Genomic DNA, 57671 nt, shown 5'->3' on the forward strand with positions numbered 1-57671 from the left:
ATGCGGTTCGGTGTGGTGCGTCTGGGTCCTGCGGGTCAGGTTCTGGGTGGTCCGCAGCTGGGCTGTGACGTGGAGTTCTGGCGGGACGGTGCGGAGCTGCTGGCGGGTCCGCAGGCGGAGGCGGAGCTGGCGCGTGTGTCGCCGCAGGCCTCGGCCGATGTGCTGGCCGACTCCCTCGTCGCCCCCCGCCGCAACCGCGTCGCCGACGTGCTGCCGACCGCGGAGCAGCAGCCCGCGAAGGTCACGGTCGCCGGACGGGTCCACCCCACCTTCGCGCCGTTCACGGTGACCACGGTGGAGGACGTGACGTTCCCCATCGACGTCGTCTACACCTGGGTCGACGGCCAGGACCCCGAGCTGCGCGCCAAGCGCCAGAAGTACAGGAGCGAGGGGGACGCCGGCATCGCGGCCCGCGAGGTGGGCGAGTCCCGGTACACCAGCCACGACGAGCTGAAGTACTCGCTGCGGTCGCTGGAGATGTACGCCGGCTTCGTGCGGCACGTGTACATCGTCACCGACGGCCAGACCCCCGAGTGGCTGGACCCGGACGCGCCGGGTGTCACCGTGGTGGACCACAAGGACATCTTCCCCGAGGGTGTCCTGCCGGTGTTCAACTCGCACGCGATCGAGACGCGGCTGCACCACATCCCGGGCCTGTCGGACCACTACCTGTACTTCAACGACGACGTGTTCGTCGGCCGCAGCGTCACCCCGCAGCACTTCTTCCACGCCAACGGCATCGCCCGCCTGCCCTTCTCCTCGTACCAGATCGGCGCCGGCGCCCCGCACCCGCAGGCCTCCGCCCCCAATTCGGCCGGGCGGAACGTGCGCCGGCTGCTGGAGGAGACCTACGGGGTGTCCATCACCCACAAGTTCCTGCACACCCCGCACCCGCAGCGCCGGGACGTGCTGAACGACCTGGAGCGGGACTTCCCGGACGCGATCGGGCGGACCATGCGGTCGCGGTTCCGGTCCATCGAGGACGTGGCGCCGGCCACCTCCTTCCACCACCACCTGGCGCTGCTCACCGGCCGCGCCGTCCCGGGGAAGTTCACGTACCGCTACGTCGACGTCGGCAAGGCCCACCTGGAGGAGCGGGTCGAGTCCCTCAAGGCGCGGCGCGGCTACGACTTCTTCTGCCTGAACGACGTGGACACCGCCCCCGAGCGGCGGGAGTACGTGCGCTCCTACGTCCGCGACTTCCTGGAGTGGTACTTCCCGTACCCGAGCTCCTTCGAGCGCGCCTGAGGGCGACGTCCCCACTTCGGGCGGATCCGGTGTGTTCTCGTGCGGCGGCCCGCCGCACCCTTCCGGCCGGGTCCGCGCACTCCCCGGTGCGACGTGGTCCGCGAGGCCGAAGGGCCTGAGACGCCGGCCGTTCTCGCCGCCCCCGCCAGGTGCCGGAGCCGCGGCGGGGACGGCTGCGCCACCCCCGCCGCACGACTGACACGAGTCACTCATATGATCTTGGCTCCGTCGCGAAACCTTCACGTTCTCGTCATGTGGAGAAGTGCTGCCCGGATCCCTTCGGTGGCGGCCGTCTTTCACCGTTGTCGCGTCGACCGTGTGCGGTCGAAAGGGCGCGGTCCCCCATTCGTTCCTTTTCTCCGGTTGGTGCAGATGATCAAGAGACTGTGCGGCGCGGGCGTCGCCATGGCCGTCGGCGTCGTCGTCATGGTGAACGTGCCGTCCCTGCAGGCGTCCTCTGCCGCGAAGCAGGGGGAGAACGCCCTGCCGCTGGGCCCCGCCGGTCTGAAGGAGACCCGCACCACGCGGACCGTGCAGCCCGGCGTCACCCTCACCCGCATCGTCCGCGGTGCCAAGGACCCGGCGCTTCGCTGGACGGTCGAGGTCGCCGTTCCGGGAGGTGACACCTCACCCGACCCCGACGCGCCGCTGACCGTCCTGAAGGACCGGCCGAGCGCCACCGAGTGGGCGGCCGACCTGGAGCTGGACGGTTTCCGGGCCCGGGCCGAGCAGGTGACGACACCGAAGGCGGCCGATTACGCCGGAGGCACGCTGGGATGGCGGGTCCGCGTCGGATCGTTCGACTCGCGGTCCGCCGCGACGTCCGAGCGTGCACGGCTGAAGGCAGCCGGGTACGCGGGGACCGTCGTGTACACGGGCTGGGACGGTGACGCCGCGGCCGGAGGCCCGTGGCGCGTCGACGTGCTCACCATCGACCCGAGCCGGTTCCGCGGGAGTCTCCGGGCGTCGTACGGCCCGGACCTGGAGAACAGCGAGACGACCAGCGAGCTGGCGGACGAGGCCGGCGCCGTCGCGGCGGTCAACGCCGGGTTCTTCGTCTTCGATCCCGACGCGGGCGCGCCCGGGGACCCCGCCGGCACGGGCGTGTACGACGGGCGCCTGCTGAGCGAGCCGGTGAGCGGGCGTCCCAGTCTGGTGGTCCACGACGACGGGCGGCGGACGGAGATCACCCGGTACACGTGGGAGGGGCGTGTCGTCGGCGGGGACGCCTCGCTGCGTCTGAGCGGCCTCAACCGGGTTCCGGGTCTGATCCGGAACTGCGGCGGATCCGTGGGCGACGCCCCGACCTCCCGGCCGCTGCACGACGTGACCTGCACCAACGCCGACGAACTCGTCGCCTTCACGTCCGACTACGGGCAGCGCACCCCGGAGGGCGAAGGGCTCGAAGCCGTGCTGGACGCCCGGGACCGGGTCGTCGAACTGCGCTCACCGCGCGGCGGACCGCTCCCGTCGGGCGGCAGCTCGATCCAGGCGACCGGGCGCCGCGTCAGCGAGCTGTCGGGCCTCGCGGGGATCGGTGAGAGCCTGAGCCTGAGGACGACCCTGCTGGACCCGCGCGGGCGCCGGGTCTCGCCCTCCCCCGGGACCGACGTCCTGAACGCCGGCCCGGAACTCGTCCGCGACGGACGGCTCCACATCACCCCCGCCGCCGACGGCATGGTGCGCCGGGACGACCCGAGCTTCTACTACGGCTGGGCGCACAAGCGCAATCCGCGCACGCTGGCCGGGGTGGACGCGGCCGGCCGCACCGTGCTGGTCACCGCCCACGGACGCAGCACCGACGCCCTCGGGCTCAGCATCGGCGAGAGCGCCGAGGTCGCCAAGACGCTCGGGCTGCGCGACGCGGTCAGCCTCGACGGCGGCGGCTCGACCACGATGGTGGTCGACGGCGCGGTGCTCACCGTGCCGTCCGACCCCACCGACGAACGCCCCGTCGGCGACGCCCTGCTGATCCTGCCCCGCAGGGACTGACCCGCCGGCCGACGCGTCGCTAGGCCGGCTGCCCGGGCCGCTGTGGCGCGGACCTGGCAGGCGGCGTGCGCCGCGCGGGCGCCGAGGGCGCCTGTCGTGGACCGGGGACTTCCGCGGCCGCCCGCCCGGTCATCCGTGCCCTGTGCCCGGCCGCCGCGCACAGGGCGCGTACGGCCCCGGCGAAGCGTTCCTGGGACGAGGGCTCGGCCGGGCCCAGCAGTTCCCGTCTCAGGTCCGCGCGCGCCTGCGCCAGACCGTCCTTCTCCGGATGCCGGACCGCTTCCAGCAGGGCCGGCACCCCCGTCGCGTCCGGGGTCAGGACGGTCGCCGCCGTCACCGTCGGGAAGGCCGCGCGGAACGCGGCCTCGGACATCCCGCCCGTGTTGGCCACCGCGTACGGCTTGCCGCTCGCCAGGAAGTCGCTGATCACGCTCGACACGTCGCTGATCAGCAGGTCGGCGACGTTGAAGCAGGAGTACAGCGAGGGGCGGACGTCGACGACGACCTGGTGCTCCCACTCCGGCAGCGACGCCCAGTACGCCGCCTCCCAGGCCGCCGTCGCCCGCGCCACGGCCTCCGCGCGGCCCGGCGGGGGAGCGGACTGGACGAGCATCCGCTCGGCCTGGTCGGCGCCCTCCCGGAACTCCGCGGCGGTCAGCCGGGTCAGCTCGGCGGTGCGGGCGGCCAGTTCCTTCGACGGGGCGGGGCGCGGGCCGGAGCGGGCCCGGTTGGCCGCGCGGATCAGCTCCCGGACACGGCGGTCCGCGGCGCCTGCCCGCGGGTCCACCGAGCCGGTCAGCGGGTGCGGCTTGTACAGCAGACGCACCCCCGGGTCCGCGAGCAGCGCCCGCACCAGGTTCTCGCCGGCCGCGATCACCGAGGTGTTGCCCGGGTCGCCGTCCCAGCCCTCCCAGGTCGGCGCGTACAGCACGGTGGTGTACGCGCCCGTGGGCGGCCCCGCGTACGGCCGCACCGCGTCCAGCTGCGGGCGGCCGATCTCCACCACGTCCTTGTCCTCGACCCCCACCTCGGCCAGCGCGTACCGCTCGCGCGCCGCCGGACCCGCGACCCACACCTCGTCGTACGCCTTCGCGTACGGGTTGCACGAGGACAGCTTGTCGCTCTCCCCGTGGTTGACGAAGGCGTGCTTGATGGTGGGGATGCGCAGCACCTGCGAGGTCTTGCCCGAGTTGGACGGGTGGATGAGCACCTGGAGCGTGGAGTGCTCCAGGCGCATCAGGGTGGGCACCTTCGGCAGGCACACGATCGGGATGTCGGTCGCCGGGATCCGCGACACCATGGACCGCTCGCGCAGCACGATGAGCGGCCGGCCGTCGAGCCGGGCCAGCGGCTCCAGCCACATCCCCGCCTGGTAGACGGAGGACGGCCCGCCGGAGAAGTACAGCCCCACCGTGGGCCGGTACTCGGCCAGCCACGCGTCGAACCAGGCGAGCACCTCCTGCTCGCCCGCCGGCCGCCGCCCCGGCAGCAGCCGCAGCGACAACGTCACCAGCCCGCCCAGCGCGAACGCCAGCGACAGCACGATCCCGGCCGCCGCGCACCGCGTGTCGTCCGTCACCGCCGTCGCCGTCAGCCCGGCCGTCGCGGGCAGCCCGAACACCAGCAGCCGGTGCCCGGGGCGGCGCAGCAGCGCGGGCGGGGCGGGGGTGAGGCGCAGCGCGGAGGCGTCGATGTTGCGGGTCACCACGGGCAGGGTGCGGGTGCGGCGCACCAGCACCGACACCGCCTGGATGGCGCAGTGCAGGGCGTAGCAGAGCAGCAGACCGGCGAGCAGCGGCGCGTACTGCGTCTCACGGTGCTGCTCGCCGAGCCGCAGCAGGCCCACCAGCAGCAACAGGTCGCGCAGCACATGGCGGACGGTGACGTCCGCGTGCGCCTTGGCGAACAGCGCCGGCACGCCCCGCTGCCAGCGGTACAGCACGCCCTCGACGGTCAGCGAGAGGGCGGTGGCGGCCAGCAGCAGCGGCACGTGCGGGGCCAGCGCCGCCACGGCCTGCGCCGCATAGGCGCCGGCCAGGACGGACGCCGTCAGCACCGTGGTGAGCGCGGGGCGGCCGGGCAGGCGGGGCAGCGGGAGTCGGGGCCGGCGGATTCCCGCCCGGAACCGCCGACGGGACGTGGGTCGGGACACTGCGGTCGCTCCAGGGTCGTGAGGGACGTGCGCTGGGGTTAACGGCCGGCGCCCTCCGGACGACACGCGTGTGACGCGCGGTCCTCGGCCCGGTGCCGTCGCCCAGGTGCCCGCACGCCGGGTCGCACGGACGGGGTACGGCGTTGCGTGCCCGGAGCGGCCGTGTCCGGGGGCTGGACCGCCGAGCGTCCTTCGGTGCGCTTCGCGTAGATTGCCTGGCGGGCGAAACGATCGATCTGAGGGGAGCGACGGCAAGGTGGCAGGGGCACGGCAGGCCGTGGGCGAGGCGCGCAGGATCGTCGTCAAGGTCGGCTCCTCGTCGCTGACCACCGCGGCGGGCGGACTGGACGCCGACCGCGTGGACGCGCTCGTGGACGTCCTGGCCAAGACCAGGAGCGGCGGGGAGCGGGAGGTCGTCCTCGTCTCCTCGGGCGCCATCGCCGCCGGACTCGCCCCGCTGGGACTGCGCCGCCGCCCCCGCGACCTGGCCCGCCAGCAGGCCGCCGCCAGCGTCGGCCAGGGCCTCCTGGTCGCCCGCTACACCGCCTCCTTCGCCCGCTACGGCGTCCGCGTCGGCCAGGTGCTGCTGACCAGCGACGACATGAGCCGCCGCGCCCACCACCGCAACGCCTCCCGCACCCTGGACAAGCTGCTCGCGATGGGCGCCCTCCCGGTCGTCAACGAGAACGACACGGTGGCCACCGACGAGATCCGCTTCGGCGACAACGACCGCCTCGCCGCCCTCGTCGCCCACCTGGTCCACGCCGACCTGCTGGTGCTGCTGTCCGACGTGGACGGCGTCTACGACGGCGACCCGTCCCGCCCCGGCACCTCACGGATCGCCGAGGTCAGGGGCCCCGAGGACCTCGCCCACGTGGAGATCGGCAGCGCCGGCAAGGCGGGCGTCGGCACCGGCGGCATGGTCACCAAGGTCGAGGCCGCCCGGATCGCCGCCGCCGCGGGCATCCAGGTGGTGCTGACCAGCGCGGTCCACGCGGCCGAGGCGCTCGGCGGCGGCGACACCGGCACCTACTTCCACCCCACCGGACGCCGCTCCGCCGACCGGCTGCTGTGGCTCCAGCACGCCTCCACCCCGCAGGGCTCGCTCACCCTGGACGACGGCGCGGTGCGCGCGGTCGTCCAGGGCCGCAAGTCACTGCTGCCGGCCGGCATCGCGGGCGTCGAGGGCGACTTCAGCGCGGGCGACCCGGTGGAGCTGCGGGACCGGGAGGGACGCGCGGTGGCCCGCGGGCTCGTCAACTTCGACGCCAAGGAGATCCCCCTCCTGGTGGGCCGCTCCACCCGCGAACTCGCCCGGGAACTCGGCCCCGGGTACGAACGCGAGGTCGTACACAGGGACGATCTCGTGGTCCTGCATCCGTAATGCACCGGAACGTCGGCCCTCGGTGGTGGACGTTCCGCGAAACCGCCCCGCGAACCGCGACGGCCTGCTCCACTTTGTCACAGGGACACATTCCGCCCGGCCGGGCGGTCCGCGTGTGAAGGAGGCCGTCGTGAGACGAGTGCGCCCTGGGACACCGGTGTCCCGCGGTGGTCGCGGTCCCCGGGCGGCGGGCGAGGAACGCGCCCTGACCAGCGTCGCGGCCGGGGACCGGCACCGGGGCGGCGAGGCGCGCGACCTGCCCCGCCTGTGGCACGTCACGCTCAGCGTGTCCGGTGCGCCCGCGCCGGTCGCGGAGGTCCGGCGGGCGCTGGAGCAGCTCGCCCACGACCATCCCTTCCTGCTGACCAGCCGCTACGCCGGCGACCACGCGGAGATCCGCTACTGGGAGGAGGCCCGCGACCTGCACGACGCGGCCGCGGTGGCGCTGCGCCTGTGGGGGGAGCACCGGCGGACCGCGGGGCTGCCGCCGTGGGAGATCGTGGGCCTGGAGGTCATCGACCGGGCCACCTATCGCCAGCGGGTCGCCGCCGGACACGGGCCGGTGCCGGCCACCCCGGTCGGGGTGCACCCCTTCCCGTAGCGTCGGGCGCCCCACCGGTCACATCCGTTATGGCGGTGAATGTCCCTGTCTCGGGGTGTGGGACGAACGCCTCCGCGGCGCGCCGCGCGCACTACGCTTCCTTCCATGACCACGCTCTCGCCGTTCGACTCCATGTCCCCGGTCAGCCAGGCCGCCTACCGCGCCAAGGGCGCCGCCGCCACCCTCGCGCCGCTGCCGCGCGCCGCCAAGGACGACGCGCTGCTCGCCATCGCGGACGCGCTGGAGGTCCGCACGAGCGAGATCGTCGAGGCCAACGCCCAGGACGTGGCGAAGGCACGCGAGGCCGGCACCAGCGAGGGCATGATCGACCGGCTCACCCTCACCCCGGAGCGGGTCCGCGCCATCGCCGCCGACGTGCGCGACGTGGCCGCGCTGCCCGACCCGGTCGGCGAGGTCGTCCGCGGCTCGAGCCTGCCCAACGGCATCGACCTGCGCCAGGTCCGGGTGCCGCTCGGCGTCGTCGGCATCATCTACGAGGGCCGGCCCAACGTGACGGTCGACGCCGCCGCCCTCTGCCTGAAGTCGGGCAACGCGGTCCTGCTGCGCGGCTCCTCCTCCGCCTACCGCTCCAACACCGCGCTGGTGCGGGTGCTGCGCGACGCCGTGCACGGCGCGGGCCTGCCCGCCGACGCCGTCCAGATGGTGCCCGGGGAGAGCCGGGACAGCGTGCGCGAGCTGATGCGCGCCCGCGGCCTGGTCGACGTGCTGATCCCGCGCGGCGGCGCCTCGCTGATCAACACCGTCGTGCAGGAGTCCACCGTCCCCGTCATCGAGACCGGCACCGGCAACTGCCACGTCTACGTCGACGCCCGGGCCGACATCGACATGGCCGTCGAGATCCTGGTGAACTCCAAGGCACAGCGGGTCGGCGTGTGCAACGCCGCCGAGACGCTGCTGGTGCACCAGGACATCGCCGCCGAGTTCCTGCCCCGCGCGCTGGACGCCCTCGCCGACGCCGGGGTCACCGTGCACGCCGACGAGCGCGTGATGGCGTACGCCAAGGACTCCCGTGCCACCGTCGTGGAGGCCACCACGGAGGACTGGGAGACCGAGTACCTCTCCCACGACATCGCCGCCGCCGTGGTCGACTCCCTGGACCGGGCGGTCGAGCACATCCGGCTGTGGACCTCCGGCCACACCGAGGCCATCGTCACCAGCTCCCAGCAGGCCGCCCGCCGGTTCACCCAGCTGGTGGACTCCACCACGGTCGCGGTGAACGCCTCCACCCGGTTCACCGACGGCGGCCAGTTCGGCTTCGGCGCGGAGATCGGCATCTCCACGCAGAAGCTGCACGCCCGCGGTCCGATGGGTCTGCCCGAGCTGACCAGCACGAAGTACATCGTCACCGGCGACGGCCACACCCGGCGCTGACCGGCGCGCCCCGCGGGGACGCCTCCGCGGGCGGTGTCCGGTGGACGGACGAATTTCCGTACCGTCTGCCCAAAATGACCCCCCGGGTCTACTCTGGATCCGTGCCGGAGGACGTGGGGGGCACGCCGTTCCCGGACGGCTGGAAGCCCGACGACGACCACGACCGCGGGGTGTCGGACGAAGAGTTCGCCTCCGTGGTCCTCGACGAGGCCTTCGTCCAGGCGGCCGCGGTGCACGAGCCGACCGCCGTGGAGCGCCTCCTGGCCGCCGCGCAGGCCAGAGCCGAGGCCGCCGAGGCCGAGGCCCACCGCGCCCGCGCCCGGCGGCACGACGACGCCCACGGCGGCTACCGGGGCGCCGGCGGCCACCGCCCCGACGACGAGGACGCCGACGTCCTGGAGTCCGACCACGGCTCCCCCTACGGCCGACAGGTCCGCTGGCACCGGCCGGTCGCCTGGATGCTGACCCTGCTGATGGGTGTCGGCATGGTCGCGCTCGCCTTCTCCGCGGTCTACCGGGGCGGCTCCGCGCAGCGCCAGGACCCCGCCCCGCCGCCGGCCACCACCGGGGTCGGCCAGGGCGCCGCCGAGCCCTCCGCGTCGGCCGACCACTCCCGGCCGGCCGTCCCGGTGCTCCCCACCGGCGGCCCCTGAGAGCGGCCCGCGGCGTGGCGGGAACCCGCCACGGGCCGGATCGCCGGCGGGCGTTTACCGGCACCCCGCCGGACCTACCCTGAAGGTATGGGAGAGCCTTCGGACCCGCCCGAGGGGACGCCCGGGGGAGACGGCGAGGACGAGTACCGGTCCGTCGTCTTCGACGAGACCTTCGTGCGCGCTGCACGGCTCCAGGAGTTCTCCGCGCAGGAGCGCATCACCGACCACACGCCCGCCGTGCGGCGCCTCCCGCCGGCCCGCCGCGGCGGGCTGTCCCGGCAGGCCCTCGTGCTGGTCCTGCTGATCGCCGTGGCCTTCGGCACCGCCGTCTACATGGGCGTACGCCACCCCTACCGGACACCCGTCGCCGAGCGGCCCGCCGAGCCCCTGCGGATGACCGTCGTGCCCCTCGCCCCCGAGGACCCGGTGCCCGGCGCCCGCGACGTGGAGCGGCTGTACGCGCACAGTCCCGCCGCGCGGTTCCGCCCCGGAGCCGAGGGCGTGCCCCTCCCGCCGACCCGGCGCACCGCGCACTTCTCCGACGACCAGGTCGTGTCCGCCCTGCTCACCGCGAGGGACTACGTCGTACGGTCCGCCCTCGACCCGGCCGTGGTCACCGGCGGCGAGACACGGACCGTGCGGGTGCTGCTCGACTCCCGCCAGCGGGAGCAGTTCGACGAGAGCGTCGACCGGCCCGCCGCCGACGGACGGCACGCGGTCACCGGATGGCTGGTCCGCTTCGACCCCACCCGGGTCGAACTGGCAGACCCGTACATCCGGGTCCGGGGCACCCTCCAGGCCGCCGAGGCCGACTCCGGGACGCTGGAGGTCACCACCGACCACACCGTCGTCTACGCGCTGCGGCCGGCCGACGCGGGCCGGGACGCGGAGGCGTCGCTGTTCACCGTCCGCCGCGAGCTGCGGTTCCGCTTCGACCGCGAGGACCTGCGGCTGCACCGGGCGGAACTGGTCCTCTCCCACGTCCAGGCAGGCCCCCAGTCCTGCGCCCTGGACCCGGCCCCCCGCCTCCACCCCCTCCTCGCCGGCCAACGCGCCGACCGCACGACCCCGCCCGGCACCGACCCCTACGCCCCCGGCACCACGGTTCCGGCGCTCTGCGGCACGCTCTCCCGGGCGGCCCAGCCACAGCTGTGAGCGGAGGGCGGGGCGCCGGCCTCGGGGAACATCGGTACAGCGGTGAACGCTAAGCCGGTGATCATGGCGTCCAGCACAGGTGGCAGGCTCGGCGGCGGGATTCGGTGGAAGATCCCTGACGGCTGCGGGCGCCGGTAGCTTCACGCTCATGCCAGTGGAGTTCCCGACCGATGAGCAGGCGGCGTCGTACGGCAAGTTCAACGAGGAGCCGGCCCGGCCGGAGCTGGAGCGGTTCTTCTTCTTGGACGACGAGGACCGCAAGCTGATCGCGAGGCGGCGCGGGGACCACAGTCGGCTCGGGTTCGCTCTCCAGATGTGCACGGTGCGCCACATCGGCCGCTTCCTCCCGGATGACCCGCTCGACGTGCCGTGGGTCGTGGTCGAGCACCTGGCCGCGCAGCTCGGCATCGAGGACATCTCGTGTGTGGAGCGGTACACCGAACGCAAGCCGACGGCGTACGAGCACGCGTGGGAGATCCGGGACGCCTACGAGTACCGCGAGTACGAGGACGCGGAGTGGGCGCGCCGGTTCCGTACCTTCCTGCACGGGCGGGCGTGGACGCACGCCGAGGGGCCGGTGGCGCTGTTCAACCAGGCGGTGGGCTGGCTGCGCCGGCACCGGGTGCTGCTGCCCGGGGTGAGCGTGTTGGCCCGGCAGGTGCCGGAGGCCCGGAAGGGCGCGGAGAAGCGGCTGCACGCCACCGTCGCGGGCGCCGCCCGCCGCGCCGACCCGGCGCTGCCCGGGGAACCGGTGGCGACGCTCAGGACGCCGGAGGGCTCGCGGTTCCCGGAGCTGGAGCGGCCGCGCCGGCCGCCGACGCGGACGACCGGGACGGCGTTCGCCCGCGCGCTGGAGCGGGTGGTGACGTGCCTTCCTCGGCGGTCGCATGCCGATCAGCCGAGGGCGGGTCGGCCGCCCATCGCGCTGAGTGTGGCGCCGTTGACGTAGCTGGCATCGGGGGAGGCCATGAAGGCGATGGCTCCGGCGATTTCCTCGGGGTCGGCGAGACGCTGGAGAGCGACGGCCTGTCCTGCGGATTCGAAGGCGTCGCCGTAGGCGGCGGTGCCCTCCGTGCGGGTGGGACCGGCGGCGACGGCGTTGACGCGGACTCCGGCGGGGCCGTACTCGGCGGCCCAGACGCGGGTGAGGGATTCCAGGGCGGCTTTGGTGGCTCCGTAGATGCCGCTGCCGAGGCCGGGGGTGTCGGCAGCGCCGCTGCTGACGTTGATGATGGCGCCGTGTCCGCGTTCGGTCATGCCGGGGGCGAGGGCCTGGACGAGGAGGTAGGGGGCGCGGAGGTTGACGGCGATGTGGGCGTCGAAGGTGGCGGGGGTGGTGTCGACGGTGCGGGCGAAGTGGAAGACCCCCGCGTTGTTGACCAGGATGTCGACTTCTCCGGCCCGGTCGGCCAAGGCGGTGACCTGTGCGGGATCAGTCAGGTCGGCGGGCTCGAAGCGGGCTTTGGCGCCGAGGGCTTCGATACGCTGGAGGGTGTCGGCGGCGCGCTGCTCGTTGCGGCCGTGGACGATGATGCTGGCGCCGCGGGCGGCCAGAGCCTGAGCGGTGGCCCGTCCGATGCCGGCGGTGGCGCCGGTGACCAGAGCGGTCTGCTGAGCGAGGTCGTGGTGCATGGTCGTGCTCGTTCCTGTGCGGTGTCGGCTGTTCGCGGGCGGGCTAATGGGTGCGCTGGGCGGTCAGGACGGTGTCGTGGATGGTGACCTGTCGACCGTCGGGTGTGGTGGCGGTGCGGGGGCGGGCGGTGCGGGTGACGGGCTTCCAGGCGTGTGCGGGGAGGTCGTCGATGAGGTCGTCGGCGGTGTAGAAGATGTCGGGTTCGGGCGGGCGGGGCATGGCGGTGTCCAGGTCGCTGGGGTGGTGGCCGATGATCACCAGATGTCCGTCGCGGGCGACTCGTGAGGCGAGGGCGGCGAAGACGGCGAGGCGCAGGGGTGAGGGGAAGTGGAGGAAGGAGGCGGTGACGAGGTCGTAGCAGGGGGCGCCGTCATCGTGGGGTGTCCAGGTGCGGATGTCGGCCTTCTGCCAGGTGAGGCGGCCGGCCAGTGCGGCCGGGGTGTGGTCGGCTGCGCGGGCGAGGGCCTGGGCGGAGAAGTCGGTGCCGGTGACCTGCCAGCCTGCCTGGGCCAGCCAGAGGGCGTCGGCGCCCTCGCCGCATCCCGCCTCCAGCGCCGTACCCGGCACGAGCGCGCTTGCTGCCTCGACGAGAGCGGGGTTGGGCTGTCCGCTCCACAAGGGGTTGGGCTGGTGGTAGCGCTGGTCCCAGAACGTGGCTTCGTAGCGCGGATCGGTGTCACTCATCAGGAGTTCTCCAGGGTGTGGTCGGGGGTCCGGGGTGATCATGCGGGGGTGGTGTCGGGGGCGGGGATGCGGCGTGCCCAGAGGCCGAACAGGAGCAGGCCGGCCAGGGGGAAGGCGGCGGTCGCGAGCAGGGTCGCTCCCGGACCGCCCTCCGGGCCGCCGGTGGCGGACAGCACGCTGGCCAGGGCGGCCAGGCCCATGCCGCCGCCGAGTTGCTGCAGGCCTTGGGTGAGACTGGCGGCGGCGCCGATGTGCTCGGTGGGGGCCTGGTGCATGATCACGGCGGTGACGGGGGCGAAAGTGGCGCCAGCGCCCGCGCCAAGCAGGATCGAGGGCAGCAGCACGGTGACGATCGAGGTGTGCGCGTCGGCGTCGGCAGCCACCAGCGCCATCCGGGCGATGCCCACACCAGCCCGGCACGTCCCGTGCTGCCGCTGACGCGCTCGCCCAGGCGCGGCAGCAGCCAGGGGGTGAGCTGGTTGGTGGCGATCGTGGAGCCGACCTTCCCGCTCAGCAGAATCAGCCCGCCGAAGGCCAGCGCGTATGCGGTGACGACCCAGGACAGACCCGTGCTGGAAAAGCCCAGCTCACGACCGATGTCGGGCAGGGCCACATTCACGATCGAGGTATCCACGACGGACATCAGCTGCGTCAGCACCAAGATCACCACAGCCAGCGCCACCGGCCCACGCCGCACCGCCACCGCCGCGCCGGGCGTAGCCGCGGCCCGCGGCGCCTCCGGCACCTCGGTCCTGCTGTCGTTGCTCATCACGTCTCCATCACGTGCGGCGGACCCGATCGGCGCGCCTGAGCCCACAGTCACGCCGACCGTGCCGGAGCGCAAAGATCCTTGCTGTGGTGGCAAGGTGGAAGGATGGATGACGAGACACAGTCGACGATGGCCGCGGTCGGCCCCCGCCTCAAAGGGCTGCGCACCCAGCGCAACCTCTCCCTGACAGCCCTCGCCCAAGCCACCGGCATCTCCCTCAGCACGCTCTCGCGCCTGGAATCAGGCCGGCGCCGCCCGACCCTCGAACTGCTCCTGCCCCTGGCCCGGGAACTGCGCGTGGACATCGGCCGGCTCATCGGCGCCCCGCAGACGGGCGACCCCCGCCTGCACCTTCAGCCCGTCACCCGCCACGGCATGACCATGCTCCCGCTCACCCGACGGGCAGGCAGCCTGCAAGCCTACAAATTGATCATCTCGCCGAAGATGCGCTCGCCCGAACCCGAGCAGGCCAGCCACGAGGGCTACGAATGGATCTACGTCCTCGACGGCCGACTGCGCCTGGTCCTGGGCGACAACGACCTGATCATGGGCCCGGGCGAAGCCGCCGAATTCGACACCCGCACCCCCCACTGGTTCGGCAACGCCGACGAACACCCCGTCGAGATCCTCAGCCTCCTCGGCCACCAAGGAGAACGCGCACACCTCCGCGCCCGCACCACCCCACGATGAACCCACTGCGGCTACGCCTGCCATTCCGCCCTGTCGGCAAAGGATCGTTTGACGACAGGCGGCCGACGCGTCCGATGAACCCGTGCCATCCGGGGTTCGCGGCGGCGCACATCCAAGCAGGTCCGATGGTGATTGCTGACAGAGTTTGACGACAGACAGGGTCCGATCCTCCGTACAGAAGGGGCCCCTCGGTGGCGAACCTGGTCTGCAAGCGGGTCTCGACCGACCAGCAGCCAACCGCCCGGCAGAACCTCGTCCTCGACGAAGCCGGGATCGACGACCCGGTCGTCCTCAAGGAGGACGGCGGCACCTCCAGTCGCCTCCACCCGCTCCAGCGGCCGAAGTCCGGCGAGCTGCTCACATGCGCGCGGCCGGGCGACACCGTGCACATCTCCGGGATGTTCCGCCTCGTACGCGGCACCGGGCACATCCTCGACGTGCTCGACGTCCTCCATCGCGACCAGGTGGCGCTGCGCGTCCACGACGGCGCGTTCTCCGCGATGGACCTCACCGCCCGCCACCCGCGCACCGGAGAGCTGCTGTCCACCGTAAAGTTCACGGTGCAGACCCTGGCCGCCGCGGGCGAACTCCAGCGCGACCTCCAACGGGAGCTGACGTACGACGGGCTGCGGGCCGCCGAGGCCAAGGGCAGCAAGGGCGGGCGCCGCCCCGCCGTGGCGGCCGACAAGACCGACACCGTGCGCACCGCGTACTTGGAGGGCCGTTCGATCGCCGCCCTCGCCCGCGACCACCGGGTCAGCCGCGGCGCGATCCGCACGGCCGTCGCGGACCTCATGCCCGACCACACCGCTGCTGAGGAGAATGCCCCCGCCCCGGAGCTGTCGGTCACCCTCGACATGCCGGGCAAGGTCGCCGACTTCCTCCACGCGGCCGACCTGGAGCACGCCGGGCGGGGCGCGCTCGACCAGGGGGTCACCGTACGGCGAGGTCAGGGCTGCACCCTGCGCGTCACCGCCGTGCCCGCGGTCCACCGCCGACTTCTCGACCTCTCCCAGCCTCTCGACGGCGCCCCTGGGACCGCTGTGATCCCGGCCCAGCGCAAGGCCCGCCGCGAGTACGCGAACCGCGTCACCGCTCTCGGAGCTCCGGCCTGGCCATGATCACCGGCTTGGCGTTGACCGCTGTACCGATGTTCCCCGAGGCCGGGCGCCGGCTCAGCCGCCGCGCGCCCGCCCGACCGAGCGCCCGGAGACGCCGGCCCGCCCGGCTCTGAGCGGTCGGGGGGCGGCGGTCGAGGGGCAGTCGGCCGTCGTGCGGCGATGCGTCTCGGGCGCACGGGCGCACGGGCGCGCCTGCCCGGCCGTCGTGCCGGTGACGCGGCGCGGATCCCGCGCCGCGTCACCGGCTCACGCCTCGTCGCGCGGCGGGTTCCGGTCGTCGTCGGGGTCCGGGCGGGAGGACGGGCCCGGTTTCGGGCCGGTGAAGCCGCCGAAGCCGCGGCGGACCCGGTCGCCCAGGTCGCCCGCGCCGCCCGCGATGTCGCTGACCAGCTTCATCAGCGGGTCCTTGGAGGTCCGCACCTCGCCGGCGTAGGTGCTCGCCGACTCCCGCCAGGAGTCCCGCACCGACGCGTCCTTGTCCTCCTCGCGGCGCGGGTAGTGGCCGTCCATGATCCGCTGGTACTCGCGGGAGGCCGCCCACTTCTTCAGCTCGGCCGCCCGCACCGTGGTGAACGGGTGCGAGCGCGGCAGCACGTTCAGGATCTTCAGCACGGAGTCGCGCAGGTCCCCGCCCGACTCGTACTCCTCGGCCTGCTCCAGGAACGCGTCCACGTTCATCTCGTGCAGGTGGTTGCCGCCCGCGATCTTCATCAGGCCGCGCATCGACGCCTGGAGGTCCTGGCCGACCAGCAGCCCCGCGCGGTCCGCCGACAGCTCCGACTTGCGGAACCACTCCCGCAGCGCGGTGACGATCGCCATGATCGCCACGTTGCCCAGCGGGATCCAGGCCACCCGGACCGCGAGCGACGTCAGGAACAGCAGGACCGTCCGGTACACCGAGTGACCGGACAGCGCGTGCCCGACCTCGTGCCCGACGACCGCCCGCATCTCCTCCTCGTCGAGCAGCTCCACCAGACCCGTGGTCACCACGATGACCGGCTCGTCGAGGCCGATGCACATCGCGTTGGGGTTCGGGTCCTGGTTGACGTACATCGGCGGGACCTTCTCCAGGTCCAGGATGTAGCAGGCGTCCCGCAGCATGTCGTTGAGGTGGGCGAACTGCCGGTCCGAGACCCGTACCGAGTCGGACAGGAACAGCAGCCGCAGACTGCGCTCGGGCAGCAGCCCGCTGAGCGCCTTGAAGACCGTGTCGAACCCGCTCAGCTTCCGCAGCGCCACCAGCGCGGAACGGTCGGCGGGGTGTTCGTACGCACGCGAGGAGATTCCGGGGAAGCGCCTGCGCTGCCTGCCGGGCACCCTCTCGTGCCCGTTGTGCTGGTGGCCGTCGGACATGTATCCCCCATGTGCGTCTGAGTGACCTGTGCGGTCGCCGGTGCGGCCCTTCGCTCCCCCGTGGCGGGACCCAGCCTAGGCGGAGATTCCGTGCGCGGGCAGCAGGGACGGCCGCTCCGTGCGGCTCCACGCGGAAGGACGACCGGGCACCGGGCAACGGTTGCCTCCCCGCGCCGGACGCCGCACGCCCGCGACGGCGGAGTCGGCGTGATCGCCGTGAAGTCGCCCGCTTACGATGAGCCCACGTCTTTATCCCGCCCACACGCGATAGGTCCTGCCGAAGATGAGCTTCCCCAGCACCGCTGTCCAGATGGTCACGCTCGCCGCCGAGGGCGGAGAGCACGGCGGCAACCACCAGAGCCTCAACCCCTGGGTCACGGGAGGCGGCGCCCTGCTCGCGCTGCTGCTCCTGCTGTGGATCACCACCCGCTTCAACCGCGACCGCTGAACCGCCGGGCCCCCGCCTCCGGGGCACTGGCCGACGGAGCCCGCGGGCCGGGCCGGTAGGGTCTGCACGCATGGGAGAGCAGGACATGCCTACCGGCCCCGGCACCGGCCCGGGCGAGCGGGGCAAGCGCCGTCTGGGCGTCATGGGCGGCACTTTCGACCCGATCCACCACGGGCACCTCGTGGCGGCCAGCGAGGTGGCCGCGCAGTTCCACCTCGACGAGGTGGTCTTCGTCCCCACCGGCCAGCCGTGGCAGAAGAGCCACCGCGCGGTCTCGCCCGCCGAGGACCGTTACCTGATGACGGTCATCGCCACCGCCGAGAACCCGCAGTTCTCGGTGAGCCGCATCGACATCGACCGCGGCGGACCCACCTACACCGTGGACACCCTGCGCGACCTCGACGCGCTCAACCCGGACACGGACCTGTTCTTCATCACCGGCGCCGACGCCCTCGCCCAGATCCTGACCTGGCGCGACAGCGAGGAACTGTTCTCCCTGGCACACTTCATCGGCGTGACCCGGCCCGGCCACCACCTGACCGACGCCGGTCTGCCCGAGGGCGGTGTCTCGCTCGTGGAGGTCCCGGCCCTCGCCATCTCCTCCACGGACTGCCGTGCGAGAGTCGCCAAGGGAGACCCCGTCTGGTACCTGGTGCCGGACGGTGTCGTGCGCTACATCGCCAAGCGTCAGCTGTATCGCGGCGAGTGAGCCGAGAGGGGCACCGGTGAACGACGGATACGACGCGGGGTACGGCGACGGGGGCCCGTACGAGCTCGTCGGCTACGACGAGTACGGCCGGCCGGTCTACCGCCAGGCCGCCGGCCAGCAGACGCAGCAGGCCCAGCAGTACGACCCCTACGGGCAGCAGGCGCAGCAGGGTTACGGCTACGACCCGTACGCCGCGGGCGGCCACCAGCAGCAGTCGTACGACCCGTACGGGAACGGCGGCGCCCCCGTGTCCCCGCAGCAGCAGCCGCAGGATCCCTCCTACGGCTCCTACGACTACGACGCCTACCAGCAGCAGCCCGTCCACGACCCCTACGGACAGGGCGCCGGCACCGGACAGCAGCCCCGGGTGACCGAGCAGACGGCGTACATACCGGAGCAGTCCGGCCACTCCACGGAGCGGACCGCGCACATCCCGCAGCAGGCCGGCCCGGTGGACGACGGGCCCGACGGCTCCGAGCCGGCCCCCGAGTACCGCACCGAGCAGTTCGCCTTCGTCGAGGAGCCCGACGACGACTCCGAGGACGTCATCGACTGGCTCAAGTTCACCGAGAACCGCACCGAGCGCCGCGAGGAGGCCCGGCGCCGCGCCCGCAGCCGGATCATCGCCCTCACCGTGGTGCTCGCGCTGGTCGTCGCCGGCGGCGTCGGCTACCTCTGGTACGCCGGGAAGCTGCCCGGACTCTCCGGCTCCGGCACGGGCGCCGGCACCACCACCGCCGCGGGCGCGCAGAAGCGGGACGTGCTCGTCGTCCACCTGCACGACACCGAGAACGGCGGCACCTCCACCGCGCTGCTCGTCGACAACACCACCACCCGGCAGGGCACCACGGTGCTGCTGCCCAACTCCCTCGCCCTCACCGCCGAGGACGGCACCACCACCACGCTCGCCAAGTCCGTCGAGGACGACGGCTCCGAGGGCACCAGGGCCGCCCTCGACACCGTCCTCGGCACCGACATCGAGGGCACCTGGCGGCTGGACACCCCGTTCCTGCTCACCCTCGTCGACCTGGTCGGCAACATCGAGGTCGACACCGACACCGACGTGCCCGACCCGGACGCCAAGAAGGGCGAGGCGCCGCTGGTCAGGAAGGGCAAGGGCCAGACCCTCGGCGGCAAGGCGGCCGTCGCCTACGCCACCCACCGCGCCCCGGGCGAGGCCCAGAACGCCCAGCTGGAGCGGTTCGGCCAGGTGCTGCACGGCGTGCTGCGCAAGATGACCTCCGACCCGGACGCCGCCACGGTCACCGTCCAGACCCTCGGCCAGATCATCGAGCCGCCGCTGACCGACGCGGACCTCGGCGCCTTCCTCGCGGAGCTCTCCGACCTCGCCAAGGGCGGCGACCACCGCACGACGCTGCTCCCCGTCGAGGAGGACGGCACGCTCACCGCCGAGACGAGCGACAGCGTGGTCCAGGACGTCCTCGGCGGCACCGCCAAGAGCCCCGACCGGGACGCCGCGGTCACCGTCTCCGTGCGCAACGCCACCGGCGACAAGGACACCACCGAGAAGGCCCGCGTGGTGCTCCTCAACGGCGGCTTCACCTTCCTGGAGGGCGGCACCGCCGGCTCCGCCGAGGCCACCTCCGAGGTCGTCTACGCCGACCCCGCGGAGAAGGAGAACGCCACCGAGGTCGCCAAGACCCTGGGCCTGCCCGCCGACGCCGTCACCAAGGGCGAGATCCCCGGCAACGCGCGCGTGGCGGTGGTCCTCGGCCAGGACTACGACCCCGGCTCGTAGCGAGCAGAGGCGCACCCCGCGTCATCGCGTGGGGTGCGTCCGGCGGTCCGTGAGACCCTTGAGGACAAGTGACCGCCGACCCGAAAGCCGTGCAGTGACCGCAACCGACCGTTCCATCGAGCTCGTCAACACCGCCGCCCAGGCGGCCGCCGACAAGCTCGCGCACGACATCGTCGCCTACGACGTCAGTGACGTGCTGTCCATCACCGACGCATTCCTGCTGGCCTCCGCGCCGAACGACCGCCAGGTCAAGTCGATCGTCGACGAGATCGAGGAGCGGCTGAGCAAGGAGCTCGGCGCCAAGCCGGTCCGCCGCGAGGGTGACCGCGAGGCCCGCTGGGTGCTGCTCGACTACGTCGACATCGTCGTCCACGTCCAGCACAGCGAGGAGCGGGTCTTCTACGCCCTGGAGCGGCTGTGGAAGGACTGCCCCGAGCTGGACCTCCCCGAGGAGGCCAGGGCCACCCGCGGCAAGGCCGCCGAGCACGCCAGGCTCCAGGAGGCCGGGGAGGCGACGGAGCCGGGCGGTGAGTGGGGATGAGCGCCACCGGTGAGGTGGGCGGCTCCGCCGGCCGGGGCCGCCGCATCATCCTCTGGCGCCACGGCCAGACCCTGTGGAACGTGGAGCGCCGCTTCCAGGGCTCCACGGACGTCGAGCTGACCGAGACCGGCGTCGCCCAGGCCCGCCGGGCCGCCCGCCTGCTGGCGGGCCTCAGGCCCGACGCGATCATCGCCTCCGACCTGAAGCGGGCCGCCGCCACCGCCGCCGAGCTGGCCGCGCTCACCGGCCTGGACGTCGTCCACGACGAGGCCCTGCGGGAGACCTACGCGGGCGTCTGGCAGGGCCTGACGCACGACGAGATCATCGCCCGCCACGGCGACGAGTACGCCGCGTGGAAGCGCGGCGAGCCGGTCCGCCGGGGCGGCGGCGAACTGGAGACCGAGGTCGCCGACCGCGCCGCCCCCGTGGTGCTGCGGCACGCCGAGAAGCTTCCGGAGGACGGCACACTCGTGGTCGTCAGCCACGGCGGGACCATCCGCACCACCATCGGCCGGCTGCTCGGCCTCGACGCGCGCAGCTGGGAGAGCCTGGGCGGTCTCACCAACTGCTGCTGGTCCGTCCTCGGCGAGGGCGCCCGGGGCTGGCGGCTGCTGGAGCACAACGCCGGCAGCCTGCCGGAGCCGGTGCTCGGCGACGACGACTGAGGACGGCCGTGCCCGCCGCCGGCGCCGTCCGGCGGCGGCCGTGCGACCCGCCCAGAGGCGTCCCGGCCCCGGATTTCACTTTCTGGCAGGTCGCAGGCTAAAGTTCTTCTTGTTCGCCCCGCCGAGCGGGGCGAAACCAGGAAGCCACTTCACGTGGCGGCCAGGGGCTATAGCTCAGTTGGTAGAGCGCCTGCATGGCATGCAGGAGGTCAGGAGTTCAATTCTCCTTAGCTCCACATGGTGAAGATCCCGTCTCCCTCCGCGGAGGCGGGATCTTTTGTCGTCCGCGGGTGAGCGCGGCGGCGTTCTCCGACGTACACCTCTACGAGGCGTGCAGCCGTGTCCTTACCGGTACCACGGCGTCGCTGACCGTATTGGCCCGGTCGTGGCAGAATCAAACGACCGGAAGGGGGCGCGGCCCGACGGGAGGGAGTTGTGATGCCTGCGAGCATCCTCGAGGAGGTCGACCACCTCCTCGGAGCGGTGTCGACCCGACGGACCTCTACCCGTCTCGGCTGCCCTTCCTGCGGTTCCGCGCACGTCGCCCAGGTGCTCGGCGACAACGGCGGGATCTCCTACGTGTGCACGGCCTGCGGCCACAGCTGGAGCTGACCGATGGGTGCACACAGGCGGAAGTGCGACTGGTGCGGCAGCGGCACGCCGATCGTCCGCGACATGGAGCCGATCAACGCCGACTACCAGTACTGGTGCGAGGAGTGCGCGCGGGCGCTGATCATAAAAGGCGACCCCATCGAGACGTACCGGGAACTCGAGGGGGAGCCGATCTACGGCCGGCTGCTGGAGGAGCACTGCACCCTCAAACGCTTCTACTCGTTCGTGACGGCGTGAGCGCCTGACGGGGTGGGAGCGCTCCTTCGGGGGCGGGCGTTCCGGGCGGACCGGGGCGAAGCGAAACCGATTTGGTGTTGGGCCGGGGGGACCGTGTAAAGTTGGCGTCGCCGCCGGGGAGACCCGGGGGACACCGCAAGGGGCTATAGCTCAGTTGGTAGAGCGCCTGCATGGCATGCAGGAGGTCAGGAGTTCAATTCTCCTTAGCTCCACAGGAGTCGAGGGCGGATCATCCGAACGGATGGTCCGCCCTCGGTCGTTGTGCGCGCGTTCCCGGGCCGCCCGCGCCCAGGGGACGGGAACGCCCCTTTCCGGCGGCCTGAGACCGCCGGAAAGGGGCCGGCTGCGTGAGGGACCCCCGTCAGCGCCCCAGGGCGCGCCTGCCGCGTCCCTGGGAGAGCACCGGGAGGTTCCGGGACGGCGCCTTCGCCTGCGGGGCCGAGTCCTCGATGCGCAGGGCCAGCGCCGGGCAGCGGCGCACCGCGCGCAGCGCCTTCGCCTCGGCGTGACGCGGCACCTGAGCCTGAGCCACCGTGGGGAAGCCGTCCGCGCCGAGCTGGAACACCTCCGGGAGGATGTCCGCGCACAGTCCGTGGCCCCGGCACAGCGTCCAGTCGACGAAGATCTTCTGACGGCTGGGGCCGTTCTTCTCCTCGTCCTCGCCGCCCGGGATGCCCGTCGGGGCCGCGCCCCCCTCGAAGAGCGGCAGCACACCCGCCACGGGCCGTCCGCAGCCGTTGCCGAGGGCATGGGCCGCGATGTCGTCGGTGAACGCCTTGAGGGTGGACTCCAGGAACATCGCGGAGCCGTCCGGGTGCGAACAGGCGCCGCGCCGCTTCACGTTCTCGGCGACCTGCCTGACCGCCTCGAACGCGGCCGGGCCGCCGCCGTTGAGGATGTCCTCCAGGCCGCGCGCGGCGGCCGGGAGCCCCAGGTAGCAGGGGCCGCACTGGTTGGCGCTCTCCTGCGCCAGCCACTTGGCCACCATCAGTGACTCGCCCAGCGGGCAGGTGTCCTGACTGATCGGCAGGATGGCGCCCGCGCCCAGCGAACCGCCCACCGCGTCCAGCGAGTTGCGGGAGACGATCGCCTCGTTCACGGTCGCCGCGTCGATCCACTTGCCGTGGTAGCCGCCCGTCAGCACGCCCTGCGGGACCGGCGGGGCGCCGGCCAGCTGGAGCACGTAGCGCAGCGGCACGCCGGTCGGCACCTCGATCACCATCGGGCGGGCCACCGCCCCGGACACCGTGAGCATCACGGTGCCCGGCTCGTCGTACAGGCCGGTGTTGCCGTAGCGCTCCGGGCCGATGCGGGCGGCGATGGCGAGCTGGGCGAACGTCTCGGCGTTGGACAGCAGCGTGGGCGCGCCGCCCACGCCGCTCCTGGAGGCGCTGGTCTTGCGGCCCGGGGGGATCGCCGGGCCGCCGTCGATGGAGCGGATCAGGGAGGCCGCGGCTCCCGTCACCATGCGCACCGGGTTGCGCTGCACACGGGCGCGCAGCACCGAGCGGCGGCCGTTGCTCAGGCCGCGCTCGGCGAGCGCCTGTTCCATCGAGCGCTGGGTGGACTCACGGGTGACCCCCACCACGAGCGTGCGGGCGCCCATGGCCTCGGCGCACAGCAGCGCGCCGTCGAGGATGAGATGGGGTGCGCGGTTGATGAGCACCGTGTCCTTGCGGCAGGCCGGTTCGTCCTCGCTGCCGTTGACGACGACGACCGGCCGGACGCCGCGCTTGATCGCCGATTCGGCGACCGCGCGCAGCTTCTTGTGGAAGGGGAAGCCCGCGCCGCCGCGGCCCCTGAGGTTGATGCGTTCGGCGAGCCGCGCGAGCTGCTCGCCGCCCAGGGGCTCGAGCGGCCCGTGCACCTTGAGGTGCATCTGCAGATCGAGCCGGTCGACAAGGTCGAAACCCGACGTGAGCTGGGGAAGCCCTACGACGCGGACTTCGGGGACGTCGGGCAGGGCCTCGTTCACTTAAAGCCTCCGGAAGGCGTGTTCCAAGGTTCGCCCGAACCCGGTGCGCCGAAGTCGTAGGACGACGAGGGCGCACCGGGGGCTGGTTCATTGGCGGGACCGCTGTTGTACGTGTCGTCCGGGTTGTACGTGCCGTAGAGCGTGTTCGTCTCAGCGGTGTCGTACACATCACTCGACCCGTAGCCGGAGGCGACCGAATTGTTATAGGCCGGGATGGTGTATCCGGTGTCGTTGAGCGGGTCGTACGCCGACGGCGGGGCCTCGCCGACCGGCGGCGGGGACGGGACCGGCCAGCTGCCCGAGGTGCTGGAGGGCGTCTCCACGCGGGGTATCGCCTCCGTGGCCCGCAGGTCCGGCATCTCCATGCGGGCGGTGGCGTCCGGGAACGGGCCCTGCGCCGCGGACGGCCGGGGAGGCGTGGACACCGCGCGGTAGGCGGCCGCGAAGCCGCGCGCCGGTTCCGGGGCCGGCGTGGGCCCGGGGGTGTCGAACGACGGGCGGCCGGAACGCGACCGCCTGTCGTCCCGGGCGTTCCCGCCGCCGTGACCGGGCAGGCCGGACTCGGCGGCGCGCGCTCCGGCCTCGTCCAGCCGGTCACGGCCCGGCTGCCGGCCGGTGAGGCCCAGCAGGGAGGTGAGGCGGTCGGCCACCTTGCGCTTGACCGGGCGCGGGGAGGCCCGCAGCATCAGGGCCGCGAACACGCCGAGCAGCGACAGGCCGTACAGGATCATGAAGACCGGCTTGGCCGCTCGACCCGCGTAGAGGCCGTGCACCAGCGCCGCGCACCAGGCGGGATAGGCCAGCATGTGCACCGCGCGCCAGCGGGCGGCGACCTCCGCGGGGGAGGCGAAGCGGTTGCGCAGGACGCCCGTGATCGCGACGAAGACCATCAGCATGCCGGCCAGGGTGCCGAGGCCGATCAGGAAGCTGCGTCCCATGACGGCCTCGTCGTCGGTGAGGACGAGCCCGAAGGGGAGCACGGCGGCGATCCACGTGGTGTGGTCCAGCGCCAGCTTGACGACGACGTGGATCAGCAGGAAGACGACGGCTGCGACCGCCGTGGTGCGGTGCACCGCCTGCGCGAGGATCCGCTGCCGGGGGCCGAGCAGGATCCGGTCCTGCGCCACGAGTCCCCAGATCACGGAGCAGCTGAGGCAGACCAGCGCCAGGACGCCGACGCCGAAGTCGAGGAAGTCGACGAACCAGTCGTCCGCCGTGCTGTCGTCCGGCCTCACGACGCGCCTCCGGACGTCCGGACGCGCAGCGGGCACGACGGAGTCGCAGCCGACCTGCCCCGAGCGGGGGGTGGGCTGCCGAGTGGACGAGGGTTCATGGGGGCAACTCCGAACGGTTCGGTAAAGCGGTCCCGCTGCCGCACTCTAAGCCTCGCCGTACCCGTCAGTACCAGGTTTGAGTTATTGCGCTGTTATCAAAAGACAATGAGGCTGTTGCGTTGTCCCTTAGGAGTTGTTACGCGAAGTAACCCGTGACCTTCGTCCGGTGCGCCGGGGAAGAGCGTCGCGGCCGGATCCGTCCCTGCGGTACCCTGACCGCATGCGTGCCGTACGCCTTCTGCTTAGCGAGCCGCGCTGATCAGTCCCGACCGCCGGAGTTCCGGCAGGCCGGAATCGGCGCGGCGTCCCCTCCTGTGCGAGGGGTTTTTTCATTTCCAGGAAGTCGCAGCAGCAGGCAGAGACGATCGATGGAGCTTTGAGGATCATGAGCGAGACGAACCCCGCAGCCGCGGAGGCCGCGCCGCACCGCTACACGGCCGCCCTGGCCGCCGAGATCGAGGCACGCTGGCAGGACTTCTGGGACGCCGAGGGCACGTACGCGGCGCCGAACCCGAAGGGTGACCTGGCGGGCGGCCCGGAGCTGGTCGCACGGCCCAAAAAGTTCATCATGGACATGTTCCCGTATCCCTCGGGCGCGGGCCTGCACGTCGGACACCCGCTGGGCTACATCGCCACCGACGTCTACGCCCGCTTCCAGCGCATGACCGGGCACAACGTCCTGCACACCCTGGGCTTCGACGCCTTCGGCCTGCCCGCCGAGCAGTACGCGGTGCAGACCGGCACGCACCCGCGCGTGTCCACCGAGGCCAACATCAAGAACATGCAGAGCCAGCTGCGCCGGCTGGGCCTGGGCCACGACAAGCGCCGGTCGTTCGCCACGATCGACCCGGACTACTACAAGTGGACCCAGTGGATCTTCCTGCAGATCTTCAACTCCTGGTACGACCAGGACGCGGGGAAGGCCCGCCCGATCTCCGAACTGGTCGCGCAGTTCGAGTCCGGTGAGCGTCCGGTCCCCGGCCACACGCGCCCGTGGAGCGAGCTGACCGAGGCCGAGCGCGCCGACGTGCTGGGCGAGTTCCGCCTGGCCTACGCCTCCGACGCGCCCGTCAACTGGTGCCCCGGGCTGGGCACCGTGCTGGCCAACGAGGAGGTCACCGCCGACGGCCGCTCCGAGCGCGGCAACTTCCCCGTCTTCAAGGCCAAGCTGCGCCAGTGGAACATGCGCATCACGGCCTACGCCGACCGCCTGCTGGACGACCTGGACGCCCTGGACTGGCCCGAGGCGATCAAGCTGCAGCAGCGCAACTGGATCGGCCGCTCCGAGGGCGCCCGCGTCGACTTCCCCATCGACGGCGAGTCCGTCACCGTCTTCACGACCCGTCCCGACACGCTGTTCGGCGCCACCTACATGGTGCTGGCGCCCGAGCACCCGCTGGTCGAGAAGTTCACCCCGGACGCCTGGCCCGAGGGCACCCACGAGGTGTGGACCGGCGGTCACGCGACGCCCGCCGAGGCCGTCGCCGCCTACCGCGCCCAGGCCGCCTCGAAGTCCGACGTCGAGCGGCAGGCCGAGGCCAAGGACAAGACCGGCGTCTTCACCGGCGCGTACGCGACCAACCCGGTCAACGGGCAGAAGGTGCCCGTCTTCATCGCCGACTACGTCCTGATGGGCTACGGCACCGGCGCGATCATGGCCGTCCCCGGCCACGACTCCCGCGACTTCGCGTTCGCCCGCGCCTTCGAACTGCCCGTCGTCTGCGTGGTCGAACCGACCGACGGCCGCGGCACCGACCCGTCGACCTGGGACGACGCCTTCGTCTCCCACGACGCGAAGATCGTCAACTCCTCCGGCGAGCACGTCTCCCTGGACGGCCTGGGCGTCACCGAGGCCAAGGCGCGCATCACCGAGTGGCTGGAGCGCGAGGGCCACGGCGAGGGCACCGTCAACTTCCGCCTGCGCGACTGGCTGTTCAGCCGTCAGCGCTACTGGGGCGAGCCCTTCCCGATCGTCTACGACGAGGACGGCGTCGCCCACGCGCTGCCCGAGTCGATGCTGCCGCTGGAGCTGCCCGAGGTCGAGGACTACAGCCCGCGCACCTTCGACCCGGACGACGCCGACACCCAGCCCGAGACGCCGCTGTCGCGCAACGAGGAGTGGGTGAACGTCACCCTGGACCTGGGCGACGGGCCGAAGAAGTACCGGCGCGAGACCAACACCATGCCCAACTGGGCCGGTTCCTGCTGGTACGAGCTGCGCTACCTGGACCCGGACAACTCCCAGAAGCTGGTCGACCCCGGGATCGAGCGGTACTGGATGGGCCCGCGCGAGGGCATGCCGCACGGCGGCGTCGACCTGTACGTCGGCGGCGCCGAACACGCCGTGCTGCACCTGCTGTACGCCCGCTTCTGGTCCAAGGTGCTGTACGACCTGGGGCACATCTCCTCGGCGGAGCCGTTCCACAAGCTGTTCAACCAGGGCATGATCCAGGCCTACGTCTACCGCGACAGCCGGGGCATCGCCGTGCCGGCCGCCGAGGTGGAGGAGCGTGACGGCGGCTACTGGTACCAGGGCGAGCGCGTCACCCGCCTGCTGGGCAAGATGGGCAAGTCCCTGAAGAACGCGGTCACCCCGGACGAGATCTGCGCCGAGTACGGCGCCGACACGCTGCGCCTGTACGAGATGGCCATGGGCCCGCTGGACGTGTCCCGCCCCTGGGACACCCGCGCGGTCGTCGGCCAGTTCCGCCTGCTGCAGCGGCTGTGGCGCAACATCGTCGACGAGACGACCGGCGAGGTGACCGTCGCCGACACCGACGACGTCGACGAGGCCACCCTGCGCGCCCTGCACAAGGCCGTCGACGGCGTCCGCGGCGACCTGGAGGGCATGCGCTTCAACACCGCCATCGCCAAGGTCACGGAGCTGAACAACCACCTGACCAAGCGAGGAGGCCCGCTGCCGCGTCCGGTCGCGGAGTCGCTGGTGCTGCTGATCGCGCCGCTGGCCCCGCACATCGCCGAGGAGCTGTGGCGCAAGCTGGGCCACACCGACTCCGTGGTGCACCGGGACTTCCCGGTGGCCAACCCGGCGTACGTGGCCGACGAGACCGTCACCTGCGTGGTGCAGATCAAGGGCAAGGTGAAGGCGCGGCTGGAGGTGTCCCCGGACATCTCCGACGACGAGCTGGAGAAGGCGGCGCTGGCCGACGAGCGGGTGGTCGCGGCGCTGGACGGCGCGGGGATCCGCAAGGTGATCGTGCGGGCGCCGAAGCTGGTGAACATCGTTCCGGCCTGAACCGGCCTGAACCGGCCTGAACCGGCCTGAACCGGCTTGGACCAGCTCCGATGGGGGGCTGAAACGGTCTGAGTCGGCCTGATGGGCCCGGCCCGCCCTTACGGGTGGGGGCCGTGCCGTCGGCCGACCCTTACGGGGAGCCGTCGCGTTGTGTGCGGGCAGGTTCGGGGTTCCGCAGGAACTCCGGACCTGCCCGTAGCGTTTACCGTGGAAGAGCGGCACGACGTGTGCCGGACAGGCCGGACGTGCCCGGAGGAGGAGCCTCGTGGAAGCGGTGTTCGCAGTGATCGCCCTGCTCTTCGTGCTCTTCGTGGCACTGGGCGTCTACGCCACGGTGAAGGTCGTCGGCGCCGCCAAGCGCAGCGCGGACCGCCACATTCACCAGGCCCGCCGCACGGTCGAGGACCACACCCTGCGCGCCAAGGCGTTCGCGCAGTCCGGCTCGGCCGGTGAGATCGCCCAGCTCCGGCTGAAGCTGCGCACCTCGATGCGCGCCACGCAGGACGCCCTGGAGGCGGTCGCCGCCGAGGACGACTCGGTGAAGGAGTCCCTCGCCCTCTTCCAGCGCCTCAGCGCGCACGGCCACGAGCTGGACGCCGAGCTGCGCCGCCTGGAGGGTGAGCCGGACCGCGCGACGCTGTCCGCGCGCCTGCCCGACCTGCGCGAGCGCACCGAACGCATCACCAGCTCCGCGGACTCCCTGCGCTGGGCCACCCGCGACCGCGCCCGCCGCTTCGCGGACGACGACCTCGACTCGCTGAGCACGCAGATCGACATGGAGGCCGGCGCCCTGCGGCACTGGACCACCACGGACCAGCCGGCCACACCCGCGCCCTCGCGCCGGCCCGAGGCGCCGGCCGCCGACGCCTCGGGCCGGACCTGGCCGGACACCGCGCGGCAGGAGACGGAGCCGCAGCGGGACGAGGACCAGGAGCGGCCCGCCATCGCCCCGGCCACCCCGCACCCCACCTACCCCTGGCAGAAGAAGCCGCGCCCCGAAAGCACCACGTGACGACCGCCTGAGCAGCGGTGAGCACACCACGGCGGACGACGCCCCACGGTCCGGGCTGCCGCACGGCCACCACGGCAGGTAACCTCCAGCTCATGTCCCGCCATGTCGCGATCGTCACCGATTCAACGGCCTACCTTCCGGCCCGGACGATGGAGCGGCACGGCATCACGGCGGTACCGCTGACCGTGGTGCTGGGGGACCGCGCCCTCGAGGAGGGCACCGAGATCTCCACCCGCTCCCTCGCCCAGGCTTTGCAGAAGCGGCGTTCCGTCACGACGTCCCGGCCCAGCCCCGAGCTCTTCGCGGAGACCTACCGCAGGGCCGCCGTGTCCGGCGCGACCGGCATCGTCTCGCTCCATCTCTCCGCCGAGCTGTCCGGCACCTACGACGCGGCGGTCCTCGCGGCCCGCGAGGCCCCGGTGCCGGTGCGCGTGGTGGACACCGGCATGATCGCGATGGCCCTCGGCTTCTGCGCGGTGGCGGCCGCCGAGAGCGCGGAGGCGGGCGGCACCGTGGACGAGGCGGTCACCGCGGCGGAGAAGCGGGCGGCGGCCACGTCGGCCTACTTCTACGTCGACACGCTCGACTATCTGCGCCGGGGCGGCCGGATCGGCGCGGCCCAGGCGCTGCTGGGCTCCGCCCTCGCGGTGAAGCCGCTGCTGCAGCTGGCGGGCGGCCGTATCGAACCGCTGGAGAAGGTGCGGACGGCGTCGAAGGCGATCGCCCGCCTGGAGGAGATCGCCGCTGACCGGGCGGGGAGCGCGGAGGTGGACGTCGCCGTCCACCATCTCGCCGCGCCGGAGCGCGCCTCGGCGCTGGCCGACCGGCTCCGCGCCCGGCTGCCGGCCCTGTCCGAGCTGCATGTCAGCGAGGTGGGCGCGGTGATCGGGGCGCACACGGGACCGGGGTTGCTGGGGGTGGTGGTTTCGGCCCGGTGAGGCGGGAGCCGGAGTCCGCTCCTTCGATCGGGTGACGGAGTTCTCCACAACCGGGTGCTCGTCCACGGGTTCCGAGCAAGATCATCGCGATGGGGCGGTCGTGTCCGACCCTCGTCGCATGGCACTTCGATCTCACACACGAGCTGTTCCGACCAGTGGTCCGGGCCGCGGTCCCCTGTCCGACGGCCGCACCTCGCACCATCGTCACCGTCGTCCGAGCCGGGCCCGCGCGTGGTCCCGTGGCGGTGGTCGTCAGGCTCCGGGCGAGGAGATCCGGCGCCGTGCGGAGACGTTGTTCGGCGGGGAGCCCGTGGTCCGCGGAGGGCGTCCGGCGCGGAGGGCGCCGAGCTGGGCGCGGGCGGGGGAGAGCGGCGCCTTGGCGGCCGTGAAGGACGCGGCGCCTTCACCGCCGCGCCGAGCCGTGGTGGCGGACCGTCAAGGAGCGGCAGGACACGCGCTGCTGACGACGCCTCGGACGGGTGCGGGGCGCGCGGCGACGACGGACGACCGGACGCTCGTGCTGCGGCGCCTCCCGGACGGCGTGGGGAGGCGTCCGGCAGCTGGGCCGAGCGGTGCGCACGCGGCTCGTCCGGGGCGGTTCCTCGGTGTCGGACCGGAGGGGGACGAGCCGGCCACCCACCCCGTGCGCCTGCCTGCCCCGCGCCCCCGCCACGAGGCGGGCGATGCCGGCGACCGTCCGGACGCCGTGGCCGGGGAGGCGCCCGACGGGGCGCCCGAGCCGGGACCTCCGCCAGGGCCTCCGCCTGGGCGGTGGGGACCCGCGTTGCGGGAGCGGCTGCCGCTGTGGGTGCAGGCCCGGTGCGGGCTGGAGCGGCGGAGCGTGGTGGCGCTCTCGGCGCTGCTCGTCCTCACCCTGGTGTTCGCCGTGCAGCACTTCTGGACCGGGCGCACCCAGCCGGTACGGGCACCGGAGGTGGTGCGGGCGGCTCCGGCCACGCAGGAGGGCGCGGGAGGTGGGACAAGCCCGTCGGGCGCTCCCCGTGCTCCCGGCTCCTGGGCGCAGGCGGGCGGCACGGCGGCTCCCGAGATCATGGTGGACGTCAGCGGCAAGGTGCGGGACCCGGGCGTCCACCGCCTGCCCGCCGGCTCACGGGTCGAGGACGCGCTGAGGGCGGCCGGCGGGGTGCGGCCCGGTACGAGGACCGGCGGCCTCAACCGCGCCCGCTTCCTGGTCGACGGCGAGCAGGTGGTGGTCGGGGGCCCGGCACCGGCCGGAGCGGCGGCCCCCGCGCCCCCGGCGGGCACCGGAACGGCGGCCGCCCCCACGGCACCCGTCTCCCTCAACACCGCCACCGTCGACCAGCTCGACACCCTCCCCGGCGTCGGACCCGTCCTCGCCCAGCACATCGTCGACTACCGCACCCGCAACGGCGGTTTCCGTTCGGTGGACGAGCTGAGGGAGGTCAACGGCATCGGCGACCGCCGCTTCGCCGACCTGCGCGACCTCGTACGGCCATGAGCACCCGCACCCCCGTCGTCCATGAGAACTCGGGCACCTGCCTGGGCGTCTCCCGTCCGCGGCAGGAGGGGCCGGCCGACCTCCGGCTGGTCCCGCCCGCCCTCGCCGCCTGGGCCACGGCGGCGGTGACGCTGCACGCCCCGCCCGGCTGGGCCGCGGTCACCGTGGTCGTCTCGGTCCTGGCCGCCGCCGTCCTCCTCCCGGCGCACAGGCGCCTGACGGAGCGGGCACGCGTCACCGCCCACGCGGTCGCGGCCACCCTGCTGTGCGTCGCGGCCGCCGCCGGTTCGGCGGGCCTGCACGGCGCGGACGTCCGGCGCGGCCCCGTCCCCGGACTGGCCAGGGAGTACGCCCGGGTCGTCGCGGAGGTGGAGGTCACCGCCGATCCACGGCTCACCCGGCCCCGGGTCGGCGGCAACCGCGCGGCCCCGGTGTCCGTGCTGATCGAGGCCGACGTCCGGCGCGTGGAGCGGGCCGGCGCTGCCGCGCGGAAAACCCGGGCACCGGTTCTGCTGATCGTCGACGCCGGTGACCGCGACGCCGGTGACCGGAAGCCGGCCGCCCCCGCCGCCGGCCACCGGCACTCGCCCTGGCTGTCCCTGCTGCCCTCCACCCGGCTGCGGGTCGAGGCGGGGCTCGCGCCGGCGCGGGAGGGCGGCGACCGGTTCGCGGCGGTGCTGCGGGTGCGGGGTGAGGACGGCCCTCGGGTCGTGGACGGACCGTCGGCCCCGCAGCGGCTGGCGGGGCGGCTGCGCGCCGGACTGCGCGAGGCGACCGAGGACCTGCCGGAGGACGCGCGGGCGCTGCTCCCGGGACTGGTCGTCGGGGACACCGCGCGGGTGACGCCGGAGCTGGACGAGGCGTTCCGGGAGACCGACCTCACGCACACCCTCGCCGTGTCCGGCGCCAACTTCACCATCCTGCTCGCCCTGCTCCTCGGCCCGCCGGGACTGGCGCAGCGGGCCGAGCGACGCGGGCTCGCGCCCCGCCTGGGCATCTCGCTGCGGACCACGGCGGTGCTGGGCGCGGCGCTGTCCCTCGCGTTCGTCGTCGTGTGCCGGCCCGACCCCAGCGTGCTGCGCGCCGCCGCCTGCGGATCCGTGGCGCTGCTCGCGCTCGCCACCGGCCGCCGCAGATCCCTCGTCCCGGCCCTGGCGACGGCCGTCCTGCTGCTGGTGCTGTACGACCCGTGGCTGGCCCGCGCCTACGGTTTCCTGCTCTCCGTGCTGGCGACCGGCGCGCTGCTCACCCTCGCCCCTCGCTGGAGCGGGACACTGCGCCGCCACGGGGTGCCGCCCCGCGTCGCGGAGGCGCTGGCCGCCGCCGGGGCCGCCCAGGCGCTCTGCGCGCCGGTGGTGGCCGTGCTGTCGGCCCGGGTGAGCCTGGTGGCGATCCCGTGCAACCTGCTCGCCGAGGCCGCGCTCGCGCCGGCCACCGTGCTGGGATTCCTGGCGCTGGCCACCGCGCCGGTCGCGATGCCGTTGGCCGAGGCGGTGGCGTGGTGCGCGGGCTGGCCCGCGGGGTGGATCGCGCAGGTCGCGCGGACCGGGGCGGCGATGCCGGGCGCCGGGGTGGACTGGCCGGGAAGCTGGGCGGGGGCGGCGGCGCTCGGCGCGGTCACCCTGGCCGTGCTGCTCGTGGGGCGGAGACTGCTGCGGCACCCCTGGTGGTGCGCCGTGTGCGCGCTGCTGCTGGCGCTGCTGGTGGTGCAGCCGCGCCCCCTGGTGCGCACGATCACGGGCTGGCCGCCGCCGGACTGGCGGATGGTGATGTGCGACGTGGGACAGGGTGACGCGCTGGTGCTGGCGGCGGGGGAGGGCGCCGGGGTGGTCGTGGACGCGGGACCCGACCCCGAGCGCGTCGACCACTGCCTGCGCTCCCTCGACGTCACCCGGGTCCCGCTCGTCGTCCTGACCCACTTCCACGCCGACCACGTGGCCGGGCTGACCGGTGTGCTGCGCGGGCGCGAGGTGGGCGGCATCGGGACCACGGGCCTGGAGGAACCGGCCGACCAGGCGGCGTCCGTCCGGAGAGCCGCTGCCGCCGCGGGCGTTCCGGTGACCCGGGCCGTCGCCGGGGAGCAGCGGCGGGCCGGCGACCTGTCCTGGGAGGTGGTGTGGCCGCCACCGGGCGGACACCCGGCGGTGGAGGGGCCGAACGACGCCAGCGTGGCCCTGCTGGTCCGCACCGGCGGCCTGCGCCTGCTGCTCCTCGGCGACCTGGAGCCCCCGGCCCAGCGTGCCCTGGCCCGGTCACCGGCGGCGCGGGACCTGGCGGCCGTGGACGTCCTCAAGGTCGCCCATCACGGCTCGGCGTACCAGGATCCGGGCCTCGTACGCCTGGCCGCGCCACGGCTGGCGCTGATCAGCACCGGTGCGGACAACCCCTACGGCCACCCCGCTCCGGGGACGGTCGACGCGCTGCGGGCCCAGGGGGCGGCCGTGCTGCGCACCGACCGGGACGGGGCGCTGGCGGTCCTCGCCGGCACGGACGGGGGCGGAGAGCTGGAGGTGGCGCGACACTGAGAGGCATGACCGAGGGGATCGACACCGCGACGGCCGACGCCTATCTGCGCCGCCTGGGGATGGAACGGCCCGTCCGGCCCACCACGGACGCGCTGAGGGAGCTGCATCTGCGCCATCTGCGGACCGTGCCGTTCGAGAACCTGTCCGTGCATCTCGGCGAGGAGATCGTGCTCGAGGAGAAGCGGCTGCTGGACAAGGTGGTGGAGGCCCGGCGCGGCGGGTTCTGCTACGAGCTCAACGGCGCCTTCGGCGCGTTGCTCACCGCGCTCGGTTACGACGTCACCCTGCTCGCCGCACGCGTCCACGCGGGCGGCGGCCGGCTGGGCATCCCGTACGACCATCTCGCGCTGCGGGTGCGGACGGAGGACGGCGGTGACTGGCTGGCGGACGTCGGGTTCGGTTCGCACTTCCATCTGCCGCTCGCCCGGGAGGAGCGGGGGGAGCAGCGGGACCCGGCGGGCGTGTTCCAGGTCGCGGAGGCGGTCGCGGACGCGGCCGGGGTGAGCGGCGGGCACGATGCGGCCGGGGCGGCGGACCTGGACGTGCTGCGCGACGGGCGGCTCGTGTACCGGCTGGAGACACGGCCCAGGGTGCTCGCCGACTTCACGGCCGGCGCGTGGTGGCACAGCACCTCGCCCCACTCCCACTTCCCCCGGTCGCTGGTGTGCTCGCGGGTCACCGAGGACGGCGGCCGGATCACGCTCAGCGGCCGCCGGCTGACCCGCACGGCGCCGGACGGGACGCGGCAGGAGCGCGGGACCGGGTCGGACGCGGAGGTGCTGGCGATCTACCGGGACGAGTTCGGGATCACGCTGGACGCGGTGCCGGCCGTGCGGGGCGGCGGGACGGGCGGCTGAGCCCGTACCGGACAATGGCCCGTGTGAGTGATGTGCGACATGTGCTGGTGCTGCCCGACCGGGACGCGGCCGAGGAGGTGGCCGAGGCGCTGGAGGAGCGCTTCGGTGTCGACGAGGAGCCACAGCTCGTACGGGACGCCCTCGCGGGCGAGGACGACGCGGAGGACGCGCAGTGGCTCGTCGTCCTGCGGGACGAGGCGGGACGGCTGGACGCCGGCGAGCTGGACGAGTTCGTCGGCCGCTGGGACGGCTGGCGCGAGGAGCCGTAGCCGCCGCTGCCGCCCGGTCGGGACGGGTGCGGCCGGCCGGGCGGTGCTGTCGGTGGCCCGTGGGATGCTTGTCGGCGATGGCCAGGAAGAACGCATCCGACGACCCCCTCGCCCCCGTGACGCTCGCCGTGGGCCAGGAGGAGCTGCTGCTCGACCGCGCCGTGCGGGAGGTGGTGGCAGCGGCGAAGGCCGCCGACGCCGACACGGACGTCCGCGACCTGACCCCGGACCAGCTCCAGCCGGGCACCCTCGCCGAGCTGGTCAGCCCCTCGCTGTTCGCCGAGCGCAAGGTCGTGGTCGTGCGCGATGCGCAGGACCTGTCGGCCGACACGGTCAAGGACGTCAAGGCGTACCTGTCCTCGCCCGCCGAGGAGATCACCCTCGTGCTGCTGCACGCGGGTGGCGCGAAGGGCAAGGGCCTGCTGGACGCGGCCCGCAAGGCGGGCGCGCGGGAGGTGGCCTGCCCGAAGATGACCAAGCCGGCCGACCGGCTGGCGTTCGTGCGCGGCGAGTTCCGGACGACCGGGCGGTCGGCCACACCCGAGGCGTGCCAGGCCCTCGTCGACGCCATCGGCAGCGACCTGCGCGAGCTGGCCTCCGCGGTGACGCAGCTCGTCGCGGACGTCGAGGGCACGATCGACGAGGCCGTCGTCGGCCGCTACTACACCGGGCGGGCCGAGGCGTCGAGCTTCACGGTCGCCGACCGGGCGGTCGAGGGACGGACGGCGGAGGCCCTGGAGGCGCTGCGCTGGTCGCTGTCGACCGGTGTGGCCCCGGTGCTGATCACCAGTGCGCTGGCGCAGGGCGTGCGGGCCATCGGCAAGCTGTCCTCGGCGCGCGGCGGCCGGCCCGCCGACCTGGCGCGCGAGCTGGGCATGCCGCCCTGGAAGATCGACCGCGTGCGGCAGCAGATGCGCGGCTGGACCCCGGACGGCGTGGCCGAGGCGCTGCGCGCCGTCGCCGAGGCGGACGCGGGCGTCAAGGGCGGCGGGGACGACCCCGGGTACGCCCTGGAGAAGGCCGTCGTCACCATCGCCCGCGCGGCCCGCTCCCGGGGCCGGGCGTAGTACCGGGAGCGGTCGCCGTACCGCGGCCACGCCTCGCGCGTCCCGCCCGCAAGCCGAAGGCCCCGTCTCCGACCCTGGGGAAGGGTGGGAGACGGGGCCTCCGGATGAAACTGTCGAGCCCGTACCCGCGTGGCGAACGCAGGCCGCGTACGGGCTCGGGGGTGCCGGCCGGGGGCGGATGAGAGAGGGCCCGCCCGGGTCCCGCCGGCGGTCAGATCAGGGTGGTTCAGCCCTTGACGGCCGCGACCTTGCGAGCCAGCGCCGACTTCTTGTTGGCGGCCTGGTTCTTGTGGATGACGCCCTTCGAGACGGCCTTGTCGAGCTGGCGCGCGGCGGCGCGCTGGTACTCGGCGGCCTTCTCGACGTCACCCGCGGCGGCGGCCTCGCGGGCCTTGCGGATCGCGGTCTTCAGAGAGGACTTGACGGCCTTGTTGCGCAGCCGGGCCTTCTCGTTCGTCTTGTTCCGCTTGATCTGGGACTTGATGTTCGCCACGAATGAGCCTCTACAGGTTCTGGCACGGGGCCGTACGCGGGCGCACGGTTCCGCACCGGGTGATTTCTTGGGGGTGTGCCTCGCGCTGAGAGGGCATGAGACACAGCCCCCCACACTACCAGCGGGCCGTTCCGCGGCCCAAACCCGTCCCCGGTCGCCACCCGTGGGACCATGGAGGCTACGTATCGATCCGACCCGAGACCGCAGACGGACAAGCACACGTATGCGGACGCCTCAAGAATCAGGACCCTGCGTGCCCGCGATCCCCAGCCATGTGCCCGAGCCGAGCCGTACCGACCCGGCGCTGATCCGCAATTTCTGCATCATCGCGCACATCGACCACGGCAAGTCCACGCTCGCCGACCGGATGCTCCAGCTGACCGGAGTGGTCGAGCAGCGGCAGATGCGCGCCCAGTACCTCGACCGCATGGACATCGAGCGCGAGCGCGGCATCACGATCAAGTCCCAGGCGGTGCGCCTGCCGTGGGCCCCGACCCACGACAAGAGCAAGACGCACATCCTCAACATGATCGACACCCCGGGTCACGTCGACTTCACCTACGAGGTCTCCCGGTCGCTCGCCGCCTGCGAGGGGACCATCCTCCTGGTCGACGCCGCCCAGGGCATCGAGGCGCAGACCCTCGCCAACCTCTACCTGGCGATGGAGAACGACCTCCAGATCATCCCGGTGCTGAACAAGATCGACCTGCCGGCCGCGCAGCCGGAGAAGTTCGCCGAGGAGCTGGCGAACCTGGTCGGCTGCGAGCCCGACGACGTGCTGAAGGTGTCCGCGAAGACCGGTCTGGGCGTCGAGGCGCTGCTGGACCGCGTGGTCGCCGACATCCCGGCCCCGGTCGGCGTCGAGGACGCCCCCGCCCGCGCGATGATCTTCGACTCGGTCTACGACTCCTACCGCGGTGTCGTGACGTACGTCCGGGTCATCGACGGGCAGCTCAACAAGCGTGAGCGCATCCGGATGATGTCGACCGGCGCCACCCACGAGCTGCTGGAGATCGGCACCAACTCGCCGGAGATGCTGTCCGCGGACGGCCTCGGCGTCGGCGAGGTCGGCTACCTGATCACGGGTGTGAAGGACGTCCGCCAGTCGAAGGTCGGCGACACCGTCACCAGTCAGCACAAGGGAGCCGAGGAGGCCCTCGGCGGCTACAAGGACCCCAAGCCCATGGTGTTCTCCGGGCTGTACCCGCTGGACGGCTCGGACTACCCGGAGCTGCGCGAGGCTCTCGACAAGCTCCAGCTCAACGACGCCGCCCTGGTCTACGAGCCGGAGACCTCCGCCGCCCTCGGCTTCGGCTTCCGCGTCGGCTTCCTCGGCCTGCTGCACCTGGACGTGATCCGCGAGCGGCTGGAGCGCGAGTTCGGGCTCGACCTGATCGCCACCGCGCCGAACGTGGTCTACCGCGTGGTCATGGAGGACGGCACCGAGCACACCGTCACCAACCCGAGCGAGTTCCCCGAGGGGAAGATCCACGAGGTCTACGAGCCGGTCGTGCGGGCCACGATCCTCGCGCCCAGCGAGTTCATCGGCTCGATCATGGAGCTGTGCCAGAACCGGCGCGGCGTCATGCTCGGCATGGACTACCTCTCCGAGGACCGGGTGGAGATCCGCTACACGCTGCCGCTCGCCGAGATCGTCTTCGACTTCTTCGACCAGCTGAAGTCCAAGACCCGCGGCTACGCCTCCCTCGACTACGAGCCCACCGGCGAGCAGACCTCCAGCCTGGTCAAGGTGGACATCCTGCTGCACGGCGACAAGGTGGACGCGTTCTCCGCGATCACCCACAAGGACCAGGCGTACGCGTACGGCGTGCGGCTCGTCGCCAAGCTGAAGGAGCTGATCCCGCGGCAGGCGTTCGAGGTGCCGGTGCAGGCGGCCATCGGCTCGCGGGTCATCGCCCGCGAGACCATCCGCGCCATCCGCAAGGACGTCCTCGCCAAGTGCTACGGCGGTGACATCTCCCGTAAGCGGAAGCTGCTGGAGAAGCAGAAGGAGGGCAAGAAGCGGATGAAGATGGTGGGGTCCGTGGAGGTCCCGCAGGAGGCCTTCATCGCCGTCCTCTCCAGCGACGAGAGCGCGGGGTCGGGCAAGGCCAAGAAGTAACGCCGGTTACCGGGGGTCACTCCGCGAATCGGGCGAATCGGGGCCCGCCGCACGTGCGTGCGGCGGGCCTCGCACGTCCCTCACGTGGCTGTCTGTGTGAAGTCACCGGCCGTGGCCCCTTACGCGGTGGCCGGTCGGCCTTTACTCTGTCCGTGCTCGATAGTTACTCGTGAGTTAAACAGCGTCGCGAGGAAACCCCAGCCGCACTGAGCCAGCCGCACCGTCGCGGGCCCCGGAGGATGTCGTGAGCAACACACAGACACTGATCGAGAACCGTCCGCCGAGCGTGGCGACCCTCTTCCTGGAGCGTGTGGCGGCCACACCGGACGCCGAGGCCTACCGCTACCCGGTCCCCCCGGCCTCCGGCGAGGGCCCGGACGGCTGGAAGTCGCTCACCTGGGCCGAGGCCGCCGAGCGGGTGCACGCGATCGCGGCCGGACTGATCGAGCTGGGCGTGCGGCCGGAGGAGCGGGTCGCCCTCGCCTCCGCCACCCGGGTCGAGTGGATCCTCGCCGACCTCGGCATCCTCTGCGCCGGCGCCGCCACCACCACGGTCTACCCGCAGACCAACGCCGACGAGTCCGCGTACATCCTGTCCGACTCGCAGAGCCGGGTGCTGATCGCGGAGGACGCCGAGCAGGCCGCCAAGGCCGTCGCCAAGCGCGACGAGCTGCCCGAACTGACCCGCGTGGTGGTGATCGACGCGGACGGCGCCGACACCGACGACTTCGTGATCACCCTGGCCGAGCTGGAGAAGCGCGGCGCCGCCCGCCTCCGGAAGGAGCCCGAGCTGATCAAGGAGCGGGTCGCGGCCCTCACCAAGGACCAGCTCGCCACCCTCATCTACACCTCCGGCACCACCGGCCGCCCCAAGGGCGTGCGCCTGCCGCACGACAACTGGTCGTACATGGCCAAGGCGATCGCCGCGACCGGCCTGGTCAACGCCGACGACGTGCAGTACCTGTGGCTGCCGCTGGCGCACGTCTTCGGCAAGGTGCTCACCTCCGGCCAGATCGAGGTCGGCCACGTCACCGCGGTCGACGGCCGCGTCGACAAGATCATCGAGAACCTGCCGGTGGTCCAGCCGACCTACATGGCCGCCGTCCCCCGCATCTTCGAGAAGGTCTACAACGGCGTCGCCGCCAAGGCGAGGGCCGGCGGGGGCGCCAAGTACAAGATCTTCCAGTGGGCGGCGGGCGTCGCCCGCGAGTACGCCAAGGTCACGCAGGACAACTTCCGCCGCACCGGCACCGCGACCGCCCCGGCCGGACTGCGCGCCAAGCACGCCCTCGCCGACAAGCTCGTCTACGCCAAGATCCGTGAGGCCTTCGGCGGCCGGCTGCGCGCCTGCGTCTCCGGCTCCGCCGCCCTCGCGCCCGAGATCGGCTACTTCTTCTCCGGCGCCGGCATCCACATCCTGGAGGGCTACGGCCTCACCGAGTCCTCCGCGGCCTCCTTCGTGAACCCCGGCGAGGCCTACCGCACCGGCACCGTCGGCAAGCCGCTGCCCGGCACCGAGGTCCGCATCGCCGAGGACGGCGAGATCCTGCTGCGCGGCCCCGGCATCATGCAGGGCTACCACAACCTCCCCGACAAGACCGCCGAGGTCCTGGAGGAGGACGGCTGGTTCCACACCGGCGACATCGGCGAGCTGTCCGCCGACGGCTACCTGCGCATCACCGACCGCAAGAAGGACCTGATCAAGACCTCCGGCGGCAAGTACATCGCGCCCGCCGAGGTCGAGGGCCGGTTCAAGGCGGTCTGCCCCTACGTCTCCAACATCCTGGTGCACGGCGCCGACCGGAACTACTGCACCGCGCTCATCGCGCTCGACGAGGCCGCCATCACCGCCTGGGCGGCCGAGAACGGCCTGGGGGGCAAGCCGTACGCGGAGATCGTCGCGGCGCCCGCCACCGTCGAGATGGTCGACGGCTACGTCAAGCAGCTCAACGACGGCCTGCAGCGCTGGCAGACCATCAAGAAGTTCCGCCTCCTGCCGCGCGACCTCGACGTGGAGCACGGCGAGATCACCCCGAGCCTGAAGCTCAAGCGCCCGGTGGTGGAGCGCGAGTACAAGCACCTCATCGAGGAGATGTACGAGGGCGCGCTCGAGAAGTGACGTCCCGTCGGCCGGGAGACACGCTCTCCCGGCCGGCCGTTCCGCCGCCGGCCCGGGAAACCGACCGCGGGCCGGCGCGGTCGCCCTCCGCCGTACGGGCCGCCGGACCGCCCGCTTGCGGCGGCCCCGGCGTTCTGCGGGAAGGGGGCTTCCCACGCCCGGGGCGGAACCCGGCGAGGCCCGCGTCAGGGCGCACGCCGCCGCTGGGGACCCCACGGACGTCGCGCTGCGCAGCGGTGGCCACGCCGCCCGGACGGCGGGCGCCCGACCCCCGTACGTGCCCGGCACGGACGCGGCGGACGTGACCGGCCGGACCGGCCCCGGTGCCGACGGCCGGCTCGCCGAGGTGCTGTCCGCCTCCGGCGCGGCCGGGGCGCACCGCCTGCCCGGAGCCGGCGGTCCGCGCGGACTCCTGGTCCTCGACTTCTCCTGACGTTCACCGGGGGGAACGCCCCGCGCCGGCCGCTTCCCGGCCGACGCGGACTCGCACCTCCACGTTCCGTGATGACCGAAAATGATCGGTCGCGTCGTCGTTCTTGAGTGAATATATAGCGCTGTTCCCCTGACAAACGATCCACTTTCGTGACTCGGCGCTTATGGGCGGGTCCGTTCTGTCACCCTGTCGGCAAGCGATCGAGTTCTCTTCGTACGAACTGCCCGGGGAGCTGCCCATGCGGGCCATTCCGACCCAACGGGAGACCACCTCGTGCGCCCCCGACGTGCGGGGGTGCGCGCGGGTGGAGGCGACGCTGTCCGGAAGTCCCCTCGCGCCGGGCTCCGCACGCGCGCTGCTGCGCAAGGCGCTCACCGAGTGGGCGCAGCTCCCGGTGCCCGGCGCCGACCTCCTCACCGGCCGCGTCGGCGACGAGGCCGCCCTGGTCGCCAGCGAGCTGGTCACCAACGCGGTCGTGCACGCCGGCACCGAGGTGCGGCTGACCTGCCGGCTGGAGGAGGACACCGGCGCACTCGTCGTGGAGGTCGCCGACCGGCACCCCTCCCGCGCGCCGCGCGACGCGGCGGAGGCGCCGGCGCACGACGCCCTCGAGTACGGGCGCGGGCTGCGCACGGTCGCCGCGCTCGCCGAGTCCTGGGGCGTCACCTACCGCGCCGGGAGCAAGACCGTGTGGGCGCGGCTGCCGACGCGCGAGGAGGCGCCCGCCGACCCGGCCGCCGCGTACGCCGGGGAGCGCGCCCCGGCGCGGGACCTGCGAGCGGCCGCCCTCCTCGCCGCCGACCCGCTCGACCCGCGCGGCCGCACCGGGCCCCGCGACGCGCCCCGCGACACCTGGCGGGCCGCCTCCTACGGAGACGACTGGCTGGCCCGCCGCCCGTGTCGCGACGGCGCCTGGCTGGGCCGGGGCGCGCTGTCCTTCCTGGCCGAGGCGTCCGACCTGCTCGCCGGGCAGCTGGACGAGGACCTGGTCGCCTCGCTCACCGGCCAGCTGATCGTGCCGCGGCTCGCCGACTGGTGCGCGGTCTGGCTGGAGGACGAGGCCGCCGCCCACGGCGGCCGGACCGGCGCCGGCGGCCGCCTCGCCCGCGTCTGGCACGCCAGCGAGCACCTCGTCGAGGAACTGAGCCGGGCGCTGGAGCGCAACCCGCCGCCCCAGGCCGACGACCCGCTCGGCACCGGGCCCGTGCCCTGTCCGTGGCCGGGGTCCGCGGGGGCCGGCCCGTCCACGGGGGCCGGCGGCACCGGGACCGCGCTCGCGTACCGGCTCGTCGCCGGGGGCCGCCCGCTCGGCACGCTGGTGATCGGACGCGGCGGCATCGACCGCTTCCCCGACGAGATCACCGGGCTCGTGGAGGACCTGGGCCGGCGGGTCGCGCTCGCCATCGGGGCCGCCCGGCAGTACGCCCGCCAGGCCACCATCAGCGCCGTGCTGCAGCGCGGCCTGCTGCCCGGCGCCGTCGCCGAGATCCCCGGCGTGCGCAGCGCCCTCGTCCACGAACCGTGCGACAAGGGCGGCCCCAGCGGCGACTTCTACGACCTCTTCCCGGCCGGCCGTGGACGCTGGTGCTTCGCCGTCGGCGACGTGCAGGGCAAGGGCCCCGAGGCGGCCGTCGTCATCGGGCTCGTCCGGCCCTGGCTGCGGCTGCTCGCCCGCGAGGGTTACCGCGTCGCCGACGTCCTCGACCGGCTCAACCAGCTCCTCCTCGACGACGCCACCGAGGCCGCCGACGCCGCCGCCCGCGCCCTGGTGGCCGCGGGAGCCCGCCCGACCACGCCCGGCGACGGCCCCCAGACCCGCTTCCTGTCCCTCCTCTACGGCGAGCTCATGCCTTTCGCCGGCGGCGTGCGCTGCACCCTCGCCTCCGCCGGCCACCCCCTGCCCCTCCTGCTCGACCCCGAGGGCGCCGTCCGTCCCGTCGCCCAGCCGCAGACGCTGCTCGGGGTCGTCGAGGACACGGCGTACACCAGCGAGACGTTCGAGATGTACTCGGGCGACACCCTGCTCTGCGTCACCGACGGAGTGACCGAGCGGCGCTCCGGGTCGCGGCAGTTCGACGACGGCGACGGGCTGGCCGCGGCGCTGGCGGGCTGCGCCGGGCTGGAGGCCGGAGCGGTGGCGGAACGGATCACCCGGCTCGTGCACGACTTCGGGGCGCGGCCCCCGGCGGACGACCTCGCCCTGCTGGTGCTCCAGGCGGAATGAGGGTGCGGAAGGGGATCGGGCGGGGTGCGGGACAATGGAGCACATGCCTTCCGCACTCCCCGACGGCGAGCCCGTCCCCGCCGACGGCGCGCTGCCCGCGTCCGCGCTCGCCGGGGCGGCCGACCGCCCCCTCGGGTTCTACCTGCACGTCCCCTACTGCGCGACCCGCTGCGGCTACTGCGACTTCAACACCTACACCGCGACCGAGCTGCGCGGCACCGGCGGCGTGCTGGCCTCCCGTGACAACTACGCCGAGGCGCTCGTCGACGAGATCCGGCTGGCCCGCAAGGTGCTCGGCGACGACCCGCGGCCGGTGCGCACGGTGTTCGTCGGCGGGGGCACGCCCACACTGCTCGCCGCCGGCGACCTGGTGCGGATGCTGGCGGCCGTCCGCGAGGAGTTCGGGCTCGCGCCCGACGCCGAGGTGACCACGGAGGCGAACCCCGAGTCCGTCGACCCCGCCTACCTGGCCGAGCTGCGGGCCGGCGGCTTCAACCGCGTCTCCTTCGGCATGCAGAGCGCCAGGCGGCACGTGCTGAAGGTCCTCGACCGCACGCACACCCCCGGCCGCCCCGAGGCGTGTGTCGCCGAAGCCCGCGCGGCCGGGTTCGACCACGTCAACCTCGACCTGATCTACGGCACGCCGGGGGAGTCGGACGACGACTGGCGCGCCTCGCTGGACGCGGCGATCGGCGCCGGGCCGGACCACGTGTCCGCGTACGCGCTGATCGTCGAGGAGGGCACCCGACTGGCGCGCCGGATCCGGCGGGGGGAGGTGCCGATGACGGACGACGACGTCCACGCGGACCGGTACCTGATCGCCGAGGAGCGGCTGTCGGGGGCGGGGTTCTCCTGGTACGAGGTGTCGAACTGGGCGACCTCGGACGCGGGGCGCTGTCTGCACAACGAGCTGTACTGGAGGGGGGCCGACTGGTGGGGGGCCGGACCCGGGGCGCACTCGCACGTGGGCGGGGTGCGCTGGTGGAACGTGAAGCATCCGGGCGCGTACGCGGCGGCGTTGGCGGAGGGGCGGTCGCCGGGGGCGGGACGGGAGGTGTTGTCCTCGGAGGACCGGCGGGTGGAGCGGATCCTGCTGGAGCTTCGGCTGCGGGACGGGGTGCCGCTGGATCTCCTCCGGGAGGAGGGGCGTGCGGCTGCTGACCGCGCGCTGTCGGACGGCTTGCTCCGTCCCGGGCCTTTCGCGGAGGGCCGCGCGGCCCTCACCCTGCGGGGACGCCTCCTGGCCGACGCGGTGGTCCGGGACCTGGTCGACTGACCAGAGGTCCTTCGCCCCCGCCGCCCCTTCCCGTCCCCGGGGCTCCGCCCCGGACCCCGCTCCTCGAACGCCGGAGGGGCTGTCAGCAGCCCGTCCGGCGTTCGAGGACGAGGCACCAAGGACCGAAAGGCGGGAGGAAGACGGTCAGGACGACGGCGCCGTGACGAAGTCGATCAGTTCCTCCACCCGCCCGAGGAGCTGCGGCTCAAGGTCCTTGTAAGAGCGGACGGAGCCCAGGATCCGCTGCCACGCCTCGCCCGTGTTCGCGACCCGCCACCCCAGCGCCTCGCACACCCCCGTCTTCCAGTCCCGCCCCCGCGGCACCCGGGGCCACGCCTCGATCCCGACCGACGCCGGCTTCACGGCCTCCCAGACGTCGATGTACGGGTGACCGACCACCAGCGCGTGCTCGCTCGTCACCTCCTGGGCGATCCGCCACTCCTTGGAGCCCGGCACCAGGTGGTCCACCAGCACACCCAGCCGCGCGTCCGGCCCCGGGCCGAAGGACTCGACGACGGACGGGAGGTCGTCCACACCCTCCAGGTACTCCACGACCACGCCCTCGACGCGCAGGTCGTCGCCCCACACCTTCTCGACCAGCTCGGCGTCGTGCCGGCCCTCCACGTAGATGCGCCCCGCGCGGGCGACCCGCGCCCGTGCGCCGGGGACGGCGACCGAGCCGGACGCCGTGCGGGCGGGCCGGGCGGGGCCCGACGGGGGACGGACCAGCGTGACCACGCGGCCCTCCAGCAGGAACCCGCGCGGCCGCAGCGGGAACACCCGGTGCTTGCCGAAGCGGTCCTCCAGGGTCACCGTGCCGGCCTCGCAGCGGATCACCGCGCCGCAGAAACCGGTGCCGGGCTCCTCCACCACGAGGCCCGGCTCGGCCGGCACCTCGGGCGCGGACTGCGGCTTCTTCCACGGAGGGGTCAGGTCGGCGGAGTACTGGCGCATTCCGCCGACGATACGAGGATCGCCCCGGCGGCGATCAGTCCGACACGCCGAACCGGGCCGCCAGCGCGTCCCGTTGGGCCCGTACGAAGGCCGCGTCGACCACCGCTCCGTGACCGGGGACGTACACCGCGTCCTCGCCGCCCAGCCGCAGCAGCCGGTCCAGCGCGGCCGGCCAGCGGGTCGGCACGGCGTCCGGGCCCGCTTGCGGTTCGCCCGACTCCTCGACCAGGTCGCCGCAGAACACCACCCCCGGGTCGCCGGGCACCAGCACCGCCAGGTCGTACGCGGTGTGACCCGGGCCGACGTTCGCCAGCAGCGCCTGACGGCCGCCGCCCAGGTCCAGCGTCCACGCGCCGGACACCGCGTGCCGGGGCGGGACCAGCGCGTCCGCCGCCTCGTCCGCCGCCCGCGCGTCAAGACCCCAGCGCACCGCGTCCGCGCGCAGCTCCTCGCGCCCCCGCCCGGCGAGCGCGACGTCCAGACCCACCGCGCCGTACACCTCCGCGCCCGCGAACGCCGGCGCCCCGAGGACGTGGTCGAAGTGGGGATGGGTGAGCGCGAGATGCGTCACACGGCGGCCGGTCAGCTCCCGCGCCTCGGTCCGCAACCGCGCGCCCTCGGCGAGGGAGGAGCCCGCGTCGACGGCCAGGACGCCGTCCGCGCCCACCACGAGCCCCGCCGTGCAGTCCCATCCCGGCAGCCGGCGCCGCCCGACCCCCGGCGCCAGTTGCTCCCATCCCGACTCTTCCCAAGTCACGGTCATGACCGGGACGCTAGCGGGGACGGCGGCACCCGGCAGCACGGCGCGGACCGGCCTTGCCGACGGCGTACCCCCCGGCCGTACACTGGGCCGGGGAAGTCTGGCACTCGCGTGCGAAGAGTGCCAGAGTCGTTACCGGGCGGAAGCCAGCTGGAGGTGTGCGCGATGCTCAGTGAACGCAGGCTCCAGGTGTTGCGCGCGATCGTCCAGGACTACGTGGGCACCGAGGAACCCGTGGGGTCGAAGGCGCTCACCGAGCGGCACAACCTCGGCGTCTCCCCGGCCACCGTGCGCAACGACATGGCGGCCCTGGAGGAGGAGGGCTTCATCGCCCAGCCGCACACCAGTGCCGGGCGCATCCCCACCGACAAGGGCTACCGGCTGTTCGTCGACAAGCTGGCCGGCGTCAAGCCGATGAGCCCGCCCGAGCGGCGGGCCATCCAGAACTTCCTCGAGGGCGCCGTCGACCTCGACGACGTCGTGGCCCGCACGGTGCGGCTGCTCGCGCAGCTCACCCGGCAGGTCGCCGTGGTGCAGTACCCCTCGCTGACCCGCTCGACGGTGCGGCACGTGGAGCTGCTGTCCCTCGCCCCGGCGCGGCTGATGCTGGTGCTGATCACCGACACCGGCCGGGTCGAGCAGCGGATGATCGACTGCCCGGCGCCGTTCGGCGAGTCGTCCCTGGCCGACCTGCGGGCGCGGCTCAACAGCCGGATCGCGGGCCGCCGGTTCACCGATGTGCCGGGTCTGGTGGAGGATCTCCCGGAGGCCTTCGAGACCGATGACCGCGGTACGGTCTCCACGGTGCTCTCCACTCTCCTGGAGACGCTCGTCGAGGAGAACGAGGAGCGGCTGATGATCGGCGGTACCGCCAACCTCACCCGCTTCGGACACGACTTCCCCCTCACGATCCGGCCCGTCCTGGAGGCGCTGGAGGAGCAGGTCGTGCTCCTCAAGCTGCTCGGCGAGGCGAAGGATCCGGGTGTGACCGTACGGATCGGTCACGAGAACGCCCACGAAGGACTCAACTCCACGTCCGTCGTGTCGGTCGGCTACGGTTCGGGCGGCGAGGCTGTCGCCAAGCTCGGCGTGGTCGGACCGACCCGCATGGACTACCCCGGAACGATGGGAGCGGTACGCGCAGTGGCACGGTACGTCGGACAGATCCTGGCGGAGTCATAGGTGGCCACGGACTACTACGCCGTACTCGGCGTACGCCGCGACGCGTCGCAGGAAGAGATCAAGAAGGCCTTCCGGCGGCTCGCCCGCGAGCTGCATCCGGACGTCAATCCGGATCCGAAGACCCAGGAGCGGTTCAAGGAGATCAACGCCGCCTACGAGGTGCTGTCGGACCCGCAGAAGAAGCAGGTCTACGACCTCGGCGGCGACCCGCTGTCCCAGTCCGGCGGCGCCGGCGGCGCGGGCGGCTTCGGGGCCGGGGGCTTCGGCAACTTCTCCGACATCATGGACGCGTTCTTCGGCACGGCGTCGCAGCGCGGACCGCGTTCGCGCACCCGCCGCGGCCAGGACGCCATGATCCGGATCGAGGTCGAGCTGGACGAGGCCGCGTTCGGCACGACCAAGGACATCCAGGTCGACACGGCGGTCGTCTGCACCACGTGCAGCGGCGAGGGCGCCGCGCCCGGCACCAGCGCGCAGACGTGCGACATGTGCCGCGGCCGCGGTGAGGTCTCGCAGGTCACCCGGTCGTTCCTGGGCCAGGTCATGACCTCGCGCCCCTGCCCGCAGTGCCAGGGCTTCGGCACGGTCGTGCCCACGCCCTGCCCGGAGTGCGCGGGCGACGGCCGGGTGCGTTCCCGCCGCACGCTCACGGTGAAGATCCCGGCCGGCGTCGACAACGGCACCCGGATCCAGCTGGCCGGCGAGGGCGAGGTCGGGCCCGGCGGCGGTCCCGCCGGCGACCTGTACGTCGAGATCCACGAGCTGCCGCACTCGCAGTTCCAGCGGCGCGGCGACGACCTGCACTGCACGGTCACGCTGCCGATGACCGCGGCGGCGCTCGGCACCAAGGTGCCGCTGGAGACGCTGGACGGCCTGGAGGAGGTCGACATCCGGCCCGGCACCCAGTCCGGCCAGTCGATCCCGCTGCACGGCCGGGGCGTCACCCACCTGCGCGGCGGCGGCCGGGGGGACCTCGTCGTCCACGTCGAGGTGCAGACCCCGACCAAGCTGGACCCGGAGCAGGAGCGCCTGCTCCGCGAGCTGGCCAAGCTGCGCGGCGAGGAACGGCCCACGGGCCAGTTCCAGCCGGGTCAGCAAGGGCTGTTCTCGCGGCTGAAGGACGCGTTCAACGGCCGCTGACCCCGCCCCCGCCGGGCCGCCGATGCCTTCGGCGGCCCGGCGGAAAGTGGCTCATGCCAAGGGGAAGGGCCGCTTCGGGGTCGGTCGGGGGACGTGACACCATGCGGTCATGTCCTCCGTACTGACCGATCTCTTCCCGCACCCGATCGTGCAGGCGCCCATGGCGGGCGGCGTATCGGTGCCGCAGCTCGCCGCCGCCGTGTCCGAGGCGGGCGGGCTCGGTTTCCTGGCCGCCGGGTACAAGACCGCGGACGGGATGTACCAGGAGATCAAGCAGCTGCGAGGACTCACCTCCCGTCCCTTCGGCGTCAACCTCTTCCTGCCCCAGCCCGAGACACCCGGTGCGAGCGCCGGCCCCACCGGAACGGCCGACGCCGCGCCCTCCAACGCCGCCGTCGGCGTCTACGCCCACCAGCTGGCCGGTGAGGCCTCCTGGTACGAGACGGAGCTGGGCGACCCCGGCAGCGGCCGCGACGACGGCTACGACGCCAAACTCGCCGTGCTGCTCGACGACCCCGTGCCGGTCGTGTCGTTCCACTTCGGGGTGCCGGCCCGCGAGGTGATCGACGCGCTGCACCGCGTCGGCACCCTCACCCTGGTCACCGCCACGACCCCCGAGGAGGCCCGCGCCGTGGAACGGGCCGGCGCCGACGTGGTGATCGCCCAGGGCGTCGAGGCCGGCGGCCACCAGGGCACCCACCGCGACGTCCCGGAGAGCGACGGCGGCGGCATCGGACTGCTGTCCCTGGTCGCCCAGGTCCGCGAGTCCGTCGGCATCCCCGTCGTCGCCGCCGGCGGCATCATGCGCGGCGGCCAGATCGCCGCCGTGTGCGCCGCCGGCGCCGACGCGGCCCAGCTCGGGACGGCCTTCGTCGCCGCCCACGAGTCCGGCGCGCACGCCCTGCACAAGCAGGCCCTCACCGACCCCCTCCACGCCCGCACCGAACTCACCCGCGCCTTCACCGGCCGTCCCGCGCGCGCCCTGGTCAACCGCTTCCTGCGCGAGCACGGCCCGTACGCCCCCGCCGCCTACCCGGAGGTCCACCACCTGACCGCGCCGCTGCGCAAGGCCGCCGCCGAGGCCGGGGACGTGCAAGGGCTCGCGCTGTGGGCGGGGCAGGGCCACCGCATGGCCCGCGAACTGCCCGCCGGACAGCTGGTGGACGTGCTCGTCGCCGAGCTGGCCGCCGCCCGGACGGCGTTGTCGGGAGGCGTCCGATGACCGCCCCCGTCTTCGTCGTCGACCGCTTCGACACGCACGGCGCCGGTCGCTTCGTGCTCGACGGACCCGAGGGACGCCACGCCGTCGCCGTGAAGCGGCTGCGGGCCGGCGAGGAGGTCGTCCTCACCGACGGCGCGGGCCGCTGGGCCGCGGGCGAGGTGGACGGCACCGAGGGCAAGGACCGGCTCGTCGTCCGGCTCGGCGAGGTCGTCGAGGAGCCGGCGGAGACGCCCCGGCTGACCGTCGTGCAGGCGCTGCCCAAGGGCGACCGGGGCGAGCTGGCCGTGGAGACCATGACCGAGGTCGGCGTCGACGCGATCGTGCCGTGGTCGGCCTCGCGCTGCATCACGCAGTGGAAGGGCGAGCGGGGCGCCAAGTCCCTCGCCAAGTGGCGGGCCACCGCCCGGGAGGCGGGCAAGCAGTCGCGTCGGGTGCGGTTCCCGGAGGTCGCGGACGCGGTGACGAGCAAGGGAGTTGCCTCACTTCTCGCCGAAGCGGACTTCGCGGCGGTGCTGCACGAGAGCGGGACGGAGCCGCTGGCCACGGTTCCGCTGCCCGCCTCCGGCGAGATCGTGCTGGTCGTCGGGCCCGAAGGCGGGGTGTCCCCCGAGGAGTTGGCGCTGTTCGAGAGCGCCGGGGCGCGGGCGTACCGGCTGGGGCGGAGCGTGCTGCGGACGTCCACGGCGGGGACGGCCGCGGCGGCGCTGCTGCTGGGGCGCACCGGACGCTGGTCCTGACCTCGCGTCACGGGGCTCCGCCCCGGGCCCCGCTCCGGGAACGCCGGAGGGGGTGTGCCGGGGGCGCCGAGCATGGCCCAATGCGCCCTACCGCCGGACGAGCGGCGGTGGCACGCTGCCGTACATGGGGGCGATGACAAGGTTCCCGCGGGGAACACGAGGGCGGCGACTCGCGGTTGCCGCCGGTTTCGCCGTGGCCGCCGTCACGGGCGTCACGGCCTGCGAGGGCGGCGACCTCAGCTCCGCGGCCGTCGCGCTCACCACCGACGGGACCGTGACCGAGGAGCTCAACCGGCAGAAGGACAAGGTCCGCTGGCTCACCTGCAACGCGTCGTTCGGCGACCGGGACGGGTCCTCCGCCTCGCCGGGCTCGCAGGAGACCGCCGCCTCGGTCGACTGCGAGGGCGAGACCGAGGGCGGCAAGGAGATCACCGTCACCGGACGGGTCACCCACGCCGTCGACAACGCCTGCATCCGCGGGGACATCACCGCGAAGGTGGACGGCCGGCAGGTGTTCCACGTCGAGGGGCTGGGCGACTGCGACTCCGAGAGCCCGCCCCGCGTGGGCGAGCCGACACAGGGCGGCCCGCGGCCCACCGTGACCGTGACCGTCACCACGACGGTGTGGTGCGACCAGTACCCGTCCTGTCGCCCCGTCGAGGGCAAGTGATCCGGACCCCTGGCCGGACCGCACGCGCCCCCCCTAGGGTGATCGGGTGACACAGCCTGCATCGGTCGCATCCGGCACGTACCTCCGATTTCCGCACCTGCACGGCGAGTTGGTCGCCTTCACCGCCGAGGACGACGTGTGGCTCGCCCCGCTCGACGGCGGCCGCGCCTGGCGGGTCAGTGCGGACAACGTGCCGGTGAACCACCCACGGATCTCCCCGGACGGCGCCACCGTCGCCTGGACCTCCACCCGCGACGGCGCCCCCGAGGTGCACGTCGCCCCCGTCGACGGCGGCCCCGCCCGGCGGCTCACCCACTGGGGCGGCCCGAGGACCCAGGTCCGCGGCTGGACCGCGGACGGCCGCGTCCTCGCGCTGAGCGCCTACGGCCAGGCGAGCCTGCGCCGCACCTGGGCGCGCGCCGTGCCGCTCGACGGCGGCCCCGCCGACACCCTCCCGTACGGGCCGGTCGGCGACGTCGCCGAAGGCCCGCACACCGTGCTGCTGTCCGCCACGATGGGCCGCGAGGCGGCCAGCTGGAAGCGCTACCGGGGCGGCACCGCGGGCAAGCTGTGGATCGACCGCGAGGGCGACGGCGAGTTCGTCCGGCTGCACGAGGACCTCGACGGGAACATCGAGTACCCGCTGTGGGCGGGGGCGGGGGTCCCGCCGCTCGAGCGCGGCCGGGAGCGGGGGAGGATCGCGTTCCTCTCCGACCACGAGGGCACCGGAGCGCTGTACTCCTCCCTCGCCGACGGCTCCGACCTGCGCCGGCACACCCCCCTGGAGGGCTTCTACGCCCGTCACGCGGCGACCGACGGCAGCCGGGTCGTCTACTCCAGCGCCGGCGAGCTGTGGATCCTCGACGACCTCGACACGGCCGAGCCGCGCCGCCTCGACGTACGGCTCGGCGGGCAGCGCGTCGACCTCCGGCCGTTCCCGGTGAACGCGGCCCGCTGGTTCGGCTCCGCGTCACCCGACCACACCGCGCGCGGCAGCGCCGTCTGCGTGCGCGGCACCGTCCACTGGGTCACCCACCGCTCCGGCCCCGCCCGCGCGCTCGCCGCCACTCCGGGCGTCCGGGCCCGCCGTCCGCGCGCCTTCCGCGCGGACGGCGAGGAATGGGTGGTGTGGGTGACGGACGCCGAGGGCGACGACGCCCTGGAGTTCGCCCCCGCCACCGGACCGGCCCCCGGCGCCACCCCGCGCCGCCTGGCCGCCGGACGGCTCGGCCGGGTCGTGGAGCTGGCGATGGCGCCCGACGGCAGCCGCGCCGCGATCGCCTCCCACGACGGCCGTGTCCTCCTCGTCGAGCGGGAGACCGGCGAGGTCCGCGAGGTCGACCGCAGCGAGGACGGCGACGTCTCCGGGCTGGTCTTCTCGCCCGACTCCGCCTGGCTCGCCTGGTCCCACCCCGGCCCGCGCCCGCTCAGCCAGATCAAGCTCGCCCACACCACCGACCTGTCGGTCACCGAGGCGACCCCGCTGCGCTTCCAGGACTACGCGCCCGCCTTCACCCTCGACGGCAAGCACCTCGCGTTCCTGTCCACCCGCTCCTTCGACCCGGTCTACGACGAGCACGTCTTCGACCTGGCCTTCGTCGAGGGCGTACGGCCGTACCTGATCACGCTCGCGGCGACCACCCCGTCGCCGTTCGGGCCGCAGCGGCACGGCCGGCCCTTCGAGACCCCCGACCGGGACGAGACCCCCGACAGCGAGGGCACCCCCACCACGCGCATCGACCTCGACGGGCTCGCCGACCGCATCGTGCCGTTCCCGGTCGAGGCCTCCCGCTACAGCGGCCTGCGCGCCGCCAAGGGCGGCGTGCTGTGGCTGCGCCACCCGGTGCGCGGCGTGCTCGGCGCGTCCCGGGCCACGCCCGACGGCCCGGACCCCAGGACCGACCTGGAGCGCTACGACCTCGCCCAGCAGCGGATCGAGCACCTCGCCGTCGACGCCGACCACTTCGAGGTCAGCGGCGACGGCAAGAGGGTGCTGCTGTGGACCGACGGACGCCTGAAGGTCGTGCCCAGCGACCGGCGCGCCTCCGGCGACGACGACAGCGACAGCAACATCACCGTCGACCTCGGCCGGGTGCGGCAGTTCGTCGACCCGGCCACCGAGTGGCGGCAGATGTTCGACGAGAACGGCCGCATCATGCGGGACAACTTCTGGCGTCCCGACATGAGCGGCGTCGACTGGGACGCGGTGCTGGACCGCTACCGTCCCGTGCTCGACCGGCTGGCCACCCACGACGACCTGGTGGACCTGCTGTGGGAGGTGCACGGCGAGCTCGGCACCTCGCACGCCTACGTCACCCCGCGCGGCGGCTTCGGCGGCGGTCCCCGGCAGGGACTGCTCGGCGCGGACCTCTCCCGGCACGAGGACGGAAGCTGGCGGGTGGACCGCATCCTGCCCGCCGAGACCTCCGACCCGGAGGCCCGCTCACCGCTCGCCGCGCCCGGCGTCGCCGTCCGGCCCGGCGACGCGATCGTCGCCGTCGCCGGACAGCCGGTCGACCCGGTGACCGGCCCCGCGCCGCTGCTGGTGGGGACGGCCGGCAAGCCCGTCGAGCTGACCGTGTCACCGGCCGGCGGGGGAGAGCCGCGGCACGCGGTCGTCGTGCCGCTCGCCGACGAGGAGCCGCTGCGCTACCACGCCTGGGTCGCCGGCCGGCGGGCGTACGTGCTGGAGAGGTCCGGCGGCCGGCTCGGCTACATCCACGTCCCCGACATGCAGGCGCCCGGGTGGGCGCAGATCCACCGCGACCTGCGGGTGGAGGTGCTGCGCGAGGGACTGATCGTGGACGTGCGGGAGAACCGCGGCGGCCACACCTCGCAACTCGTGGTGGAGAAGCTGGCCCGGCGGATCGTCGGCTGGGACCTGCCGCGCGGGATGCGCGCGGAGAGCTACCCGCGCGACGCGCCCCGGGGGCCCGTCGTCGCCGTCGCCGACGAGTTCTCCGGCTCCGACGGGGACATCGTCAACGCGGCGATCCGGGCGCTCGGCATCGGGCCGGTGGTCGGCACCCGCACGTGGGGCGGCGTCATCGGCATCGACAGCCGCTACCGGCTGGTCGACGGCACGCTGGTCACCCAGCCCAAGTACGCCTTCTGGCTGGAGGGGTACGGCTGGGACGTGGAGAACCACGGCGTCGACCCGGACGTCGAGGTCGTCCAGCGCCCGCAGGACCACGCCGCCGGGCGGGACGTCCAGCTCGACGAGGCGGTGCGGCTGGCGCTGGAGGCGCTGGAGACGACCCCCGCGAAGGCGCCGCCGGAGCTGCCGTGACCGCGTGCGGGCGGCACGACGGCCCGGGGCCGGGTCGGTAGCATGCCTCTGTAGTGATGATCACCGGGTCGAGGAGGGCGTATGGCAGGGGAACCTCAGGACGACTGTCTGTTCTGCAAGATCGTCGCGGGCAGCATTCCGGCGACGATCGTGCGGGAGACGGACACGACCGTCGCGTTCCGCGACATCAACCCCCAGGCGCCCACCCACGTCCTGGTGATCCCGAAGGCGCACCACCGGGATGCCGCGGCCCTCGCCGCCGCGGCGCCCGAAATCGCGGCGGACGTCCTGCGCGAGACGCAGGCCGTGGCGGACGAGGAGAAGCTGGAGAGCTACCGCATCGTGTTCAACACGGGCAGCGGCGCCGGCCAGACCGTGTGGCACGCGCACGCCCACGTCCTGGGCGGCCGCGGTCTCGAGTGGCCCCCCGGATAGACCGTTGTCCGTCCGTGAACTGGTGGTGCTCGGCACCGCCAGCCAGGTCCCGACCCGGCACCGCAACCACAACGGCTACCTGCTGCGCTGGGACGGCGAAGGCTTCCTGTTCGACCCCGGCGAGGGCACCCAGCGGCAGATGCTGCGCGCCGGGGTCGCCGCGCACGACGTGAACCGGATCTGCGTCACGCACTTCCACGGCGACCACTCGCTGGGGCTCGCCGGGGTGATCCAGCGGATCAACCTCGACAAGGTGCCGCACCCGGTCAGCGCGCACTACCCGCGCTCCGGGCAGCGGTTCTTCGACCGGCTGCGGTACGCGACCGCCTACCGCGAGACCGTCGCCCTCCTCGAGGCCCCCGTCGACACCGACGGCCCGCTCGTCCGCACCCCCGGCTACACGCTGGAGGCGCGCCGGCTCTCCCACCCCGTCGAGGCGTACGGCTACCGGCTGGTCGAGCCCGACGGCCGCCGCATGCTGCCCGGCCGGCTCGCCGCGCACGGCATCCAGGGCCCGGACGTGGGCCGCCTCCAGCGCGAGGGCTCCCTCGACGGGGTCGCCCTGGAGGACGTCAGCGAGGTCCGGCGCGGACAGCGGTTCGCGTTCGTCATGGACACCCGGCTGTGCGACGGGGTGTACGCGCTCGCCGAGGGCTGCGACATGCTGGTGATCGAGTCGACGTTCCTCGACGAGGACGAGGGGATGGCCGTCGAGTTCGGCCACCTGACGGCCGGCCAGGCCGCGCGGGTCGCCCGCGACGCGGGCGTACGGCACTTGGTGCTCACGCACTTCAGCCAGCGGTACTCCGACCCGGAGGAGTTCGAACGCCAGGCCCGCGCGGCGGGCTACGACGCCGACCTGACCGTGGCCCGCGATCTGCAGCGCGTCCCGCTCCCGAAACGCCGCTGACCGCGGCGGCGCTCAGCCGCCCCGCCGCTGACGTGGCGGCGGGCGGTCGCGCCTCCCCGGCGCCTCAACGGCCTGGGAGGTACTTCCAGGGCGCTGGGGATACCTCCTCCGGGGGAGGCGCCTGCCGGCCGGCGCGAGTGCGCGCCCCCGTCGCCGGGAGCAGGGCCCGGTGTCCGTGGCCCACGCGACCCTCACATCCCGCCCGGCGCCCGCGTGGCCGCCGCCGTGTCGTAGGCGGTCCGCGCCGGCTCCGGAGTGCCGTCGAGGGGAATCTCGACGACCGGCTGCTCCGGCGCCCCGACCTCCGGCACCGCACCCGAGGGGGTGCCCGTCGTCGCGGCGACCAGCGCCGCCGGATGGCCACCCCGCCGCCGCACCGCTCCCGGCAGCAGCGGCCGTCCCCCCGTGTGCAGCGCGACCCCGGTCATCGGCACCGCGACCAGCAGCAGCCCCACCGCGAGCACCGCGCCCATCACCGGGAAGCCGGCCTGCGCGGACAGCACACTCCCGGTGAGCGGCCCGGCGGCGGTGCCCAGCGAGGACGCCGAGCCCACCAGCACCGCCCAGCGCCCCCGCGCGTCCAGCGAGGCGGCCAGCCCGATCAGGTACGACAGCACCACCGGATAGACCGTGTTCCAGGCGATCTCGCCCGCGGCGAAGCTCCCCAGCCCGGTCGCGGAGGCGCTCAGCGCGATGCAGCCGGCGATGACGACCGTGCCGCCGCCGATGGGCAGCGCGCGCCCGAGCCGTGAGCCGAGCGCGCCCGCGCCCAGCACGCCCAGCAGTCCCGCGCCCAGCGCCACCGCGAAGACCACGCCCACGGTCGGCTCGGACAGGCGCGCCTGATCGACGCCGATGCGCCCGCTGACGCCCCACAGCGCGTTCTGCGCCAGGGACCACAGCAGCATCGCCCCGGCCAGCACCATCCCCGACCGTCGGTGCGGCAGACGGGAGGCGCCGGTGCCGTCGGCCCCCGCCGCCTCCGCCGCGAGCGGGCCGGACGTGCCGCCGGGCAGCCGGGAGGTCAGCGGCCACACCACGAGCGCGGTGAGGGCGATGGCGGCGAGGGTGAGTCCGTGCCCGGGCAGGTGCGGCACCGTCAGATAGACCGCGCCGGCCAGCGCGGACACGCTGAGCAGGCCCAGGGCGGAGGCCCGGTGCGGGTCCTTCTCCGCGGCGATCCGGGTGGCGGCG

49 protein-coding genes, 2 tRNA genes and 1 pseudogene (1 of these 52 only partly in view) are annotated in these 57671 nt (G+C 73.6%); 40 read left to right on the forward strand and 12 right to left on the reverse strand.

What is annotated here, in order from left to right; genetic code table 11:
- Window positions 1-1248: stealth family protein (locus tag ACIQ8B_RS27975; RefSeq protein WP_403550594.1), on the forward strand; the 1248-nt coding region annotated here is incomplete at its 5' end.
- A gap of 426 nt (window positions 1249-1674) precedes the next feature.
- On the forward strand, window positions 1675-3240 hold the full coding sequence (locus tag ACIQ8B_RS27980) for a phosphodiester glycosidase family protein (RefSeq protein ID WP_403550699.1): 1566 nt from the start codon (window positions 1675-1677) through the stop codon (window positions 3238-3240).
- A gap of 19 nt (window positions 3241-3259) precedes the next feature.
- Here ACIQ8B_RS27980 and ACIQ8B_RS27985 read toward each other — a convergent pair whose 3' ends face one another.
- Window positions 3260-5392 carry a hypothetical protein gene (locus tag ACIQ8B_RS27985; RefSeq protein ID WP_403550596.1) on the reverse strand — a complete coding sequence of 711 codons (2133 nt, stop codon included), beginning with the start codon at window positions 5390-5392 and terminating at the stop codon, window positions 3260-3262.
- A gap of 277 nt (window positions 5393-5669) precedes the next feature.
- On the opposite strand from ACIQ8B_RS27985, the gene proB reads away from it, so the two are divergent.
- The 6 genes and pseudogenes from proB to ACIQ8B_RS28015 form a co-directional block, all read left to right on the forward strand.
- Complete coding sequence (gene proB / locus ACIQ8B_RS27990; protein WP_106414251.1) at window positions 5670-6776, forward strand: glutamate 5-kinase; 1107 nt, start codon at window positions 5670-5672, stop codon at window positions 6774-6776.
- A gap of 139 nt (window positions 6777-6915) precedes the next feature.
- The gene (locus tag ACIQ8B_RS27995; protein ID WP_403550701.1) at window positions 6916-7377 is read left to right on the forward strand and encodes a hypothetical protein; all 462 of its coding nucleotides are present in this window, start codon (window positions 6916-6918) and stop codon (window positions 7375-7377) included.
- 105 nt (window positions 7378-7482) lie between these two features.
- Window positions 7483-8769, forward strand: a complete 1287-nt coding sequence (locus ACIQ8B_RS28000) for a glutamate-5-semialdehyde dehydrogenase (RefSeq protein WP_106414253.1) — start codon at window positions 7483-7485, stop codon at window positions 8767-8769.
- Window positions 8770-8843: 74 nt separating this feature from the next.
- The gene (locus tag ACIQ8B_RS28005; protein WP_403550598.1) at window positions 8844-9422 is read left to right on the forward strand and encodes a hypothetical protein; all 579 of its coding nucleotides are present in this window, start codon (window positions 8844-8846) and stop codon (window positions 9420-9422) included.
- Window positions 9423-9509: 87 nt separating this feature from the next.
- Entirely contained in the window at window positions 9510-10577 is a 1068-nt protein-coding gene (locus tag ACIQ8B_RS28010; RefSeq protein WP_403550600.1) for a hypothetical protein, read from the forward strand.
- 148 nt (window positions 10578-10725) lie between these two features.
- Window positions 10726-11439 (forward strand): annotated as a pseudogene (locus ACIQ8B_RS28015) (DUF4158 domain-containing protein); the annotation flags it as partial.
- Between the two features lie 32 nt (window positions 11440-11471).
- Here ACIQ8B_RS28015 and ACIQ8B_RS28020 read toward each other — a convergent pair.
- Genes ACIQ8B_RS28020 through ACIQ8B_RS28035 form a run of 4 tightly spaced genes read right to left on the reverse strand, consistent with a single transcriptional unit; the run spans window position 11472 to window position 13663 of the window.
- Window positions 11472-12209: an SDR family NAD(P)-dependent oxidoreductase gene (locus ACIQ8B_RS28020; protein WP_290010579.1), complete on the reverse strand. Its 738-nt coding sequence runs from the start codon at window positions 12207-12209 to the stop codon at window positions 11472-11474.
- A 43-nt stretch (window positions 12210-12252) separates the two neighbouring features.
- Window positions 12253-12894 carry a class I SAM-dependent methyltransferase gene (locus tag ACIQ8B_RS28025; RefSeq protein ID WP_403550602.1) on the reverse strand — a complete coding sequence of 214 codons (642 nt, stop codon included), beginning with the start codon at window positions 12892-12894 and terminating at the stop codon, window positions 12253-12255.
- 38 nt (window positions 12895-12932) lie between these two features.
- Window positions 12933-13169, reverse strand: coding sequence for a hypothetical protein (locus ACIQ8B_RS28030; protein ID WP_403550604.1), 237 nt, complete (start codon window positions 13167-13169; stop codon window positions 12933-12935).
- Between the two features lie 2 nt (window positions 13170-13171).
- The gene (locus ACIQ8B_RS28035; protein ID WP_403550606.1) at window positions 13172-13663 is read right to left on the reverse strand and encodes a hypothetical protein; all 492 of its coding nucleotides are present in this window, start codon (window positions 13661-13663) and stop codon (window positions 13172-13174) included.
- Between the two features lie 105 nt (window positions 13664-13768).
- Here ACIQ8B_RS28035 and ACIQ8B_RS28040 point away from each other — a divergent pair, with 105 nt between their 5' ends.
- Together ACIQ8B_RS28040 and ACIQ8B_RS28045 are read left to right on the forward strand one after the other, a co-directional pair.
- Window positions 13769-14353, forward strand: a complete 585-nt coding sequence (locus tag ACIQ8B_RS28040) for a helix-turn-helix domain-containing protein (RefSeq protein WP_403550608.1) — start codon at window positions 13769-13771, stop codon at window positions 14351-14353.
- A 191-nt stretch (window positions 14354-14544) separates the two neighbouring features.
- Complete coding sequence (locus ACIQ8B_RS28045; protein ID WP_403550610.1) at window positions 14545-15474, forward strand: recombinase family protein; 930 nt, start codon at window positions 14545-14547, stop codon at window positions 15472-15474.
- 246 nt (window positions 15475-15720) lie between these two features.
- On the opposite strand, the gene ACIQ8B_RS28050 is transcribed toward ACIQ8B_RS28045, so the two are convergent.
- Window positions 15721-16827, reverse strand: coding sequence for a M48 family metallopeptidase (locus ACIQ8B_RS28050; RefSeq protein ID WP_290010587.1), 1107 nt, complete (start codon window positions 16825-16827; stop codon window positions 15721-15723).
- A 283-nt stretch (window positions 16828-17110) separates the two neighbouring features.
- Between ACIQ8B_RS28050 and ACIQ8B_RS28055 the strand changes: the two genes are divergently transcribed.
- From ACIQ8B_RS28055 to ACIQ8B_RS28095, 9 genes are all read left to right on the forward strand, one after another.
- Window positions 17111-17275, forward strand: coding sequence for a hypothetical protein (locus tag ACIQ8B_RS28055; RefSeq protein ID WP_198602559.1), 165 nt, complete (start codon window positions 17111-17113; stop codon window positions 17273-17275).
- 70 nt (window positions 17276-17345) lie between these two features.
- A complete protein-coding gene (gene nadD / locus ACIQ8B_RS28060; RefSeq protein WP_106414259.1) occupies window positions 17346-17984 on the forward strand; it encodes a nicotinate-nucleotide adenylyltransferase in 639 nt (212 codons plus the stop codon).
- Window positions 17985-18000: 16 nt separating this feature from the next.
- Window positions 18001-19743: a LytR C-terminal domain-containing protein gene (locus tag ACIQ8B_RS28065; protein WP_403550612.1), complete on the forward strand. Its 1743-nt coding sequence runs from the start codon at window positions 18001-18003 to the stop codon at window positions 19741-19743.
- A 94-nt stretch (window positions 19744-19837) separates the two neighbouring features.
- Window positions 19838-20284 (forward strand): ribosome silencing factor, encoded by a 447-nt coding sequence (gene rsfS / locus ACIQ8B_RS28070; RefSeq protein ID WP_290010593.1) that lies wholly within the window; start codon window positions 19838-19840, stop codon window positions 20282-20284.
- Complete coding sequence (locus ACIQ8B_RS28075) at window positions 20281-20949, forward strand: histidine phosphatase family protein (protein ID WP_106416420.1); 669 nt, start codon at window positions 20281-20283, stop codon at window positions 20947-20949. Before rsfS ends, ACIQ8B_RS28075 begins: the two co-directional genes overlap by 4 nt.
- Window positions 20950-21112: 163 nt before the next feature.
- A tRNA-Ala gene (locus ACIQ8B_RS28080) sits at window positions 21113-21185 on the forward strand.
- A 202-nt stretch (window positions 21186-21387) separates the two neighbouring features.
- Window positions 21388-21561, forward strand: a complete 174-nt coding sequence (locus ACIQ8B_RS28085) for a hypothetical protein (protein ID WP_106414262.1) — start codon at window positions 21388-21390, stop codon at window positions 21559-21561.
- A gap of 3 nt (window positions 21562-21564) precedes the next feature.
- Entirely contained in the window at window positions 21565-21798 is a 234-nt protein-coding gene (locus ACIQ8B_RS28090; RefSeq protein WP_067006897.1) for a hypothetical protein, read from the forward strand.
- Between the two features lie 139 nt (window positions 21799-21937).
- Window positions 21938-22010, forward strand: a tRNA-Ala gene (locus ACIQ8B_RS28095).
- Between the two features lie 149 nt (window positions 22011-22159).
- On the opposite strand, the gene ACIQ8B_RS28100 is transcribed toward ACIQ8B_RS28095, so the two are convergent.
- On the reverse strand, window positions 22160-23773 hold the full coding sequence (locus ACIQ8B_RS28100; RefSeq protein WP_403550615.1) for a ferredoxin: 1614 nt from the start codon (window positions 23771-23773) through the stop codon (window positions 22160-22162).
- Window positions 23770-25008 carry a cytochrome b/b6 domain-containing protein gene (locus ACIQ8B_RS28105; protein WP_403550617.1) on the reverse strand — a complete coding sequence of 413 codons (1239 nt, stop codon included), beginning with the start codon at window positions 25006-25008 and terminating at the stop codon, window positions 23770-23772. Before ACIQ8B_RS28105 ends, ACIQ8B_RS28100 begins: the two co-directional genes overlap by 4 nt.
- A 484-nt stretch (window positions 25009-25492) precedes the next feature.
- On the opposite strand from ACIQ8B_RS28105, the gene leuS reads away from it, so the two are divergent.
- From leuS to holA, 8 genes are all read left to right on the forward strand, one after another.
- On the forward strand, window positions 25493-28363 hold the full coding sequence (gene leuS / locus ACIQ8B_RS28110) for a leucine--tRNA ligase (RefSeq protein ID WP_403550619.1): 2871 nt from the start codon (window positions 25493-25495) through the stop codon (window positions 28361-28363).
- 265 nt (window positions 28364-28628) lie between these two features.
- Entirely contained in the window at window positions 28629-29375 is a 747-nt protein-coding gene (locus ACIQ8B_RS28115; protein ID WP_403550621.1) for a hypothetical protein, read from the forward strand.
- A 92-nt stretch (window positions 29376-29467) separates the two neighbouring features.
- Window positions 29468-30313: a DegV family protein gene (locus ACIQ8B_RS28120; RefSeq protein WP_403550623.1), complete on the forward strand. Its 846-nt coding sequence runs from the start codon at window positions 29468-29470 to the stop codon at window positions 30311-30313.
- A 784-nt stretch (window positions 30314-31097) separates the two neighbouring features.
- Window positions 31098-31793 (forward strand): helix-hairpin-helix domain-containing protein, encoded by a 696-nt coding sequence (locus ACIQ8B_RS28125; RefSeq protein ID WP_403550625.1) that lies wholly within the window; start codon window positions 31098-31100, stop codon window positions 31791-31793.
- Complete coding sequence (locus ACIQ8B_RS28130; protein ID WP_403550627.1) at window positions 31790-34318, forward strand: ComEC/Rec2 family competence protein; 2529 nt, start codon at window positions 31790-31792, stop codon at window positions 34316-34318. Before ACIQ8B_RS28125 ends, ACIQ8B_RS28130 begins: the two co-directional genes overlap by 4 nt.
- A 5-nt stretch (window positions 34319-34323) precedes the next feature.
- Window positions 34324-35175: an arylamine N-acetyltransferase gene (locus ACIQ8B_RS28135; protein ID WP_403550629.1), complete on the forward strand. Its 852-nt coding sequence runs from the start codon at window positions 34324-34326 to the stop codon at window positions 35173-35175.
- Window positions 35176-35198: 23 nt separating this feature from the next.
- Window positions 35199-35444 carry a hypothetical protein gene (locus ACIQ8B_RS28140; RefSeq protein WP_106416422.1) on the forward strand — a complete coding sequence of 82 codons (246 nt, stop codon included), beginning with the start codon at window positions 35199-35201 and terminating at the stop codon, window positions 35442-35444.
- 77 nt (window positions 35445-35521) lie between these two features.
- Window positions 35522-36511 (forward strand): DNA polymerase III subunit delta, encoded by a 990-nt coding sequence (gene holA, locus ACIQ8B_RS28145; RefSeq protein WP_403550631.1) that lies wholly within the window; start codon window positions 35522-35524, stop codon window positions 36509-36511.
- Window positions 36512-36737: 226 nt separating this feature from the next.
- Here the strand turns inward: holA and rpsT are convergent, their stop codons facing one another.
- Window positions 36738-37004: a 30S ribosomal protein S20 gene (gene rpsT / locus ACIQ8B_RS28150; protein WP_106414271.1), complete on the reverse strand. Its 267-nt coding sequence runs from the start codon at window positions 37002-37004 to the stop codon at window positions 36738-36740.
- A 253-nt stretch (window positions 37005-37257) separates the two neighbouring features.
- Here rpsT and lepA point away from each other — a divergent pair, with 253 nt between their 5' ends.
- The 5 genes from lepA (at window position 37258) to hemW (ending at window position 45178) form a co-directional block, all read left to right on the forward strand.
- Complete coding sequence (lepA, locus tag ACIQ8B_RS28155; protein ID WP_403550634.1) at window positions 37258-39126, forward strand: translation elongation factor 4; 1869 nt, start codon at window positions 37258-37260, stop codon at window positions 39124-39126.
- A gap of 244 nt (window positions 39127-39370) precedes the next feature.
- Window positions 39371-41245 (forward strand): long-chain fatty acid--CoA ligase, encoded by a 1875-nt coding sequence (locus ACIQ8B_RS28160; RefSeq protein ID WP_290010614.1) that lies wholly within the window; start codon window positions 39371-39373, stop codon window positions 41243-41245.
- Window positions 41246-41546: 301 nt separating this feature from the next.
- A complete protein-coding gene (locus ACIQ8B_RS28165; protein WP_290010616.1) occupies window positions 41547-41678 on the forward strand; it encodes a hypothetical protein in 132 nt (43 codons plus the stop codon).
- Window positions 41679-41916: 238 nt separating this feature from the next.
- Window positions 41917-43902 (forward strand): SpoIIE family protein phosphatase, encoded by a 1986-nt coding sequence (locus ACIQ8B_RS28170; RefSeq protein ID WP_403550637.1) that lies wholly within the window; start codon window positions 41917-41919, stop codon window positions 43900-43902.
- 43 nt (window positions 43903-43945) lie between these two features.
- Window positions 43946-45178 (forward strand): radical SAM family heme chaperone HemW, encoded by a 1233-nt coding sequence (hemW, locus tag ACIQ8B_RS28175; protein WP_403550639.1) that lies wholly within the window; start codon window positions 43946-43948, stop codon window positions 45176-45178.
- Window positions 45179-45322: 144 nt separating this feature from the next.
- Here the strand turns inward: hemW and ACIQ8B_RS28180 are convergent, their stop codons facing one another.
- Window positions 45323-46132, reverse strand: coding sequence for a DUF3097 domain-containing protein (locus tag ACIQ8B_RS28180; RefSeq protein ID WP_106414275.1), 810 nt, complete (start codon window positions 46130-46132; stop codon window positions 45323-45325).
- A gap of 34 nt (window positions 46133-46166) precedes the next feature.
- Window positions 46167-46895, reverse strand: a complete 729-nt coding sequence (locus ACIQ8B_RS28185; protein ID WP_403550641.1) for an MBL fold metallo-hydrolase — start codon at window positions 46893-46895, stop codon at window positions 46167-46169.
- 162 nt (window positions 46896-47057) lie between these two features.
- Here ACIQ8B_RS28185 and hrcA point away from each other — a divergent pair, with 162 nt between their 5' ends.
- The 8 genes from hrcA (at window position 47058) to ACIQ8B_RS28225 (ending at window position 56477) form a co-directional block, all read left to right on the forward strand.
- Window positions 47058-48074 carry a heat-inducible transcriptional repressor HrcA gene (gene hrcA, locus ACIQ8B_RS28190; RefSeq protein WP_106414277.1) on the forward strand — a complete coding sequence of 339 codons (1017 nt, stop codon included), beginning with the start codon at window positions 47058-47060 and terminating at the stop codon, window positions 48072-48074.
- Complete coding sequence (gene dnaJ / locus ACIQ8B_RS28195) at window positions 48075-49214, forward strand: molecular chaperone DnaJ (protein WP_106414278.1); 1140 nt, start codon at window positions 48075-48077, stop codon at window positions 49212-49214.
- A 109-nt stretch (window positions 49215-49323) separates the two neighbouring features.
- Complete coding sequence (locus ACIQ8B_RS28200; RefSeq protein WP_403550643.1) at window positions 49324-50436, forward strand: nitronate monooxygenase; 1113 nt, start codon at window positions 49324-49326, stop codon at window positions 50434-50436.
- Window positions 50433-51173 carry a 16S rRNA (uracil(1498)-N(3))-methyltransferase gene (locus ACIQ8B_RS28205; RefSeq protein WP_403550645.1) on the forward strand — a complete coding sequence of 247 codons (741 nt, stop codon included), beginning with the start codon at window positions 50433-50435 and terminating at the stop codon, window positions 51171-51173. The genes ACIQ8B_RS28200 and ACIQ8B_RS28205 overlap by 4 nt, the downstream gene beginning before the upstream one ends.
- A 133-nt stretch (window positions 51174-51306) precedes the next feature.
- Complete coding sequence (locus ACIQ8B_RS28210) at window positions 51307-51843, forward strand: hypothetical protein (protein WP_403550647.1); 537 nt, start codon at window positions 51307-51309, stop codon at window positions 51841-51843.
- A 46-nt stretch (window positions 51844-51889) separates the two neighbouring features.
- Window positions 51890-55132, forward strand: coding sequence for a S41 family peptidase (locus ACIQ8B_RS28215; protein WP_403550649.1), 3243 nt, complete (start codon window positions 51890-51892; stop codon window positions 55130-55132).
- An 81-nt stretch (window positions 55133-55213) separates the two neighbouring features.
- Entirely contained in the window at window positions 55214-55567 is a 354-nt protein-coding gene (locus ACIQ8B_RS28220) for a histidine triad nucleotide-binding protein (RefSeq protein WP_106414283.1), read from the forward strand.
- 4 nt (window positions 55568-55571) lie between these two features.
- Window positions 55572-56477, forward strand: a complete 906-nt coding sequence (locus tag ACIQ8B_RS28225; protein WP_403550651.1) for a ribonuclease Z — start codon at window positions 55572-55574, stop codon at window positions 56475-56477.
- A 191-nt stretch (window positions 56478-56668) separates the two neighbouring features.
- Here ACIQ8B_RS28225 and ACIQ8B_RS28230 read toward each other — a convergent pair whose 3' ends face one another.
- Window positions 56669-57671: the 3' portion of an MFS transporter gene (locus tag ACIQ8B_RS28230; protein WP_403550653.1), read on the reverse strand. 341 nt of this gene lie beyond the right edge of the window; only the last 1003 of its 1344 coding nucleotides appear in the window; the start codon falls outside the window, past its right edge; the stop codon is at window positions 56669-56671.

This window comes from Streptomyces sp. NPDC096105 (assembly GCF_044763335.1).
Taxonomy (GTDB): domain Bacteria; phylum Actinomycetota; class Actinomycetes; order Streptomycetales; family Streptomycetaceae; genus Streptomyces.

Coding starts and splice junctions, on each gene's coding strand:
- ACIQ8B_RS27980 (WP_403550699.1), top strand. CDS start 1,675: ATGGTGAACGTGCCGTCCCTGCAGGCGTCCTCTGCCGCGAAGCAGGGG.
- ACIQ8B_RS28000 (WP_106414253.1), top strand. CDS start 7,483: ATGACCACGCTCTCGCCGTTCGACTCCATGTCCCCGGTCAGCCAGGCC.
- ACIQ8B_RS28005 (WP_403550598.1), top strand. CDS start 8,844: ATGACCCCCCGGGTCTACTCTGGATCCGTGCCGGAGGACGTGGGGGGC.
- ACIQ8B_RS28010 (WP_403550600.1), top strand. CDS start 9,510: ATGGGAGAGCCTTCGGACCCGCCCGAGGGGACGCCCGGGGGAGACGGC.
- ACIQ8B_RS28020 (WP_290010579.1), bottom strand. CDS start 12,209: ATGCACCACGACCTCGCTCAGCAGACCGCTCTGGTCACCGGCGCCACC.
- ACIQ8B_RS28025 (WP_403550602.1), bottom strand. CDS start 12,894: ATGAGTGACACCGATCCGCGCTACGAAGCCACGTTCTGGGACCAGCGC.
- ACIQ8B_RS28030 (WP_403550604.1), bottom strand. CDS start 13,169: ATGCACCAGGCCCCCACCGAGCACATCGGCGCCGCCGCCAGTCTCACC.
- ACIQ8B_RS28035 (WP_403550606.1), bottom strand. CDS start 13,663: ATGAGCAACGACAGCAGGACCGAGGTGCCGGAGGCGCCGCGGGCCGCG.
- ACIQ8B_RS28040 (WP_403550608.1), top strand. CDS start 13,769: ATGGATGACGAGACACAGTCGACGATGGCCGCGGTCGGCCCCCGCCTC.
- ACIQ8B_RS28050 (WP_290010587.1), bottom strand. CDS start 16,827: ATGTCCGACGGCCACCAGCACAACGGGCACGAGAGGGTGCCCGGCAGG.
- ACIQ8B_RS28055 (WP_198602559.1), top strand. CDS start 17,111: ATGAGCTTCCCCAGCACCGCTGTCCAGATGGTCACGCTCGCCGCCGAG.
- nadD (WP_106414259.1), top strand. CDS start 17,346: ATGGGAGAGCAGGACATGCCTACCGGCCCCGGCACCGGCCCGGGCGAG.
- ACIQ8B_RS28075 (WP_106416420.1), top strand. CDS start 20,281: ATGAGCGCCACCGGTGAGGTGGGCGGCTCCGCCGGCCGGGGCCGCCGC.
- ACIQ8B_RS28085 (WP_106414262.1), top strand. CDS start 21,388: ATGCCTGCGAGCATCCTCGAGGAGGTCGACCACCTCCTCGGAGCGGTG.
- ACIQ8B_RS28090 (WP_067006897.1), top strand. CDS start 21,565: ATGGGTGCACACAGGCGGAAGTGCGACTGGTGCGGCAGCGGCACGCCG.
- leuS (WP_403550619.1), top strand. CDS start 25,493: ATGAGCGAGACGAACCCCGCAGCCGCGGAGGCCGCGCCGCACCGCTAC.
- ACIQ8B_RS28120 (WP_403550623.1), top strand. CDS start 29,468: ATGTCCCGCCATGTCGCGATCGTCACCGATTCAACGGCCTACCTTCCG.
- ACIQ8B_RS28130 (WP_403550627.1), top strand. CDS start 31,790: ATGAGCACCCGCACCCCCGTCGTCCATGAGAACTCGGGCACCTGCCTG.
- ACIQ8B_RS28135 (WP_403550629.1), top strand. CDS start 34,324: ATGACCGAGGGGATCGACACCGCGACGGCCGACGCCTATCTGCGCCGC.
- holA (WP_403550631.1), top strand. CDS start 35,522: ATGGCCAGGAAGAACGCATCCGACGACCCCCTCGCCCCCGTGACGCTC.
- ACIQ8B_RS28170 (WP_403550637.1), top strand. CDS start 41,917: ATGCGGGCCATTCCGACCCAACGGGAGACCACCTCGTGCGCCCCCGAC.
- hemW (WP_403550639.1), top strand. CDS start 43,946: ATGCCTTCCGCACTCCCCGACGGCGAGCCCGTCCCCGCCGACGGCGCG.
- ACIQ8B_RS28180 (WP_106414275.1), bottom strand. CDS start 46,132: ATGCGCCAGTACTCCGCCGACCTGACCCCTCCGTGGAAGAAGCCGCAG.
- ACIQ8B_RS28185 (WP_403550641.1), bottom strand. CDS start 46,895: ATGACCGTGACTTGGGAAGAGTCGGGATGGGAGCAACTGGCGCCGGGG.
- hrcA (WP_106414277.1), top strand. CDS start 47,058: ATGCTCAGTGAACGCAGGCTCCAGGTGTTGCGCGCGATCGTCCAGGAC.
- ACIQ8B_RS28200 (WP_403550643.1), top strand. CDS start 49,324: ATGTCCTCCGTACTGACCGATCTCTTCCCGCACCCGATCGTGCAGGCG.
- ACIQ8B_RS28205 (WP_403550645.1), top strand. CDS start 50,433: ATGACCGCCCCCGTCTTCGTCGTCGACCGCTTCGACACGCACGGCGCC.
- ACIQ8B_RS28210 (WP_403550647.1), top strand. CDS start 51,307: ATGACAAGGTTCCCGCGGGGAACACGAGGGCGGCGACTCGCGGTTGCC.
- ACIQ8B_RS28220 (WP_106414283.1), top strand. CDS start 55,214: ATGGCAGGGGAACCTCAGGACGACTGTCTGTTCTGCAAGATCGTCGCG.